Raw genomic sequence first — 57671 nt, forward strand, 5'->3', positions numbered from 1 at the left:
TAATCCATGCCATAAATGAGCCACATTCCACTGGCTCTGACTTGTCATTCTCCCGTCAGCGAAAATTCTTGATGCTGCCAGGCCGGGTACTCAACTAATAAATCTAACCTATCATTATTTTCAAATCTATTACTTATTAGATATCAATAGCTAATAGTGCGGTTTATGCCAAATAATCACCGAATACGGCGGCGTTTGTATCGGAAGAAGTTAAGTGATAATTTCATGACTGCCGAACCAAGACATCTAAAGAGAACCCCATGACACAGCTTCGTCCCCGCCCACTTCGCGGCCATTTACCACCACTAGGAAAGCTCTACGGCAGTTCGTTTTTAGGTGCCCCGCTGCTTTACTTCCCCGCTCAAACGCCGGCGGCAGATACCGGGCTGATTATCGCCGGTACCCACGGTGACGAAACGGCCGCGGTCATTACGCTATCCTGCGCGTTACGCAGCATTTCTACCGAACAACTGCGCCACCATGTGATTCTGGCGGTCAATCCAGACGGCTGTCAGCTCGGTTTACGCGCCAACGCCAACGGGGTCGATCTCAACCGGAATTTTCCAGCTAAAAACTGGCAATCCGGCGAGACGGTTTACCGCTGGAACAGTGCGGCCACCGAACGGGACGTTTTATTATCAACAGGAAGCGAGGCGGGTTCAGAATTGGAAACCAAAGCGCTATGTCAGATTATTGGAGAACTGGCTCCAGCGTGGGTCGTTTCCTTCCACGAGCCTTTGGCCTGCATTGAAGATCCTGATAGTTCACCGCTAGGTCATTGGTTGTCAGAACAATTTGATCTGCCACTCTTAACCAACGTGGGTTATGCCACGCCAGGGTCATTCGGCAGTTGGTGTGCAGATATTTCCCTGCCTTGTATCACCGCTGAGTTTCCCCCGATTTCAGCCGACGCCGCCAGCGAGAGCTATCTGGCAGCGATGATTGCCCTTCTCACCAGACCCTAGCCTTGGGATTAACTGGCCAACTGATTAATCGCGCCACAGGAGAAATTCAATCCTTCCGCGACGTCGCTGGCCAACCAGGTTGGGCCATCTAAATCGATAAACCGAGCTACGGGTGCCAAAGGTAACGCGGCGCGAATAGCCCGCGAGGTGCATAGCATACAGCCCAGCATCATTTCAAAACCCAGGGCTTTTGCCTGCTCGGCCAGCAGTAAAGCCTCGGTTAAACCACCGCTTTTATCCAGTTTGATATTGACCATTTCATAGCGTCCAACCAATCCCTGCAAATCTTCACGCGTATGACAACTTTCATCGGCGCAAATAGGCAGCGGATGAATAAAATGCTGCAAAGTCTCGTCTTTATCCGCAGGTAATGGCTGTTCCAGCATGGCAACACCGAGGTCTGCCAATAATTGACAACGCGCGGCCAAGCCTTCTGGTTGCCAGGATTCATTGGCATCAACAATTAATATAGCCTCCGGCACTGCGGCACGAATGGCCACTAACCGCTCCGCAATCAGATGATCGTCCAGTTTGATTTTTAACAGCTTTGCGCCCTGCTGTGACAGCAAACGCGCGTTGTAAGCCATGGACTCCGGCGTACCGATACTGACGGTTTGCGCCATTGAGATAGCATCGAGAGCCTGGGTATGACTCAATTGCCACAAGTTTTTTCGAGTCAGCCCGCATTCCAGTTGCCATAAAGCCGAATCAACGGCGTTACGCGCCGCACCCGCCGGCAATAATTGCTGTAACGCATCGCGGGAAATGCCGTATTCGATCGCATCGGCAACCAATGCCAACTGCGCCATCACGGAAGATTCACTTTCCCCATAACGTGGGTAGGGAGTACATTCACCTACGCCTCGAATGCCATTTTGCTCTATTTCGACCACCACAACCTTGGCTTCAGTACGGCTTCCACGCGAAATAACGAACGCGGTGTGTAACGGCCAGGATTCTGGGTAAAAACGCATCGTTCTCATAATGGCTCCCAAGCTATGTGATCGCTGAACCTAAGGAATAGCAGGCTAACTCATCAATATATACAATTGTTTAGAGAATTTCTTATATGCAATTGCCTATTGTTACCTTAAACTGAAATCCGTGTTACATATCTGTAAAGGAATCTTAAATGACACAGACCGTACATTTTCAAGGCAATCCTGTTGCCGTAGCGGGTAAACTTCCGCAAGCCGGCGAGAAAGCCAAAGACTTCACTTTGGTCGCTAAAGATCTTTCTGCCGTTTCTCTGAGAGATTTTGCCGGTAAACGCAAAGTTCTGAACATCTTCCCCAGCATTGATACCGGTGTTTGCGCCGCTTCCGTGCGTAAATTCAATCAGTTGGCTGGCGAGCTTGAGAATACCGTTGTTCTTTGTATCTCCGCTGACCTTCCATTTGCCCAATCACGCTTCTGCGGTGCTGAAGGCCTGAGTAACGTAGTGACTCTGTCCACCCTGCGTGGCGCTGAATTCAAACAAGCCTATGGCGTTGAAATTGCCGAAGGTCCATTAGCCGAACTGACCGCCCGTGCCGTTGTGGTGCTGGATGGCAATGACAACGTAATTTACAGCGAATTGGTGAATGAAATCACTAGTGAGCCTGATTACGATGCCGCATTAGCCGCGCTGAAATAATAGCTCAACGCAGATAGCAAAACGGCTGACATCGCGTCAGCCGTTTTTTTAACGATAAACGTTATTTAACGATAAATAGCAGCCATTGCTGAAATACCCTCTATTCTTGGTTCTTATTCTTGGCTCTCTTCGTTTTCATCCACGGCCGGGCGACGGCTGCCGCTCAATCCATATTCCCGCAGCTTATTGGCTATCGCCGTATGGGAAACGCCTAAGCGTTTCGCCAATTTACGCGTACTCGGATAATTACGATAAAGGCGGGTTAATACCGAACGTTCGAAACGCTTACTAATATCGTCCAGCGAACCGTCCAGCACCTCATCCCCCAACGACATCTCCACTTCAAATTCCGGCAGAATAATGTCCTGTGGGCGCAGTTCTACGCCATCTAGCTGAGTTAAAGCCCGATAAATGGCATTCTTAAGCTGACGAACGTTACCCGGCCAGCCGTAGCGCGTGAGGAATCCGTTAAGTTCCGGTGACAACTTCGGCCGTGGTACGCCTTGCTCATCAGAGAAACGGGCGACAAAGAGTTCCACCAGCGGCATAATATCCGTTGGGCGCTCGCGTAATGGAGGCAGTGTGATGGTCAGCACGTTTAGGCGATAATAGAGATCTTCGCGGAATTCACCGCGCTGAACCAATTCCACCAAATTCTTCTGCGTCGCGCAGATAACCCTAACATCCACGTGGACTTCATGCTCTTCTCCTACCCGACGGAAAGTGCCGTCGTTGAGGAAACGCAGCAGTTTGATCTGCATTCGCGGCGACATTTCACCGATTTCATCCAACAGAACCGAGCCACCGTTAGCCTGTTCAAAGAATCCTTTTTTACCTTCCACCGCATTGGGATAGGCGCCCGGCGCATAGCCAAATAGCTCGCTTTCTACCACGTCGTCAGGCATCGATGCACAATTCAGACCGAGGAAAGGTTTTTTGCCGCGAGGACTGCGCAAGTGGCAAGCTCTGGCCAGCAGATCTTTACCGGTACCGGTATCACCAATTAGCAACAGCGGCGCATCCAACATCGCCAATTTGCGCGCCTGGTCTAAAACCTGACGCATTTTGCTGCTCACGGCGACAATTTGTCTGAATTCGCTGTCATCGTTAACCGACAGGGTTTGCAATTGCTGCCCCATACGCGCGGTCGATTTCAGCATCACCACCGCACCTACCGTTTGGTTATGCTGATTTTCATCCACCAAATGAATAGGTGTCACTTCCATCAGGTAATCCTGACTGTGAATCAGTATTCGTTCGGTATGAGGCGTGGTTTCTTCCCGCTCAAACCAGTGGGAAAAATTAAATCCCCCCAGCAGCGTACCCATAGTCTTATGACGAATTTTCTCTTCGTTAAAAGAAAATAGCTCGCGAGCCGCCGGGTTAGCCAGTTCAACGTTGCCTTTAAGATCGATGGAAAAAACAGGCTCCGGCATGGATTCCAGCAAGGCGCGCAGCGCGCGGTGCTCACGCTCAGAAGGCATGAAAGGAACGGTGCGCACGTCGGTAACCCCGTCGATACGCCGAATTTCCGCCATCAGCGCCTGAAACACGGCAAAATCCAGTTTGGAGAAATTCAGATAAATACGGCCGATAGGATCAATTTCGATCCCCCGTAAATCAATGCTGCGTAAAACCAGGAGATCGAGTAACTCTCTGGTGAGACCTATCCGGTCTTCGCAAAACACTTCCAAGCGCATCAGTATTGACCTTATCTTTGCGGTACGGGATGACTAAGTTTGATAATACCCTGTCCCTTCGCCCTGATGAAGAGATCTGTCAGCAAAAGTTGACAGGAATCCTCTTTTTCGTTTCATTTGTCTTCATTTGGTCTTTTTTATAGCGATATGAAGGCATTATCCCCGTCGTTGTTGAAGAATCTCAGGGTGATATTATCTTCAAAATCAATTATGCAGATGAATATAATATATTCGTAGAAGCGGCCGTCCTGTCAAGCACAGGTGACACTTTGCAATCAATACGCCAACTGGCTATAGTAAAGGTAGCCAGTTGACCGAGGAGGTTGCATGAGAAGTTACCACCCAAGCCCGACCACTAGAGTCAGCGCGTTATGGCGTGAAATCGGGCTGCCCGCCAGCCGCGGCACCGCGTTGGTAGACAGTATTAAGCTCGGTTTTTCCGTCGACGTTATTGATACGATCCATCTGTGGGCAGCGATGCCAAAGGCCGAAATCTTGCGTGCCACCGGTATTCCCAGCCGCAGCCTGACACGCCGTCGCACTAATGATGGACGATTTACTCCAGAAGAAAGTGAACGTATTGCTCGTTTTGTCCGAGTTATGGACGCGGCGGTAGATTTGTTCGGCGGAGATCGCCCCAAGGCCACGGCATGGATGTCAACGCCTGTGAGAGGTTTGGGCAATCGCACTCCCGATTCCCTGCTGGAAACCGAAACCGGAGCGTTGGAAATATGTGACCTGATTGGTCGATTGGAACATGGCGTCTTTACGTAATGGAGCTACAGTTTTGATGCTATACCGGATTGTCCATAATCGTTTTGCCGCTACGGCCTGGTCGGGTTATGGAGCGGAAACCTACGGTGGTCGCTGGAATCATAAAGGCCACAGCGCGATTTATCTGGCCAGCAGTATTTCTCTAGCAATGTTGGAAACACTGGTTCATGTTGAAGATAGCGCCACTCTGAACGATTTTAATCTGTTTCAAATCGCGATTCCGGATAACGCTATTATGGCCTTGCAACAGGAAGATTGGCCTCGAGGATGGCGAGACGATCCGGCTCCGGTGGCGACGATGGATATCGGCACGGAATGGTTAAGCTCAGTTTCCTCCGTGGGATTACTGGTTCCATCTACGTTGGTGCCGCTGGAGAGAAATGTGCTGGTTAATCCCAAACATCGTGATTTCCCCCCTTGTCTCACCAGCGTCACCCCACTCGACTTCAGTTTCGACCCGCGCCTCAAATAGCCCGAAATAAATGGCCTTAGCGCTGTTTGTCTTTCTTAGGCAGCGTATTCTTCAGCTGCGTAATCAATTGACGACGGAAATCCCCCAGTTTTGGCTTATCATCATCCATCCAGGGCAGCGGGCGACATAACTCCATCGCTTTGATCCCCAAACGCGCGGTGAGTAAACCCGCACCGATTCCCTGCGCCGCCCGAGCGGATAAACGCGCGGCCAGATCCTGCGATAGCCAGTCCATACCGACTTCCCGCACTAATTCCGACGCACCGGCAAAGGCAATATTCAGTAAAACCAAACGGAACAGGCGTAAACGACTGAAATAGCCAAGTTCAATTCCATACAACGCGGCAATACGATTGATTAATCGAATGTTTCGCCAAGCGATAAAAGCCATATCCACCAGCGCCAGAGGGCTGACGGCGATCATCAGCGCCGATTCTGCCGCATAGCGGCTTATTTCAGATCGAGCCTGATTATCCAACGTCGGTTGTACTAATTTGGCATAGAGTTCAACCACTTCCCGATCGTTATGCGTTTCATGCAGCGAGGCTTGCCAGCGCTGTAACGCCGGATGTCCCTGATCCAAACCCGCCTGACGCGCCAGTTTCTCGCAGAATTGGCGCCCACGGCCCAAACCGTGGCTTACCAGTAACTCCCGCGCCACGTCACGTTCTTCCGCGCGCTGGCGCAGCCGATATAACCGCCGCCATTCGGTAACAACCGAACCAATCCCGGCAAAAACGATCAGTCCGCCGGCTACCGTGGTGCCCAAGGCTATCCAGTCCTGCTGCTGCCACGCCTGATTAACCCACTGCACCGCCTGCGCCACGACGCTCACGCCAAACAGCATCAGACCTGCCGTCACCATTTTTCGCCATAGACTGCGTTTTGGTTTAAGCGCCGCGCTTACCAGACCTTCCGCACGCCCTTCCGCTTCGTCCGCGTCCAGAACCGGATCAACCGGCAAAAAATTCTCGGCCGCGGAGCCACTAAAGGTCTGCCCCGTTTTTAACTTTGGCTCTTCGATCGGCTGCAATGGCTGTTGAAAATCTATCCGTGGTTTCAATGGTTCATTCATCGCAGTTTATCTCCCAATAAAAACTCCATCACCGCATCCAGTCGGATATGCGGCAATGGGCTATCCACGTGCACTTGTTGTGGACGGAACTGATCAAAATGGAAGCCCTGTTGCAGCCAAAATGCCGGGCCGGGCAAACGTGCCGGAACATCGCCAGGGAACACCGTCAGCGGCGCACCGTCTTCCAGACGATGACCTTTTAATGCCGGAATTCGCTGGCCATTATGATCGACCATACCGCTTTCCGTGGCCTGTACCGACGCCAGCCCGACACAATCCATGCTGATGCCTTCGAACGCCGCATTTTGCCAGGCCTCCTGCACTAATTGCTGGAGCAATGACACCAGATTGGCATGTTGGTCCGCAGTTACATGATCGGCTTTAGTGGCAGCGAACATCAGCTTATCAATACAGGGGGAGAATAAACGACGAAATAGCGTGCGTTTTCCATAATGAAAGCTTTGCATAAGCTGGGTTAATGCCAGACGCATGTCGTTAAAGGCTTGCGGCCCGCTGTTCAAGGGTTGCAGGCAATCCACCAGGACGATCTGTCGATCAAACCGAATAAAGTGTTCTTTATAAAAACCTTTTACGATTGATTGGCAGTAGTAATTAAACCGCGCGCGCAACATACCCAAATTGCTGTGTTTGTCTGCCTGAGCTAAACGAGACTCATCAATCGCGGTGATATCTGGCCAAGGGAAGAACTGCAATGCAGGCGCGCCGGCCATATCACCGGGGAGCACAAAGCGCCCCGGCTGAATAAAGTGCAGCCCTTCTTGCTTACAGCGAATCAGGTACTCGGTATAGGCCTGAGCAATCGCGGCAAGTAAATTTTCGTCCGCCGGAGCCAAAGGATCGCACTGTTTGCACAATTCCAACCACGGTTTAGCCCATTCGGCACGGTTACCCTGTAACAAACCGCCCATTTGCCGCGACCATTCGAGGTAATCCTGCTCCAACATGGGCAAATCCAGCAGCCATTCACCTGGGTAATCGACGATTTCCAGATACAAGGTCGATGTCTCTTTGAAATGACGTAAAACCGAGTCATTCGACCTAAATTTCAGAGCCAGACGAATTTCACTCACGCCGCGAGTCGGCGTCGGCCAGCTCGGGGGCGTACCGTACAATGAGGCCAGACCTTCGTCATATCTAAAACGCTGGATACCCAAATCCCGCTGAGGCACCCGCTTGACGCCGAGTAAGCGATCTTCGCGCACGGCAGAAAACAGCGGTAAACGCGCCCCGCTGTGTACATGTAATAATTGATTGACTAACGCGGTGATAAACGCAGTTTTACCGCTCCGACTCAGGCCGGTCACCGCCAGTCGCAAATGGCGGTCCATCCCGCGGTTAACTAAAGAGCTGATCTCATTTTGCAGTCGTTTCATGCTTTTCCTTTGCAAATCGGCCAAATACCGCACCTAAACCGCGTCTCAATAACGGTTCCAACAACACAGCCAGCGCCCAACGCAGCGGTTTACGGCTCACGCTGCGTAAAATCCAGGCCGTGGCACCGGCCGGGCCGTAGCTTAATGCTGCGGTAATAATCACTTTAACCAGCGTTTTCAATACTACACCTGACCGCTGAGTGGCGACGTTATTCTTCATCATTTATGCCCTCCGGCAGGTCATTTTTCGAATTTCAGCTCGGTAAAAGTCATAAATCAGCCCACTGGCCGCATGAATTACCGATTCATTGCGCTGCGGATTCGTTATAGCTGACGAAATCTGCTGCGAACACCAAAAGTTTCCGAAGTAACGTAACGCTCTACTTGCCGCAAACGTTGCTCTCCGCTGCTTAATTCGTAATCCAGTTTATCCAGCAGTTGGCGAGGAGTTTGATAGTCCTCATCCATAAGAGTGCTGGCCGGTACTGGGTCCAACATATAAGTCAGCACCAGGTAGGCTACGATGGTGAAAACAAACAGGCCGAAAAACATCGATAACACGGCAATAATACGTACCAGTTTGACCGGAATATCCAGATAATGCGCTAAACCGGCGCACACCCCTTTCACCATGCCTTCTTCCGGCACGCGGTACAGTTTTTTTCCACTAAACAAACCGGTCATTATGATTGCCTCCAGTTCGGATGTTCTGCATCCAGAATTTCTTCCAGCGCCTGAATACGTTCGCGCATACGGCGCGCATCATCAGCTAACTGCGCTAAACGCTGCATTTCCTGATGGCTAAGCTGGGTGCCGCTTTGTTGGCGATTGCTGTAATGTAGCCAGAGCCAGATCGGTGCGACAAACAGCACAAAAATGGTTAGCGGAATAGCTAAAAACAGAATACTCATTCTTTCCCCTTATTTATTCTTATCAACGGCAATGCAATCATCATAGCCGCAAGATTCGAGTAATAATATGGCCGCAACCTTTTGGGATAACGGCCCACTTTTATTACTCTTTATTATTCTGGAGCATTCATTTTTGCTTTTAACGCCGCTAACTGACTGCTGATTTCATCATCGGCTTTCAATTCTGCAAACTCTTGTTCCAGTGACTTCTTTTTACCGATGCTGACGCTTTCCGCTTCGGCTTCCATATGATCAATTCGGCGTTCGAATTGCTCAAAACGAGCCATTGCCTCATCCAGCTTACCGCTATCCAACTGGCGACGAACATCGCGAGAAGAAGAGGCAGCCTGATGACGTAAAGTCAGCGCTTGCTGTCTGGCGCGGGTTTCGGTCAGTTTGCTTTCCAGCTCGCCAATCTCATGTTTCATGCGATCCAGCGTTTCGTCTACGGTAGCCACTTCACGCTGTAGGGTTTCGATCAGGGAAGCCACTTTCTGTTTCTCAATCAAAGCGGCACGAGCCAAGTCTTCTTTATCTTTACGCAGCGCCAACTCGGCCTTTTCCTGCCATTCAACCAGCTGGCTTTCACCCAAATCAATCCGGCGCATTAGCTGTTTCTTTTCCGCCAACGCGCGAGCAGAGGTAGAGCGAATTTCTACCAGCGTATCTTCCATTTCCTGAATCATCAGGCGAACCAGTTTTTGCGGATCTTCGGCTTTATCTAGCAACGTGTTGATGTTGGCATTCACGATATCGGCAAAACGAGAAAAAATACCCATTGTTCACATCCTCTTTAATCATGTGGGCGACTCTATGCGCCGGTTGTTCAGTGAGCAAGTCTCACCGGTACAGATACAGCTCTGGCTATAGGATAATCAAAAGTCATGCCAACTTTAGAAAATCAAATATCATCATGAATTAAAAGGGAAAATAACTTTATTGCTAATTTCAGCATAAAAGGTAGAGTGATTACTTTAACCAACTATTAGCGAATCTCACTATGAGCGAACAACTTGAAAACCTGCTAGGTGAAGCAAATTCCTTTGTTGAGGTGCTTGAGCAAGTCTCGGGATTGGCCAAATTGAATAAACCCGTACTGGTGATTGGCGAACGCGGAACGGGTAAGGAATTGATTGCTCACCGTTTGCATTATCTGTCGAATCGTTGGCAGGGGCCGTTTATCTCGCTGAACTGTGCGGCGCTGAATGAAAATCTGCTGGATTCCGAGCTGTTTGGTCATGAAGCCGGTGCCTTTACCGGCGCGCAAAAGCGCCATTTAGGTCGATTTGAACGCGCCGATGGGGGAACGCTGTTTCTCGATGAACTCGCTACCGCCCCAATGCTGGTACAGGAAAAACTGCTGCGAGTCATTGAATATGGCCATTTGGAGAGAGTCGGCGGTAGCCAGCCGTTACAGGTTGACGTGCGTTTAGTTTGCGCCACCAATGATAATTTACCCGCTCTGGCCGCCGCAGGAAAGTTTCGGGCGGATTTACTGGATCGTCTGGCTTTCGACGTGGTGCAACTGCCGCCGCTACGCCAGAGACAGCAAGATATCATGCTGCTGGCGGAGCATTTCGCTATCCAAATGTGCCGCGAACTTGGGCTGCAATTATTCCCCGGTTTTACTCTACAGGCCAAAAGCCAGCTGCTGGGTTATCATTGGCCGGGAAACGTGCGAGAGCTGAAAAATGTGGTGGAGCGCTCGGTTTATCGCCACGGCGATAGCCCGGATCTGCTAGACACTATAATTATCAACCCGTTTGCTGCCCATCAGAATACCCAACCCCACCTTCCAACGGAAACGGCTTCCCTGCCCGCGCTCCCCGTTGACCTCAAAGCCTGGCTACAAAACGGCGAGAAACAGTTAATTATGCAAGCGCTGGAGCAGGCGCGTTTCAATCAGAGGAAGGCGGCGGATTTATTAGGGCTGACCTATCATCAGTTACGGGGAATGCTGAAAAAACACTCGATATTGCAAGCCGCCACAGATGAGAATAACGAAGAATCGGCGAATGACTAGCTAGCGACCATAATTTTTCGCTTATTTATTTTCGCTTATTTATATCAGGCAGAATGATATAAAACAGGGCTAATGACGTGGAAATCCGAGGCATAAAAGATGCGAATAAGCTGAAAAGTTAATCGCAAGTAAAAAAAAAAGCCAGCACCCGAGCTGGCTTAAAAAACACTGGAAGCAATGTGAGCAATGTCGTGCCTTTCTATCAGAAGCTCCCTACTGGCGGCCTCTTCCTGAAGTGCGAAACAATGATAATGGTTATCACTAGCACTTGTAAATACTTTTGTTGAGAATTTTTCTCATTTCCACAACGATATTGTGGCTCTTCAATTATCCTCTTCACGTTATGTTTTAACCTAATCCGATACCCCTATTCTCTGTCTGGAATCCTGTCTGCTTCAAGGTAACGGCCGAAATGGATTAACACTCAAATTTATCGATCGTTATTCTGCCTAAGCGTAGCCAGACACAGTAACGTGAATAGAATCTGCGCCCCAAGATTCGCCGTATTACTGGTAGGATCATACTGCGGCGCGACCTCAACGATATCTCCACCAACCATGTTGACGCCGGCCAACCCTCTTAACATGCCAAATAATTCTCGCGGCAGTAACCCATTGACCTCCGGCGTTCCGGTGCCCGGAGCAAAACTGGGATCGAGAGAATCAATATCTACGCTAATATAAACCGGCCCAGTCCCTACAACGGTTTTCACTTGCTCAACGATAGAGTGAACGCCACGCTCAAAAACGGCTTCCGCATGGATCACTGTCATGCCTGAATCGCGAGAGAACTCCCAAAAATACTCATCCGGGCCACGAATTCCAACTTGCACCGTGCGGCAAGGATCTATCACACCGTCTAATACCGCCTGACGAAACAGCGAACCGTGATGCTGATTGCCGTAAAAAAGACCGGCGGTATCACAATGAGCGTCAAAATGAATCACACCAACCGGCCGCTCTGCCCCCAAAGCCCGCAAAATTGGCAGCGTCATGGAATGATCGCCTCCCACTGACAGTGGCAAAATGCCTGACGCTTTCAGGCGAGATAGCGTATTTTGTATATCCAAATGGGCTTGCGTGAGGTCAAAACGGTTGCTAAACACCACGTCGCCCAGATCGGCGGCGCTAAGTAACCGAGCTGGCGCAAGATTCAGCACATGATCGTAAGGCCCGATACGTTCCGCAACGCGCAGCGCTTTAGGGCCAAAACGCGCACCAGCGCGATGCGTCACGCCGAGATCCATGGGAACGCCCAAAATTCCAACGTCGGTTCCCTGCCATTGATCCGGCGAACGGAACGGTAAATCGAGAAAAGTGGAAATATGGTCAAACGCCCATGTAGCCTGCGCCTTAGCATCAGGGAAGAAGGTTTCTGCCACCTGACGATAATTTTCATCATGAATGGTAAAAGCGTCTTTTCCCGCATACTTCGCCCGCAATTTATTGAGTGAGTTCATATTTAACCGGCCTCCTGTTTCACAGCGTCCGAGCAGGAATAAAACTCGAAGCGATTTGCGGATTCTGCCAGCACTGCCAGTAAATGCTGTACCTGATCGGGATTATTGGCCGCGGTGAGCTGCACGCGGAAACCGACTTCTTTTTTGGGTACCAGCGGATATAGCGCCAGCGTGACATAAACTCCGCGCTCAAACAGATAACTGCCTAACGCCATAATTTGCCGTGGATCTTTCAGCGGTATTTCCATGATAGGTAATTCAGAATTATTCAATGTAAAAATATCAAGATCGGCTAACCCTTTGAGCAATTGTCGACACATTTGATGCAGATCGCGACGTAATTCCTCTCCTTTTTGGGCGTTAACCGCTAAACCACTCAGTGTTGTGGCCAGCGAAGCTACCGGGGATGGCCCCGAATACAGATAAGGCGACGCGGCAACTTTAATCATTTCCTTCAATACCGTCGGCAGCGCCATAAAAGCCAACAATGATGAATAGGATTTGGATAAACCCGCCACCAGCAGAATATTGTCGTAGCTCAACCCACAGTGGCGAACGATACCGTTCCCTTTATACCCCCACGGCATTTCTCCATCGGGATTTTCACCTATCAAACCAAAACCGTGGGCGTCATCCACATAAAGGATGACGTTCCAGCGCCGGGCTATCTCGGCAAAACGCGCTAAATCCGGCAGATTGCCGGTCATGCTATTCACCCCGTCCATGCAAATTAAGCGCGGCGGCACGGGGCTACTAGCTAATAATCGTTCTAATTCATCGGCATCGTTATGTTTAAAGCGAATCAGCGTAGCACCTTGCCCCTGCGCCACTTTACAACCGTCGTAAATGGTTTTATGGGCCCGACTGTCCAGATAAATTGCGCCAGTACCGCTGAGGAAAGGAATCACTGAAAGATGGATATGAGTGATAGTCGGAAAGGCCAATATATCCGGCGCTTGGGTCAAGGCCGCTAACTCGCGCTCTATATCCCTATAAGGCGTGGGTGTACCAAGCATTCTCGACCAGCTCGGATGAGTACCCCATTGACGCACCAGAGGTAATATTGACGCCTGAACCTGCGGATTTAGATCCAAACCCAGATAGTTACAGGAGGCAAAATCAATCAGTTCACGTTCGCCAATCACTATCTTGCGTCCGTCAATACCCTCAATAACGGCATCAACCATAGGGTGAGCGGGAGGTGTAAGTGGAGAATGAGCGAAATGTGTGTCCAACCATTTCGCCATCCAGGATGGGACGGTTTGCTGATTCATCATTAATTCCTATAGTGATGCGTTCAGAATTATTCACCTTGATACGATGAGAGTGCCCACTAGTATTGTGATAACCAAAAACTATAGGAAAGGACGGTAAAAGCAGCAATTGCTCAATTATCGTGCAACGTAAAGCTAGAATGACACAATGAGTAATGGGGTTATAATTGCTGTTATTTCCCCCCAATCGGTATAAACACAAGAGCCGCGAACGATGGCACGATTTGCGATCGAGCTGTAGCCGCCTCTGGTCACTGCGGCCCCACGTCTAGAATGAATCACCATGCCATCCTGAATGTTAGAATGCGCACCGATCTGATCTGAGGTCACTGGCCGAAAGGATTTTTACGCCGCATGATTAATACCCTCGCTACTGATAACGGCGACGGCGTTGTGGGCATGCAGGCTTTCCTGATGCTCCACCCTAACTGAAAATGCCGAATAGCGGCATTGCTTACGCAGCATGGCGTACAAACGGCGCGCCGCGTCCTCGCAGAACATCAGATTTTGTCCATTAGCCAATGCAAACGCCTGCTCATCCTGACGTTTCACTAAAGTTTGTACCGGTGTTCCCAGCGTATTTTCAATTTGGTTAATTAATTCCAGTACCGGAAAATTCATCTCAGTGGATTTAAGTGACACCGTCACTCTTGCCCAGCTGCGTTGACTGTGCGGCGTTGCTGGCATTCCCTGCGTTCCAAGCCAATCCAGCACCTGTTGCTGGGTCAGATTTTCCTGCTGTTCAAAATCCAGTTGAAACTGCTGCTGAGCAGACTGAATACTCAACGCTACCGAGCTGGGACAAGTGGAAGAATAAGGTACGGACAGAGATAGCCGGAGCCGGAGCTGAAGCTGTTGTTCGAGCTGGGCGTCAATCGTCAGTGGGTAGGCCTTCCAGCCTCTTTGCGGGGATAACATCGCCGGTCGCGAGATAAAAATATCGCTGGCAATATGCAGGCTAGCGCTGGCGGCTAGATCGGGTTGAGAAGCTAAAAATGCGGCTAACGTGGTGTGAATGCGCTGGGGCGTTAATTCCCCTTGAGTCAATTCATCTAATGCCAAGTATATACGGGACATATGAATTCCCTTGCTCTGCCCTTTAGCTTTGACACCAATCCCGGCATTCACTTTTGCAGATAGCGGCCTGCCAACGATGTCTAACGGTAACGCAATGCCTTCCATGCCGACCCAATCCAGCTCCGTATTGCCAAAATCAATGTATGAAGATTGTACATCTGGTAACGCCGTTAGCGATTGATTCGCAGCTATTTTCATGTCGTCCTCTATGTGTGCTTTATTAATATCAAATAAAGGTAACATGCAATTGTTATAGTATAACATATCGAAGTTGCGTTTTTTTGCTCTCTTTCGGCGCTTTTGCGCATAATTACAGCAATATCCCTGAGATCAGTGAGTTGTTTTGCTCAATGGATTGGGGGGATAACCAGTTTACGGTACACTAAGTCTATTGCTTACTTACAGTTGAAGCGTTTTATGCGTGGTTTACTCATTTGGCTGCTGTCGCTTGGCTGTCTAGCGACACCAGCGCTGGCACAAACTCAGCCAGCCCCCCAAGCGATTCAACCGCCGCCGGATATCCGCCAGCGGGGTTTCGTCTATTGCGTCAGTGGCGTGTTGAATACTTTCAACCCACAGATGGCCAGCGGTGGCTTAACCATCGATACGTTAGCGGCACAGCTTTACGATCGCCTGCTAGACGTTGACCCTTATACCTATCGTTTGGTGCCGGAGCTTGCTGATAGCTGGCAAGTACTGGACAACGGTGCTACTTACCGTTTCCATTTGCGTAAAGATGTGCCTTTCCAAACCACCGAGTGGTTTAAGCCGACGCGCATGATGAACGCCGACGACGTTGTCTTTAGCTTCCAACGGGTATTTGACCAAAACCATCCGTACCACAACGTTAACGGCGGGGATTATCCCTACTTTGATAGCCTGCAATTTGCCGACGCAGTACAGAGCGTGAAAAAACTGGATGATTACACGGTAGAATTCCGCCTAAAAGCGCCAGATGCCTCTTTCCTGTGGCATTTAGCCACCCATTACGCGCCGGTGCTTTCCGCTGAATACGGCGATATGCTGGCTGCCAAAGGCAAAAAAGAGCAGATTGACCGCGAACCCTTAGGTACCGGACCATTTATGCTCAATGAGTATCGTTCTGGTCAATATATTCGGCTTTCTCGAAACAGTAATTATTGGAAGGGCTTGCCGCGTATGCCGCAGGTCATTATCGATCTGGGCGCTGGTGGCACCGGTCGCTTGTCTAAATTACTGACCGGCGAATGTGACGTACTGGCCTATCCGGCGGCCAGTCAGTTGTCCATTTTGCGAGATGACCCGCGTTTACGCCTGACACTGCGACCGGGCATGAATATCGCCTATTTGGCATTTAATACCCGTAAACCGCCGTTGAACGATGAACGCGTTCGTCAGGCCGTCGCTTTGTCGATTAATAATCAACGGCTGATGCAGTCGATTTATTACGGCACCGCAGAAACCGCCGCATCGATTCTGCCGCGCGCCTCCTGGGCTTACGATAACCACGCGCAGGTAACCGAATACAATCCCGGCAAAGCCAGAGAAATACTGAAAGAGTTGGGGATCAAACAGTTACAGCTGAATCTGTGGGTGCCAACTGCTTCGCAGTCTTATAATCCCAGCCCGTTAAAAACCGCCGAACTGATACAGGCGGATTTGGCGCAGGTTGGCATTACTGTGAATATCGTGCCGGTGGAGGGACGTTTTCAGGAAGCGCGGTTGATGGAAATGAACCATGACCTCACGCTCACCGGGTGGTCAACGGACAGTAATGATCCCGACAGTTTCTTCCGCCCGTTATTAAGCTGCGCTGCAATACGCTCGCAAACCAACTATGCTCACTGGTGTGACCCAGCTTTCGATGAATTACTGCAAAAAGCTCTGCGATCGCAGCAGATATCGGAACGCATTGACTATTACCAACAGGCGCAGCGCATTTTGGAGCAACAGTTGCCACTGCTGCCTCTGGCTTCCTCCTTGCGGCTACAGGCGTATCGTTACGACATCAAAGGTCTGGTGCTCAGTCCCTTTGGCAATGCGTCCTTTGCCGGGGTGTTCCGCGAAAGTGACGAGGGTAAAAAACCATGATTATCTTTACCTTACGTCGCCTGTTGTTATTAGTTATCACGCTAATCATGCTGTCGCTGGTGAGTTTTAGTCTGAGCTATTTTACGCCCCACGGCCCATTGAGCGGCGCTTCCCTGTTCGATGCCTACCGTTTTTATTTGCATAGCCTGATGCAATGGGATTTTGGCGTTTCCAGCATTAACGGCCAGCCGATTAGCGAACAGCTGCGGGAAGCTTTTCCCGCCACGATGGAACTCTGCGTATTAGCATTCAGCCTCGCGCTATTCATCGGTATTCCTTTGGGTATTATTGCCGGTGTAATGCGAGGAAAATGGCCGGATGTCGCTATCAGTTCTCTGGCACTGATCGGTTTTTCCATCCCCGTATTCTGGCTGGCGCTGCTGCTGATGCTTTTTTTCTCTCTGCATCTGGGCTGGCTGCCGGTCTCCGGGCGTTTCGATCTGTTATATCAGGTCAAACCCGTGACTGGGCTGGCACTGGTAGATGCCTGGCTATCCAATTCCCCTTATCGCAAGGAAATGATATATAGCGCCTTGCAGCATATGATCCTGCCGATAACCGCGCTGGCCGTGGCGCCAACCACGGAAGTCATTCGTTTGATGCGCATCAGTACCGATGATGTGATAGGGCAAAATTATATCAAAGCCGCTGCGACCCGCGGGCTGTCGCGGCTGACCATTATTCGTCGTCATGTGCTGCACAACGCCCTGCCGCCGATTATTCCCAAATTGGGCTTGCAGTTCTCCACCATGTTGACGCTGGCTATGATTACCGAAGTGGTATTCAGCTGGCCGGGGCTGGGACGCTGGTTGATTAACGCCATCCGTCAGCAAGATTATGCGGCGATTTCTGCTGGCGTAATGGTGGTGGGAACGTTGGTGATCGTGATTAACGTGTTGTCGGATATTTTGGGGGCGATGATGAGCCCGTTAAAGCATAAGGAATGGTATGCCCTTCGATAATGTCTACCGCGAAAAGAAAATGCCTAGCCCCCTGCTGTATACCTGGCGCATTTTCTACGCCGACACTTTGGCAATGACCGGATTTTATGGGGTTATTGCCCTGATTTTGCTGTGCCTGTTTGGCAATATGCTGGCACCCTATGCTTTGGATCAGCAATTTCTCGGCTATCAATTGCTACCGCCGTCCTGGTCTCGCTACGGGAATGTTTCCTTCTTCCTCGGCACCGACGATCTCGGCCGCGATATTCTTAGCCGTTTATTGACCGGCGCAGCCTCCACCTATGGTTCAGCGCTGCTAGTGACCGTTGCCGCCGCCCTGTGCGGCGTGGTGTTAGGCGTGCTGGCGGGCGTCACTCACGGTTTTCGCTCCGCGATTTTGAATCATATATTAGATACCCTGCTTTCTATTCCGTCTCTACTGCTGGCGATCATTGTGGTGGCCTTCGTTGGCCCAAGCCTGCAACACGCCATGTTTGCGGTCTGGTTAGCATTGCTGCCGAGAATGGTTAGAACGATTTACAGCGCAGTTCATGATGAGCTGGATAAAGAATACGTGGTTGCGGCGCGGCTGGACGGCGCTTCAACGCCTTATATTTTGCTGTATGCCATTTTCCCCAATATTGCCGCCGTGCTGGTGACCGAGTTTACCCGCGCCCTCTCGATGGCGATTCTGGATATTGCCGCTCTGGGCTTTTTGGATCTCGGCGCGCAGTTACCTTCGCCAGAATGGGGCGCCATGCTGGGGGATTCGCTGGATTTGGTCTACGTTGCACCTTGGACCGTGATGTTACCGGGCGCGGCGATTTTGGTGAGTGTGCTATTGGTTAACCTGTTAGGTGACGGTATGCGCCGGGCGATTATCGAGGGAGTGGAATAATGCCGTTACTGGATATCCGCAATCTCACTATTGAATTTATGACCGCCGAAGGGCCGGTAAAAGCCGTCGATCGCGTCAGCATGACCTTGACAGAAGGCGAAGTTCGCGGCTTAGTCGGCGAATCAGGATCGGGAAAAAGCTTGATTGCCAAAGCAATTTGCGGCGTGAGCAAAGATAATTGGCGAATCACCGCCGACCGCTTCCGCTTTGATGATATCGACTTGCTCCAGCTCAGCCCACACCAACGGCGTAAGGTGATCGGCCATAATATTTCGATGATTTTTCAAGAACCACAGTCCTGCCTGGATCCTTCGGAAAATATCGGTAAGCAGCTCATTCAGGCCATTCCGGGTTGGACCTATAAAGGCCGCTGGTGGCAACGATTTCATTGGCGTAAACGCCGGGCTATCGAGCTGTTACACCGCGTCGGAATTAAAGATCACAAAGACATTATGCGCAGTTATCCCTACGAATTAACCGAAGGGGAATGCCAAAAAGTGATGATTTCTATTGCGCTGGCCAATCAGCCACGGTTATTGATTGCCGATGAGCCGACCAACGCCATGGAACCCACTACGCAGGCGCAGATTTTCCGATTGCTGGCACGATTGAATCAGAATAACAACACGACCATTTTGCTGATCAGTCATGATTTACAAATGATGAGTAAATGGGCAAACCGGGTAAACGTACTTTACTGTGGGCAAACGGTGGAAAGTGCAGTCTGCGAAGAATTACTGGCCGCCCCGCACCATCCTTATACTCAGGCGCTGATCCGCGCCATGCCGGATTTTGGCCGCTCTTTGCCCCATAAAAGCCGTTTGAATACCTTGCCCGGCGCGATTCCCTCGCTGGAACATCTGCCTATCGGCTGCCGCTTGGGGCCGCGTTGCCCTTACGCGCAAAAAACCTGTATTGAAACCCCGCGTCTGCGGATGGCAAAAACTCACGCCTATGCCTGCCACTTCCCACTGAATCTGGAGGAACCGTGATGACCGAAACCTTGCTTGAAGTGCGCAATCTGAGCAAAACCTTCCGCTATCGCACCGGCCTGTTTCGTCGTCAACACGTTGAAGCGGTGAAATCCGTCAGTTTTACCCTGCGGGAAGGCCAGACGCTGGCGGTCATCGGTGAGAACGGCTCCGGTAAATCTACGCTGGCGAAAATGCTGTCCGGTATGATTGAACCAACCGAAGGCGAGCTGCTCATCGACGATCATCGATTAAGCTACGGTGATTACGCTTATCGTAGCCAACGAATTCGCATGATTTTTCAGGATCCCAGTACCTCGCTGAATCCCCGTCAGCGGATCGGCCAGTTGCTGGATGCACCGCTGAAACTGAATACCGATCTGGACGCCAACGCCCGTGAACAGCGTATTTATCAAACGTTGCGGCAGGTCGGTTTGTTGCCAGATCACGCTAACTATTACCCGCATATGTTGGCCTCCGGGCAGAAACAGCGTATCGCTCTGGCTCGTGCCCTGATTTTACAGCCGAAAGTGATAGTGGCGGACGAAGCCTTGGCGTCGCTGGATATGTCCATGCGCTCACAAATTATCAACCTGATGCTGGAATTGCAGGACAAACATGGCATAGCGTATATCTACGTGACGCAGCATTTGGGCATGATGAAGCACATCAGCGATCAGGTGATTGTGATGCATGAAGGCGAAATCGTTGAACGTGGCAGCACCGCCGAAGTGCTAGCCGCCCCGCTACACGATTTGACCAAGCGCCTGATTGCCAGCCACTTTGGCGAGGCGCTCACCGCCGATGCCTGGCGACGTGACGGCGGGCGCTTTTAGGCGTCCCCACTGCTCGGAGCAGTGGAAAAGCACCATATTCAGTCCGGGCGTGATAGAATCGCTCGGTTTATTAACGCAAAACGCGCTGGTTAAGTCGATGTTTCAACAAATTGTTTTAATATTCGTCACCACTCGCGTCAGCACGCAACAATGACCACAAGGATTACTGCTATGGGTTTTCTAACCGGCAAACGCATTCTGATTACTGGCGTCGCCAGCAAACTGTCTATTGCCTACGGTATTGCACAAGCAATGCACCGCGAAGGCGCTGAACTGGCTTTCACCTATCAGAACGAGAAACTTAAATCCCGCGTTGAAGGCTTTGCGGCAGAGCTGGGTTCTACCCTGATCCTGCCTTGTGATGTAGCTGAAGATGCCAGCATCGACGCCATGTTTGCTGAACTGGGAAAAGCCTGGCCTAAGTTTGATGGTTTCGTTCACTCTATCGGTTTTGCTCCGGCAGACCAGTTAGATGGCGACTATGTTAACGCCGTGACCCGTGAAGGTTTCGGTATTGCTCATGACATCAGCTCTTACAGCTTCGTGGCGATGGCCAAGGCTTGCCGTTCTATGCTGAACCCGAATTCCGCGCTGTTGACCCTGTCTTATCTGGGCGCTGAGCGTGCGATCCCTAACTACAACGTTATGGGTCTGGCGAAAGCCTCTCTGGAAGCGAACGTGCGCTACATGGCTAACGCTATGGGTCCTGAAGGCGTTCGCGTTAACGGTATCTCTGCTGGCCCAATCCGTACTCTGGCGGCATCTGGTATCAAAGATTTCCGTAAAATGCTGGCTCACTGCGAAGCCGTAACCCCCATCCGTCGCACCGTAACCACCGAAGACGTGGGTAACTCCGCCGCTTTCCTGTGTTCCGATCTGGCGGCTGGCGTTTCCGGTGAAATCCTGCACGTTGACGGCGGTTTCAGCATCGCTGCGATGAACGAACTGGAATTGAAATAACCCGCAGCGGATTTATTCGCTCAAGGTTATCCGAATCCGCTGCCTCATCGCAGCGGATTTTTTTTGGCTTCGATGAGTTCTTTGCTCAGATTAATTCCATCAATTAATCGTTTTTTGGCAAAGTTATGGCCATTTTTGTTATATCAATCCATATGTTATTACTTTTGGTTATGGAATATGGTTTAACATTATTTTATCTCACTAATCCGATCGGCAATGATATCCACTGCGTTTACCTCATCGAACCACAGGATATCTTACCGATGTCGATGCCAACTCCGGTCTTCTGCTATTTATCCGGCAACGGCTTAGCTGGCAACGTTCATTTGTTGTTCTTCTGTGTTTGCTCAATTGATTCGGCTACAGCCCCTGCTGTTGCTGCCGTTTTTATCAGTAAAACAAGGAGATCTTCATGGTGCAGTTTCGACGTCAGGATAATGCCCACTGGTATCACGAGACTCAACGTAGCGTAACAGACGACGCATTACGGGAGGGCGTTTGTACCAGCGGCCATTACGGACACGATGATTTCTCGGCCTTAAGCAATAGTGAGAATCTGGCTAATGCTTTTTCTGATAAAAGCCCTTTCTTATTGGGATTAGAAGCGCAGGTCAATCCGGACTTACAGGATTTGTTACAGCAGCGCGACGAAACGCTACGAGCCTCGCACCGCATGTATCAAACGCTGTTCCCACCCCAGGTTTCCCTCTCTACCGAGCTGACTCTGTCTCTCTACGATCGTTTAAGCAGCGCCTTAATCGTGGCTCAGGTCACCGGTGTTCAACGTTTGTGTAATCACTATGCCGAACGTCTGATGCCGTTATCCAGCGATGACGCATCGCGAGAAAGCAATATTCGCCTCACGCTACTCACCCAGTACGCCCGGCAGTTAGCCAGTCAGCCGACGCTGATAAACCGCCGCGCATTGCAGCAGCTCAGCGATTCTGGGCTAACATCACTGGATATTATTCTCTTCTCGCAAATTATTGGCTTCGTCGGCTATCAGGCGCGAGCCGTCGCGGCAGTTTCTGCGTTAGCGGGTTATCCCACGGTGCTGTTGCCCGGTTTTCCTCGAATGGAAGATGCGGAAAGCGCGAATTTTAGTGATGAAGTGACGGGCTGGCAGGCCTGGCTGCCGGATCTGTCTTTAGAAACGGAATCGCAGGAACAGGAACAAAACCTGACCTTAACCGATGTGTTAAACCAGCATCCTCATAGCCAGCAGGTTTACGCTGATATTCTTTTGCGCATACGGGTTCCCGACCATCACCCGCAGCCGGCGTTACTGGAATTGGCGGCTCTGGTCAGTGCGCGAATCAACGGCAGCGCCTGTTGCCTGGTTCACCATCGTCAGCGCTACTTGCAATTAAAACCAGACATTACTCTCATCAATAAATTACAGTCAGGCATTAGCCAGAATTTGAGCCAAAGTTCGACGGAATCAGTGGAAAGCTCGGTGATTCATCTAGCGGCGGAACTCACCCGCGCGCCGGAAAGGTTTGGTCCGCCGATACTGGCTCCGTTGCAAGAGCGCGGTTTTTCACCGCTGCAACTGATGGACACCTTATTCAGCGTAGCGCTAGCAGGCTGGACCAATCGATTAGTACAAACATTGGGGTCGCCTCGCGGCGCATTGCAGCAGGCCTGGACCGATTAAACCGGTGCCAACCACTCTCTGGCGGCGTCAAAGAAATGCTGAGCCAACGGCGTCACGCGCCCCGGCTCGGCAACCACCACGGCCGCACGGCGACTCATACTGACAATATTCACCGGCCGTCGCATCAGCGCCGGTGACATATCCTCCAACAAGCTTCCACGTGGAAACAATCCGCAGCCTAAACCGACGAAGATCCCCTGTAATAACTGAAATATTGAGGTAGTTTCCAAGCGCGCATGCAGAGAGAAACCCGCGTCGCGAAAGCTGTTATCCAGATAACGACGGAAATAACGCGTCGGCTCCGCTAGACACAGTGGTAATTCCGCGACCTGAGCCAGTGACAATGGAGTTTCATCCACCAAATCAGGGAAGTGCTGAGGGTGAAAAATCAAATCTACACCGCTGTCTTCCAAAGGCTGAGACTGAAAATGCAGCTCATTCAGCGTGGAAAGCTCGAAAAAACCTATTCCCACATCCACTGAGTGACCGGTTAACGCCTCCAATAGCTGATCGGCACTCAGTACCGAAACCCGATAATCCAACTGCGGATAGCGCTCGCTGACCCTTTTAAGCAAATCTGACAGGGAAATGCTGCACTGCGGCACCACGCCAATCCGCAGAGTCCCGTTCAAACCGTGTTTGAGAGACTCAACTTCCAGCTTCAACCCTTGATAAACCGAAACAATCTCCCGCGCCCAGGCCAGCACGCGTTCCCCTTCTGGAGTAAAACCTTCGAAATTATTGCCCCGATTGATCAGCGAAACACCCAGTTCTCGTTCCAGATTTTTCAGGCGCATCGACAAAGTCGGCTGACTGACAAAACTGGCCTCGGCTGCCCGCCCAAAATGACGAGCCTGTTCCAGATTGCACAAATAGATCAGTTGTTTGATATCCATTACTGCGCTCAATATCGCGTTATTTATTCCAGTATATCATTTTGCTCCCCTATCTCAGCGGCCTGAGGCGGTTTTGCAGCAAAGCCTGTCTGAACTGCGCTATCCGCGCTCAGCGACTCTTTCTACACTTGCTCAATCCAATCAAGCAGCTCTCACCCAACATTAAAAACCATTTGGCAGACAAATAAGACTTTCTGCAATTTTTAGCCGATTTGTGAAGTTCATGGCGATTAACCCGGTCAAAAAGATGGGTTTCAGGCTGAGAGTCAGGAACAGAGAGTTTGCAAGACAAAATTTTACTTAAATTTGATAACTGGATCACATTTCGTTATCAGGTTAACCGCATTCTGTTGCATAACAATTCACTCAATTTTGGATAATTATGGAAAATCCTGTATATGCACAACATTTAGCGGGTCATTTAACCATGTACAATGTGATGAGCTATTGATGAGCCAAATAGCAGAATATATCACTAAATAAAATCCGCTCAGCTTTTAATCAAAATAAAAAATCGGTAAACCGCGAAAACATAAACGTTAATACTGCATAACATTTGTAACATGGGTTTATTCCCCTGCCTCGCTTATATGTAACAGAGTATTACAAAGCGCTTGTCTCATTGACAAAGATAGTGAACATTAACCGCCGCCATTCATCTTATAACAACGCAAAAGGATGCCGTTCCGCGCATCACATTTGCAAATTCCTGTCATTTTATGGCCGGTAGTAAAAATTAGAGGTCCCTGTGACAACTGCAAACAACAACAGCAACGAACCTGAAAGCATCAGTATGAATGCTTTCAAACAGCCGAAAGCTTTTTACCTAATATTCTCCATCGAACTTTGGGAACGTTTCGGTTACTACGGCCTACAAGGGATCATGGCCGTCTATCTGGTGAAAATGCTCGGGATGAGCGAAGCCGATTCTATCACCCTGTTCTCATCATTCAGCGCACTGGTCTATGGCTTCGTCGCCATCGGCGGTTGGCTGGGTGATAAAGTGCTCGGCGCAAAACGCGTTATCGTGTTAGGCGCGCTGACGCTGGCCGTGGGTTACACCATGGTGGCCTATTCTGGACACGATATTACTTGGGTGTATATCGGCATGGCGACCATCGCCGTAGGTAATGGTTTGTTTAAAGCCAACCCGTCCTCCCTGCTTTCAACCTGCTATAACAAAGACGACCCGCGTTTGGACGGTGCATTCACCATGTACTATATGTCCGTCAACATCGGTTCGTTCTTCTCCATGTTGGCCACTCCGTGGTTAGCAGCAAAATACGGTTGGAGCGTGGCATTCTCTCTGAGCGTGGTCGGTATGTTGATCACCTTGGTGAACTTCTGGTTCTGCCGTAAGTGGGTGAAAAACCAAGGTTCTAAACCAGATTTCGCGCCACTGCATTTCAGAAAACTGCTTATGGTGCTGATTGGTGTGGTTGCGCTAGTGACGCTGTCTACCTGGTTGCTGCACAACCAAATCGTGGCTCGCTGGGCGCTGGCGCTGGTTTCCCTAGGTATCATTATTATCTTCGCCAAAGAAACCTTCTCTCTGCACGGTACTGCTCGTCGTAAGATGATCGTTGCTTTCCTGCTGATGCTGGAAGCCGTGGTGTTCTTCGTGCTGTACAGCCAGATGCCAACTTCCCTGAACTTCTTCGCGATTCATAACGTTGAGCATTCCATTTTTGGCCTGGCGTTTGAACCTGAACAGTATCAGGCTCTGAACCCGTTCTGGATTATGGTTGCCAGCCCGATTTTGGCGGCGATCTATAACAAAATGGGCGACAAGTTACCGATGCCGCACAAATTCGCCTTTGGTATGATGCTGTGCTCCGCAGCCTTCCTGGTTCTGCCTTGGGGCGCCAGTTTTGCCAACGAACACGGCATTGTGTCAGTTAACTGGTTGATTCTGAGCTACGCCCTGCAAAGTATCGGTGAGCTGATGATTTCAGGTCTGGGCCTGGCGATGGTTGCACAATTGGTTCCGCAACGTCTGATGGGCTTCATCATGGGTTCATGGTTCCTGACCACCGCCGCTGCCGCACTGATCGCCGGTAAAGTTGCCGCGCTGACAGCGGTGCCAAGCGATGTGCCTGATGCCCATGCTTCCCTGGCTATCTACAGCCATGTATTTATGCAAATCGGTATCGTCACCGCCATTATCGCTATTCTGATGATGCTGACCGCGCCAAAACTGTATCGCATGACATTAGATCTGCAAAAGAAAGATAAAGACGCGACTCCGGTCACTGCTGCATAAGCAACCCATTAGTTTCGTTAGTCAAAACGCCTCGTTATGAGGCGTTTTTTGTTTTGATGCAAACCCTGTGGATCACACATCAAAGTCGATACTCGCAAGGTGACAATCAGCTAACGGCGAACACTGCAGATACAGGATGGGCAGTACCGCTAGCATTTAATTTCGTATTAACTTCCGCGATTGTGCAACGTAATCCTCATATTCAACCCTACCGGCGAAATCTCTACGATAACAGGACGAAACGATCCAGCCGCCGACGTAATTGCGCGTTTTCTTTCTTGAGTTGCTCAACTTGCTTCAGTAGCGTCAAGGTCATCGCCACGCCGTGCCAATCCAGATCCAACTCATTTTGCAATCGACGGGCGCGCTGGAGATACATTAACGCTTCCGCGTCAAATACCCAGAGAGAATCACCGGGATCTAGCGGAACAATCACTCCCAGCTCAACCACTTCTACCAATTCGTCCTGCAAAATGCCCGTTGTCTGGCATAATTCAGTCAGCGTATAAGTAATCTGTACTTCGGCCATAATCTGTTACTCCCATCCAGTCCGAGGATTAAATGCAGCCTGTTCAGACAGTTGTTGCCACAGTGCCCGTGCCTTCTCGTCCGGTTTTGGCGGCATAACCACCTTGAGAACCGCATACAAATCGCCAGTGCCTTTTTTGCTCGCCAACCCCTTACCTTTCACTCGTAACCGCTGACCGCTCTGACTGCCGGAGGGAATAGTCAGATTGATTTTCCCTGTAAGAGTGGGAACTTCAACGCTGGCTCCCAGCGCCGCTTCCCAAGGTGCGAGCGGCAACACGATTTGTAAATTCTGCCCGTCAATATCAAACAATGGATGCGGAGCGATACGAATGACCAGATAGAGGTCACCATTGGCGCCGCCACCGAATCCCGGAACGCCTTGCCCTTTCAAACGAATACGCTCGCCATCCCCAACGCCGGCAGGAATTTTCACCTTCAGCGTTTTGGTTGAGTCGGTTCTGCCAAGGGCATCATAAGTTGGGATTTGAATTGCGCGCGTCTGCTCGGAAAGCGTTTCTTCCAAGAAGATTGGCAACTCCATCTCAATGTCCTGCCCGCGCATACTCTGAGAAGATTGATGGGAGGAATAATGAGCAGAGGCGCCGCGATTGCCGAAGAAAGAGTCGAAGAAGTCGGAAAAATCATGGGTATCACCGCCACCTGCACGACCCTGCCACTGTTGCCCGCCGCCATGATAACCTGCCTGCTGGCCAAAATGAGGATCGTTGCGATGTAACCTCAGTTCGTCATATTCAGCTCGCCGTTCAGCGTCTTTTAACACTTCGTAAGCCTCGGCGATTTCCTTAAACTGACTTTCCGCATCTGGCTCGGTGCTGACATCTGGGTGATATTTCCGCGCTAACCTGCGATAAGCCGTTTTGATCTCTTTCTGCGAGGCCGTTGGCTCAACGCCCATAATCACATAGTAATCTTTGAATTCCATACGGCAATATCCTTAAGTTTAATGTGCCATAGATATAAGATATCCCCATCTAACTTTTATAAAACAAATTTATGCATATTTCTATCCGTACTCCCACGCGCCAATCCACCTGTAAACTATAGCGCTGACCTGGGTTTACGGACTCCCCTCAAGACATTTGGCGGGAACAGCCCTTGTTCATCCGTATCAAGCGCTCAACAGATGCCTGTTAATGCATAAAAAGAACGTCACTGACATGGAAAACCACCGAGTAAGGTGACAATCTGCCAGGTCAATTGCCCTTTCAACCTTATGTTATTAAATGAATTACGTGGTAAAGTGAGCGCCAAAATAAGCGATGCAATCACAATTTAAGCAACGGATAAGTCATGAATTTAAGAAACCGGACATTTCTTTTTTGGGGAGTGATGGATCTCTACGCGGTGTTATATATCGGTTTACAGTATTTCCTACAGGAAAGAATTCCTTTGGTAGCTGAAGTGCAGTACCTGCTGGATACCGGTTTTGATAAGTATCCGCTGATTTACACAATGATTACCCTATCGATCATTTTTAAAATATCGCTGGTAATGACCACAGTTCTGTTTCTGACTCGCAGCCAATATGCCATTAAAGCGGCATTTATTCAGGAGCCTTTACGCCTACTGTTAGTTATTCCCTCTCTCTCGATGATTACGCCGGTTCTGAAAGAATTCAACATTAAAATTCTTACCGTGAGCCTAACGCTATTGCTGATATCTGAAGTATTCAAAATCGTTTCTTTATATAGAGTGCAAATAAAGACCGAGCCCAATAAAACCACTCCCTTCATCGTCTGATTCGGGGGAAAACAGCATTTTCGCGCTATTGGCAAAACGAGTCGCTCAGTGGGAGCCAGGCCAATGCCCTGTTATGCCGCAGTCTGAGTCATTTCACCACGAGTACCGCCGCCAGGTTATCTCGCTATTTCGCTAATCACTTAGAATCAACCCAACCCATTGATTACATGCCCGTTTGGCGGGCATGCGGATGACCGTAATTGACTGACTCATAGAAGATAGCTTTACTTACTCCGCCGACCATACCGCTAACTGGTAGCCATCCGGATCGAGAAATTGAAAGCGACGACCACCGGGGAAGGAAAATATCGGTTTAACCATCACGCCGCCAGCTTCAACGACTCGCCGTTCGGTTTCTTCCAGATTATCAGCATACAAAATGACCAACGGCCCACCGGCTGCTGTCACGACCCCATCTGTGGTGAAACCGCCAGTCAGGCGACCATCGGTGAATTCGCAATAGGTTGGGCCATAATCGGTAAAGCGCCAGCCAAACAGGTTACCGTAGAAATTTTTTGAGCGAGTGATATCTCCCACTATAAATTCAATATTATCAATTTGACCCTTCTTGCCTGATACAGCCATAACACCTCCGGAGAAAAATGCACACCGCGTATTTTGCAAATAGACGCCCGCTGAGCCAGCCTGTTTGGCTGGAAAACCATACCATTAATCCTATACGTGAAATCCGTAATATTCTCAGAACTGTCGCCCATATCGCTTATCGCCGCCAGAACCCAAAGCGTGATAAGGAATAAGTAAAATTCACCCTATCGCACCGAAGCAGAAATAATCCTGTATAAGAAATAAACTATACTGTGATCACGGCTGCAAAATATGTCGGTAGTTTCAGACATAACATAATTTTCAGCCTTGGCAGAAGAAGTATGGCATAGAGGTTAAATCAGCCCGTGAGAGAGAGTCGGTAACGGGCAAGGAGGTATCTCATGGTCAATCATGTTTGGGGACTTCTGGTGCATCCCAGTCAGGAAATGAAACAAATCAAAAGTGAATCGGAAAGTATTCCCCACTTTTATACTCACCACGTCCTGTTGATGGCTGCAATTCCCGTGATCTGCGCATTTATTGGCACCACCAGAGTGGGATGGAATTTTGGTGAGGGTCAGGTGATTAAAGTCTCCTCGCTTACCGCTTTCTACGCCGCCGTAATTTTCTATGTGATGATTCTTGCCGCCGTGGCTTTAATGGGGCGAGTGATTTACTGGATGGCACGCCGCTATGAAAGTCGCCCAAGCTGGCAAAGCTGCACCTTGTTCGCCGGTTATGCCGCCACACCGATGTTTCTGAGTGGGATTGTGGCGGTTTACCCTTTGCTCTGGCTGTGCTTGTTCGCCGGGATTGTCGGGCTGTGTTACGCCGGTTATTTGATGTACCTCGGCATTCCAACCTTCCTGAATATCGACCGTAGCGAAGGTTTTATCTTCTCCAGTTCAACGCTGGCCATCGGTGTGCTGGTTCTGGAGCTATTACTCGGTTTCACCGTTCTGTTATGGGGTTATGGCGTCAGGCTAATCTGAGCAATTCTTATACCAACACCCTGCACCGTAGATCTCCTACGGCGTAGGGTGTATCTCTATTTCATCTTCCATGTTACTGATAATAGAGAGATTAACCTTATGAATAGACAGCGAACATTCGTTATTGCACTTATTTCCCCCCTTCTCTGCAATTCCTTCCCTGCTATGAGCGCTATTCCTATACAGGATGGGATTACTGAGCAAACTCTGATTTTCGTTCGTCATGCAGAGAAACCTGAGGCAGGTTTTGGGCAGATAAATTGTCAGGGTTTAAATCGTTCCCTGGCATTACCTAAAGTGATAAAAAATAAGTATGGCAAACCTGACTTTATATTCGCCCCAGATCCAACGCGAAAAAAAGCGGATTTCGGCCACTTCTTTTATTATCTCCGCCCGTTGGCGACCATTGAACCGACGGCTATCTACTTCAATATGCCGATAAATATCCGTGTGGGTCAGTCAGAAAGTGGCTGGCTTATCAACCAATTAGAAAAACCAAAATATTCAAGCGCTAAAGTGCTTATTTCCTGGGCGCATCATGAAATCATGGCTATCACTAAGGCACTAATGACCGAATATAACGGCGAGCTTGGACAAATACCCGAATGGGAAAATACTGATTTTGACAGTATTTACGTTCTTAAAATCGTGCGAAGTGAGGGGGCAAACCAGATTAGTTTTACCCATGACCAACAGGGGCTGAATGGATTACCGCTTGACTGCCCTGAAATTTCCCTGCCGCGATCTAATTCATTACCGGGCCGAGTTCCCGACAATAGCTGATAATAATAACTCTTTTTTATCTCGATTTTTTAACACTGGATAGCAAATTCTCTGTTTTTGGGTCATTAACAGCCTTTGAATCATATTAATGTCGGTGAGATCGCAATCTCTTACATCACCCCGACAAATAAGGTTGTACACTAATTGGGAAAAATAAAAATAAGGCGACGAAAATGAAAAAGCTGACTGTAAAAGAAATGACCGCAAGCGAACAACGCGACGTGAAAACCCAACTTGATAGAGCCAGGATCAACATGGGACGCGCACTCACCAATTCAGAACAAAACAAAGTGAAAGACGAAGCCATCGAAAAAATCATGCAAGCCCGAGCACTGGTCGCCAAAGCCAACCGCCCTGAGAAAAAAACCAAAAAAACGGCACCGAGCACCACCACCTTTAGCTGGTCCTCTTCCATCAGCAGCCGTCCACCACGTTGAGTCTTTCCCCCGTCAGGTTTTTGCCTGACTGGGCACCCAATTTCTAGTAGCGGAGGTCATCCTCCGTCACTATCGGATTGTTATGATTCCTGCCGTTAAATATGTTAATTCAATAGCTGATTTTCCCTCACGACTGTCCTAGTATGGCTAATGCTGTATTCCGTTAGTCCGCCCCGTGCACTATTAAGGAGTTTGTTGATGAAACTGTTTTATAAACCTGGCGCTTGTTCCCTCTCACCACATATCGTCCTGCGTGAGACCGGGCTAGATTTCAGCGTTGAACGCGTTGATTTGGCAACCAAAAAAACTGAAAGCGGCAAAGACTTCTTAACCATCAACCCCAAAGGACAGGTTCCTGCACTGGTGTTGGATGATGGCAGCCTGTTAACCGAAGGCGTCGCCATTGTGCAGTATCTGGCCGATCAGGTGCCATCGCGCAATCTGATCGCCCCCGCAGGCACCCTTGCCCGCTATCATGCTATTGAATGGCTAAACTATATTGCCACCGAATTGCACAAAGGATTCAGCCCACTCTTCAACCCGAAAACGCCGGACGAGTACAAAACCATCGCCCGCGAGCGTTTAGACAAACAATTTGCTTATGTCGATAGCGTGCTGGCGAAGCATCATTTCCTGCTGGGTGATAAATTCAGCGTAGCGGATGCCTATCTGTTCACTATTCTGGGTTGGGCAAAAGCCATGCAGTTCGATCTGCCGCAGTATAAAAATCTGACGGCCTATATCGCCCGGATTGCGGCACGCCCAGCGGTAGACGGCGCTCTGGTTGCGGAAGGTCTGAAGTAAGAAACGTAAAGAAAGAATGATATCCCCCGGCAATGGCAGACTTGCGCTTTTGACCGGGGGAAAATGATTAGAGTTTTACTGCCGTAAACTGATGAACCGGATTGACGATAAGATCCTGTGCAGCCACGATTTGTAATTCATACTCGCCCATTTGCTGGGTAGTCAGCATCACTTCATAAACTGCGGCGGTGACGTGCTCCAGCGCTTTATCTAACGCTTCGCCTTTTAGCAAATTCACCAACAGTAGGCCGCTGGTTAAATCACCGACGCCCACCGGCTGACGGCTGCCGAAATCCACCAACGGACGGCTGATATGCCAGGCATCTTCCGCTGTTACCAGTAGCATTTCAAAGCTGTTCAGGTCATAACCCGCGCGGCTAAGATGCTTAACCAGCACCACTTTCGGCCCTTTAGCGCACAGGCCGCGAGCTACCGTCACGGCTTGCTCGACGTTTTCCACTCGCGTTCCGCTCAGCTCTTCTAACTCAAGCAAGTTCGGCGCGATAATATCGCTGGCCGGTAATGCCTGCTTACAGAAGAATTCCGCCACGCCCGGCGCGACGATGCAGCCTTTTTCCGGATGGCCCATGACCGGATCGCAGAAATACCACGCCTGCGGATTGGCTTCCTTCACGCGTTTCACCGCAGCCAAAATATGGCCGCCCTGCTCCGGCGAGCCAATATAGCCGCTCAGCACCGCATCACAGTCTTTCAAACGGTCAACATCGGCAATGCCCTGCACAATTTCAGTCAAATGGCTGGCTGGCATCACGCAGCCAGTCCAATGACCATACTGAGTGTGATTGGAGAATTGAACGGTGTTCAACGGCCAGACATTAACGCCCATGCGGCGCATAGGAAATTCCGCAGCGCTATTGCCTGCATGACCAAAAACAACGTGGGATTGAATGGAAAGTATATTTTTCATCGGTACGGCCTAAAGTTAGGGGCTGCTCGGCCCTTTCAGTAACACCATTATCACTGCGTGTTTGCCCGCAGTTAATCGTTGACCATAAAAAACAAGGGACACCAGGCCCCTTGTTTTCGCACCGATTTAGATCCAGCTCACCAGGCAGTAATGTTTTTTGCCCCGGCGCAGTAAGGTAAAGCGGCCAAACAGACGATCCGCATCGCTAAAGGTGTATTCCGGGTTCGCCTGTTTCTCGCCGTTAATGGTCACGGCATTGGAACCAATCAGGGTACGCGCCTGACCGCGGGACGGAGCCAATTCCGCATTCACCAGTGCCTGTTGCAGATCGGCATCGCGGGTTAACTCAATCGCCGGCATACCGTCTTGGGCCAGTTGGGCAAAGTCGGCTTCGGTCATGTCGTTCAGATTGCCGGAGAATAGGCTGGCCGTAATACGTTTTGCCGCCGCCAGACCTTCAGCACCGTGAACCATACCGGTCACTTCTTCAGCCAGCACGTACTGAGCGCGCGGCGCTTTGCCGCTGTTTTTATCTTCTTCTTCCAGCGCATTGATCTCTTCCAGACTCATAAAGGTGAAGAATTTCAGGAAGCGATACACATCCGCATCGGCGGTGTTAATCCAGAACTGGTAGAACTTGTACGGGCTGGTTTTTTTCGGGTCTAACCATACCGCGCCACCTTCGGTTTTACCGAATTTGGTGCCGTCAGCTTTGGTAATCAATGGCACAGTCAGGCCGTACACTTGCTGCTGATGCAGACGACGAGTTAAATCTATCCCGGAGGTAATATTGCCCCACTGATCGGAACCGCCGATTTGCAGAACCACATTATGCTCTTTATTCAGGCAGGCGAAATCATAGCCTTGCAACAGATTGTAAGAGAATTCAGTGAAGGAAATACCGCTATCATCGCGATTTAGACGTTGTTTTACCGCTTCTTTGTTAATCATTTGGTTAACAGAGAAGTGTTTACCGATATCACGCAGGAAAGTCAGCACATTCATGCCGCCGAACCAATCGTAATTGTTGGCGGTAATCGCGCTGTTCTCGCCGCAGTTGAAATCCAGGAACGGGGAAACCTGATGACGGATTTTCTCGACCCATTCATTAACGGTATCCGCGGTGTTCAGCTTACGTTCCGTGGCTTTGAAGCTAGGATCGCCGATCAAGCCGGTCGCCCCACCCACCAGCGCCACCGGGCGGTGACCCTGTAACTGAAAACGCTTCAGGCACAACAACGGAACCAAATGACCCAAATGCAAGCTGTCTGCGGTAGGATCGAAACCGCAATACAGTGAAATTGGCCCTTGCGCCAGTCTCTCTGCTAACGCGTCTTCATCCGTAACCTGGGCAACGAGGCCCCGCTCTTGCAATTGTTTAATCAGGTTGCTGCTAGTCATTAACGACTCCATTGTCTTATGCAATATATTTATCTGGTTAACGTTTAACGGGAACACTTGCCATCGGGAAATGTTGTCGTTTATCGGCGTAATGCCTGCGTGCCAGATGGCACCCCATCAGGATGCGTTCAAGGAAGGGTATAGAATAAAGCGCCCGCCCCGCGAGCGCTAGGTTTAACCTCAATATTTCATCGTTCTCAGGGGGCTAAACGGTCAATTTTCCACGTATCGGCGTCTCGTTGGTAGAGAAAACGGTCATGCAGGCGATGTTCGCCTCCCTGCCAGAACTCAACCGAGTCGAAACGAACGCGGAATCCGCCCCAGAAACTCGGCACCGGTACCTCTCCCTGCTGGAATTTTTGTTTCAACTCCAAAAATTTGCTTTCCAGCACGCCGCGCGCGGAAATCCGCGAGGATTGCTGAGAAACCCAGGCACCTATCTGGCTATCTTTAGGACGGCTGTTGAAATATTTAAGTACTTCGAAGGTCGACAAACGTTCGGCTTTGCCGAGGAAAATCACCTGGCGATCCAGCGTATGCCAAGGGAATAGCAGGCTTATATGGGGGTTTTCAGCCAATTGCTGAGCCTTTCGGCTGCCTAGGTTGGTGTAAAACACCATGCCTTCGTCATCGAAATGCTTTAGTAATACAATACGTTGAAAAGGTTGACCATTGGCATCAACGGTCGCCACGCACATCGCCGTCGGGTCTGCGAGACGCGCTTCACAGGCTTGTTTCAGCCAGCGCTCAAATAAATCCAGCGGGTTAGCAGTCAGGTCCTTGCGGCGCAGACCGCCACGGGTATATTCACGTCGTAGGTCTGCAACATCAAACTCATTATTTTCAGTCATATACACTCTGTAACGCGCTGAAACTCAGTGGATTATTATTGTGCCTCTGTGACGCCAAGATCTCAATCGCCCTGACGTCACTGCCTGTTTCTAGTAGTCAATCACTTCGAGGGCACGAGCACGCAATCATTCATCACGATTTTATCGCCCCGCTCGATAAAGGCGCTGTCACCTTTCGACCAGAACGTATAATAACCGTCACTGTATCGGGTGCCCGAAGCAGCAACTACCTGCGGCAGATTCAGTTGCTTGCCATCCATCACAAACCTAACTTTGTCCTGCTTATTATCCAGCGCTACCGTCAACTGGGTACCCCCGCATTGATAGTGCAAAGTTTCACTTTTCTGTGAAAACTGGCTACATCCAGCCAAAGTCAGTACGGCAATCGCCGTGAAAACGGATTTCATTGCCTTATCTCCTGTCATGAGCTTCTCCCGCAGCCTATCACCCGTAGGCTGGACTTACCGAATATATTGAATTGCAGAATAAATTGAATCACCTAATATCCTAAAAGCGTCGCCTTATCGCCCTGGCTGTATGACCGGGTAAATCGCGCCCAAAACGGTTTCACAGCTGGCTCCGGTAACCGACGGTAAATTGCCCGGCAGGCCTGAAAGCGTGCGAAATGCTAGCCAGGCAAAAGCCAGGGCTTCCATATCGTCGCCACTGACGCCAAAGCTGTCGGTGGTCGCGACTTCAGTGCCCGGCAACATCGTCGACATTCGCGCCATCAATAGTGGATTCCGCGCACCGCCGCCGCACACCAGCAAACGCTCGCAACCTCCCGCCAGTTGAACCTGTTCGGCAATGGTCACCGCCGTCAGCTCTGCCAGCGTCGCCTGCACGTCTTCAGGCGCTATTCGCGGCATAATCTTCAGCTGCTGTTCCAGCCAGGCGGCGTTGAAATACTCCCGCCCAGTGCTTTTCGGCGCAGGTTTGGCAAAGTAAGGATCGGACAACATTTGCTTCAATAGCGGCTGATTGACCTTACCGCTCAACGCCCATTCGGCATCGCGGTCGTAAGGCAACGAGCGATGACGCCAAATCCACGCGTCCATCAACATATTTCCGGGGCCGGTATCAAAACCTCTGACCGGAGAATCAGGGATCAGCATGGATAAATTAGCGATACCGCCAATATTCAGCACCATCCGCCGTTCGGCATTATGCGCCAGCAATGCGTGGTGGAAAGCTGGCACCAGTGGCGCCCCTTGGCCGCCATAGGCCATATCCCGTCGCCGAAAATCCCCGACGGTAGTAATCTGCGTTATCGCCGCAATGCGATTATTGTCCCCTAACTGCAGAGTAAAACCTGGCTCTCCCATCGGTTCATGCCAGACAGTTTGCCCGTGACAACCAATTGCGGTGATGTCCTGCGGCGACACGCCGGTTTTTTTCATCAGCGCCAGCACCGCTTCGGCAAACAGCGTGCCCAACTGCGCATCTAGCCTGCCCACCGCCGATAAGGTGGTTTCTTGCCCCTGACACATCGCCAGAATATCTTTTTTCAACTGAAGCGGTATCGGGTGGCTATAAGTGGCCTGCTGCGCCACCATTCGCTCATTGATCGCAGCCAGAACCACATCGATTCCATCCAGGCTGGTACCCGACATCACCCCAATAAAGCGGCCTGATTTCATAGCAATGACCTTATCTCCCGCTGCGGGAGTACAATGACAAAAAAAAAACAACAACCCCCAATGAGGTTACTAAACCAGAATAATAAAATTAACACCATGAAAAGATGTAGTTTTTAGAGTGTATCCCGCGCTGTCTTCCCCTATATAATGCAAGGCTGGTTTTGCCAGGCAGCTCACAGAAAATGGATGATTTTTTTCTTTTTCATTTCCTGCTTTTAGAAATTTAAACCACCGTTTAATATTGATTAAGGGAATACACGTTAGGCTAGCGATCAACTAACCGACAATGTGCTTCAATACAGTGTGGTGCGATAACTACAATGTGATGCAATAACTGTTGGGGTCAGCCATACTTTTATCTATACCCGAAATTAATTGGTTTCGCGTATAGGTAGACAGGACATAGTGAACCGAATATCGGTTATGCACTTTAAACTAGGAGTTTTTATGATTAAGCCTTTCCTCGTCATTGCTATCGCTGCGGTTACTCTGACCGGTTGTGCGAACAACAGCACGCTGTCTGGTGATGTATTCAGCGCGTCACAGGCCAAGCAAGTGCAAACCGTAACCTACGGTACATTGGTTTCTGTTCGCCCGGTAACCATTCAAGGCGGTGACGGCGACAACGTAATTGGCGCTATCGGTGGTGCTGTGCTGGGTGGTTTCCTGGGTAACACCGTTGGCGGTGGTACCGGTCGTAGTCTGGCAACCGCAGCGGGTGCCGTAGCCGGTGGCGTTGCTGGTCAGGGCGTACAGGGCGCGATGAACCGTACCGATGGCGTGCAACTGGAAGTACGTAAAGACGACGGCACCACTATTCTGGTGGTTCAGAAACAAGGCCCGACTCGCTTCAGCGTTGGCCAGCGTGTGATGCTGGCAAGCAGCGGCAGCACCGTGACCGTCAGCCCACGTTAAGTTTGGCGCGGACATAAAAAAACCGGGGATCACATTGATCCCCGGTTGTTTTCTTTTGCTGTGAATAGATTATTTGAACTTTATTATTTTTACTTACTGTGTAATTGATTAATATTTTGTTCAAGTTTCATTAGCACACCTGTTAACAAAATAACCTCCGCATCCGTGATATTCGACATGACTTCGCCTCGGGTTGTTTCAATGACGTGTTCGAGTTTTTTGATGGTCGAACACGACTCTTCCGTTAATTTAATCCGCTTAGCGCGGCGGTCGTTAGCACAAGTCTGCCGTGTGATTAATCCCTTATCCTCCAGTTGGTCCAAAGTCCGAACCAACGATGGCTGCTCGATACCAATCGCTTTTGCCAGTTGAATCTGCGATTGCTCCGGTGGTAAACGACTAATGTTATGGAGCGTAACCCAGTGTGTTTGGGTCAGTTCCAACGGTTTTAATCGATGATCGATTAAAGCGCGCCAAACGCGAACTAATCGTGCTAAATCAGATCCTAATGTCGATTCCAATTGCCCCTCCTTTTAATTAGCGTGCTAGCATAACTCCCAGAGTCCAGTCTATTTTGGGTAATTAACATTAAAAATACAAATGTATATATACCGCCGATGCAGTGTTAATAGCAATAAATACGAGAAATCCTTTAGAAAAGGTGAAGATTTCTTTAATTCTAACCCCAAAGGATTAACCCAATGCAAGTAACTCCTGTACCAATGGCATCACCCTTAACGGACTGGGTACTGGGTGCCTCGATCTATTTCCCGCCTCTCTTCAAGGCGGTTATGCTAGGTTTGATATTTTGGCTATTGATCCATCATTTACTACGGAATTGGATCTACTCTGGCGAGATCTGGCATCCAATGTTAATGGATTTGTCTATTTTTGTCATTGCCGTCAGCATTTCTTTGTGGATTTTAGTCAGTTGGTAAATTGAGATGAAATATCAATCGATAAAATATTTTTCCAGCGTGATCGTTTTTGCTATCGCTATGTTCGCCGGTGGGTGGATGTGGAATTATTATATGCAATCCCCTTGGACGCGAGACGGAAAAGTCCGCGCAGAATTAGTCAACATCACTCCAGAAGTGTCCGGCAGGCTTATTCAAATTGCGATACACGACAACCAATTAGTAAAATCCGGTAGTCTGTTATTCGAGCTAGACCCGATGCCGTTCCAACTGGCGTTGGATAACGCGCAGGCCGCATTGGATAAAGCGCAGTCCGATATGGATAAGGCCAATCATGAATTGGCTCGACGTCAAAATTTACCTAAAAACCTCATATCAGGCGAAGACCTGGATATTGCCAATTTAACCGCTCAAGCAATGAAAGCGGCATATCAGGGCGCGCTGGCTAATCTGGAACAGGCTAAATGGAACCTGAGTAAAACCCATATTCATGCACCGACTGAGGGATATATAACCAATTTACAAACGCGCATCGGAAATTATGCTACCGCGGGGACTCCATTAGTGGCTTTGGTTGATATTCATTCCTTTTACGTAATGGGTTATTTCGAAGAAACCAAATTACGACATATCAAAGAAGGCAACCGGGCAAATATTGTTTTATATAATGGAAATATACCCCTTCAGGGTGTAGTAGAAAGTATCGGGCGCGCCATTTACGATCAAAGTGTCGATACAAATAGCGACTTGCTCGTCGATGTTAAGCCGAATGTCCCCTGGGTTCGTCTGGCACAGCGCGTGCCGGTACGTATCAAACTGATCGATGTTCCGCCGGACGTAACCTTAGTGGCCGGCACCACCTGCACCATTTCTCTGGCTGACTGACAAAAATGCACTGGCTACCGCTGCAGTGGAAACGCACGCCCTGGGGGAAGGCCAGCGGGGCGCAGTGGCGCTATGCCTTGCGTAATTCGCTGGCGATGTGCTTGTCACTGTGGGTTGCTTTTACTCTCAATCTGGATGAGCCTTATTGGGCGATGACTTCCGCGGCGGTTGTGAGTTTCCCCACCGTCGGCGGTGTAATCAGCAAAAGTATTGGTCGGGTGATTGGTAGTCTGATGGGTGCCGCTGCCTCGGTTATTATTGCAGGTCACTGCCTGAATGATCCTTGGCTGTTTACCTTCGCTATTGCCGCCTGGATCGGCTGGTGTACTTTCGTATCCAACCATTATCAAAATAACGTTTCCTACGCCTTTGCTCTGGCCGGTTATACCGCAGCAATCATCGCTTTTTCAACGGTCAACACTACGGATACTCAACAAATTTTCGATATCGCTCAGGCGCGAGTCTGCGAAGTGATTACCGGTATTTTGTGCGGTGGCCTGATGATGATGCTGTTGCCCAGCACCTCAGACGGCGAAGCGCTGCTGACCTCGCTGCGGCGTATGCATTCCCGCCTGCTGGAACACGCCATGCTGCTGTGGCAGACCGAAGACGATCCGCAGATTCGTACCTCACACGAGGGCGTGATCGGGCAGATTCTGACGCTCAATCTGTTGCGCATTCAGGCTTTCTGGAGCCACTACCGCTTCCGGCGACAAAACAATACGCTCAATTTTATGCTGCATAATCAATTACGAACCACCAGCGTCATCGCCAGTCTGCGACGTATGTTGCTCAACTGGCCCAATCCGCCTGGCAATCTGAAAAAGGTTTTGCAAACGCTGATTACCGAGCTTCAGCAGCCAGATTGCGATAAATATCGAGCCGCCAAAATTTTGCAACAAATTATCCCGCGAGATAAAGATGATTACCGCCACCGCGCATTCTGGCTGCGTTTACGTCATTTCTGTTGGTTGTATCTGGAATCTGGCCATTGGTTACGCCAATTGGAACAACACAGTGAACGAACTACATTGCCCCTCCCCAAGGTTGCCACGCTGGCGCGCCACACCGATACCTACGAAGCGGCTTACAACGGGTTACGCACCTTTGTCTGTATCGTTATTGGCTGCGCATTCTGGATAAACACCCAATGGAGTGCAGGCAGTTCGGCGCTGGCTTTGGCCGCCGTCAGTTGCGTACTGTATTCCGCCAGCCCGTCCCCGACGGACAGCATCATAACGTTGCTGAAAGCCATCGTGTTGTTATCCATCGGCTGCTTTATTTTAAAATTCGGCGTCATGATTCGAATCGACGACTTTTGGTTGTTTGCTGCCGTACTCTTACCGATCCTGGTTACCATGCAGATGTTTAAGCAGCAAAATCCGCCCTACGCGGCGCTGTGGGGGCAGCTTATCGTTTTTATGGGTTCTTTCCTCAGTGTGACCAATCCGCCCAGCTACGACTATCAGGGCTTCCTTAATGACAACCTCGGCAAGTTGGTGGGCGTGATGCTGGCGGGCGTGGCTTTCCAGATTTTGCGCCCCAGTTCGGATAAACGAAAAGGCCAACGAATTATTCGCGCCCTGCGGCGAGACTTTATCGACCAGCTCAGCCCTTATCCGCAACAAAGTCAGCCACGATTTGAATCGCTGATTTATCATCGCATCAGCCAGTTAAATCTCAGTCAGGATCAGGAAGCGCGCATCTGGCTGTTACGATGGGGCATGGTCTATCTGAATTGCAGTCATGTGGTATGGCAGTTACGGGACTGGCAAACCACTGCGCCGCCGCTGTCTGCGGTGCGGGATTTGTGTATTCATTGTCTGAAAGGCAGCGTAACGGAAAAAGGCGTTGAGCCTGAAGCGTTAGCGGCAACGCTGCAAGAGCTACTGCGCATCAGCGAAACTCTGGCTCATCATCCGGACTCGTCGGGGCGAGAACTGGCGGGGCTGGTTTGGCGTCTGTACTGCTCGCTGACGCAACTGCAGCTCGCCCTCACCCCGCCGGCTATTTCTTCCCCTGCCTAAGGATTAGTCAGGGGAGATCAATCATCAAGGAACGTCATAACCCAAAGCGGCGCGGCGAATGCGGAACCACTGCTGACGGCTGAGCGTTAGGGATATCGATTTCCACGCGGCGGCAACGCGCTCAATCTTGCCTGAACCAATAATCGGCAGCGGCACAGAGGGCAAACGCATCACCCAGGCATAGACCACTTGCTCGATATTCTCCGCACCGATTTCTTCCGCCACGGCCTGTAATTCATCACGTAATGGCTGGAACTCCCCATCGTTAAACAAACGCCCACCGCCTAAACATGACCAAGCCATCGGTTTAATACGCAATTGCTGACACATATCCAGCGTGCCGTCCAGAATGGTAGGCTGATGCAACGGCGATATTTCCACCTGATTGGTCACTAGCGAGAAAGGCAGGCGAGATTGCAGCAGACTGAACTGAGCCGGTGTGAAGTTAGATACGCCAAAATGCTTCACTTTGCCGCTTTTGTGCAACTGAGTGAAAGCCTCGGCAACGTCGTCAGCCTCCATCAGTGGATCAGGGCGGTGAATCAACAGCAGATCCAAATAATCCGTGTGTAAATGAGTCAATGATTGCTCGGCGCTGCGGATAATATGATCGCCATCGGTATTGTAGTGACCCAAGGCGTGCTCTGGCTTAGCCGTCGTCGCGATGCCGCATTTGCTGACGATTTCCATCTTATCTCGTAGTGATGGTTGTAAACGCATCGCTTGTCCAAAAGCCTGCTCGCACTGGTAGCCACCGTAGATATCCGCGTGATCCACCGTGGTAATCCCCATATCCAGATGCTGCTGAATAAAACCCTGTAGCTGGGCGGGCGTCATGTTCCATTCGATCAAACGCCAGTAACCGCAAATCATGCGGGAAAATTCAGGGCCTTGCGGCGATAATTGGCTACGTGTATGCATTTTGACCACCTATATATGTTGAATGACCTTCAGCATACACAAGCGACAGAAAGGATCATCATCCTGACGCAAGGAAATGGCGGTTGATCGGTATCAAAAGATGAATTTAAAATAATGACGGTTGTTCCGGTAGCGGTTCTTCCGGTTTTTTGTTGGCACGTAGCTGACGCAACAAACGTTGACGACACAGGCGCAGAACGTCGTGTTTTTGCATGTCGGTCATTTGCATCCAGCCAAAGCGCTCTTCCCGGCTGCGGAAACAGCCACGGCAAAAACCACGGTCATCTGCTTGACAGATACCGCGACAAGGACTGGGAATATCAAAAAACTCAAGCTGCTGAGCCACACAACCTCCTCGGATTACCCTTTCATTGAAGACGGCTTAACGGCGGCTGGCAAGTACAGATTCGCGATGTCGCTGAAAATAATCCCGCAGATAACGTATCACCTGACGATTTTTTTCCGGCATCGCCCTTTCCAGCGTCAACGCATGTAACCGCAGCGGCGTTGATTGCCACTCCGGTAGCAGCGTGATTAATTCTCCGCGTTGCAGCTCATCACCAATTTCATACAAAGGCAGCACGGAAAGCCCCATCCCTTCGCGAGTAAAATCGCGGATAACCGGCATACTACCGCTAATAACCTGCCCGTGATTCAGACGCAAAACCATCGTTTCTCCCGATGTGTGATGCAAATCTAAATGAATAGCCGAGGGATTATTCACCGAGGACATCCAGCGGTGCGCCAGTAAGTCCTGCGGCGTTTCTGGCACACCGTGCTGACTGAGATAGCGCGGTGCAGCGCAAATCACCATCGGCCACTCCGCCAACGGATGGGCAATCATATTGGCGTCCGCCAGCTGTCGATTGACTCGCAGAGCGATATCAACCCGCTGTTCGATCAAATCCACCACTTCGTCATTGGCCAGAATCCGCAGGGTTAATTTGGGATGAGCGTTTAGCAAAGGGGACAACGCTTCCGCCAGCGGGCGACCACCGATACCTACGGTAGTGGCAATGCGAATTTCGCCCACCAGCGTATCTCGTAGCTCCGCCAACCGCTGCTCGGCCTCTTTCGCCTGCTGCAACATGGCTTCGCAGCCGGGATAAAAAACCTGCCCGGCTTCCGTTAACGTCAGCCTGCGGGTTGAGCGATGCAACAAGGGGACGCCGAGCGCTTTCTCTAAAGAGCGCATATGCTGACTAATAGCGGATGCGGTCATACCCAACCGTCGCCCCGCTGCGGTTAGCGAACCTTCGGCCACTACGGTGGCAAAAATCGCCATTCGGTTGAGTTTATCCATGATTATGAAGTTTTACTTAAAGAAGAAAGCACAAATATGGCACTTATCAGCCAGTTTGTTAAGTATTAGAGTTAGCCCCGTCAACCCAACTTGAGGAATTAAACGATGAAACTGGCAATTATTGGTGCAACTGGTTTTGTAGGCCGTAAAGTCATCGACGAAGCTCTGGCTCGCGGTCATCAGGTTACGGCGATTGCCCGTCAGCCTAAAGATTTACCTAAAACTGATAACCTGACCATCGCATTAGGTGACATTGCTGATACTGACTGGTTAGCCCAACAATTGAGCGGTCAGGATGCGGTTATCAGCGCTTATAACCCTGGTTGGACCGAAGAAAATCAGTTTGAAAAATTCACGGCGGGAAGCCAGAAAATTCTGGATGCGCAGCAAAAAGCCGGCGTGAAACGCCTGTTGGTGGTCGGCGGCGCGGGCAGTCTGGAAGTCGCCCCTGGCGTGGAGTTAGTCGATACGCCAGACTTCCCGGATGCCTACAAGCAAGGCGCCTTGGGCGCCCGTGCGTTACGTAACAAGTTACGCGCTGAAAACACGCTGGATTGGACCTACCTGTCACCGGCGGCCTTGCTGGAACCAGGAAAACGCACCGGCCAGTTCCGTTTGGGTACCACTTCGTTGCTGATGAACGGCACGGCGCCAGCCAGCATCTCCGTGGAAGATTTAGCGGTGGCTATTTTAGACGAAATCGAAAATCCGCAGTTTATTAAAGCGCAGTTTACCGCCGCATACTAAGGACGAACCCGTTCTGCATCAGCCTCGCGCATGGCAGTCAAACCTACCCTCATAGGTGTGCCGTGCGCGGGGCTTTTCTTCTTTCCGCTTGTGTCACGTCTTTCCGCTTTTGTCACGTTTTGTTTCCAAACGCTAAGGTTATCTTAAGTTTGCTACTGTATCGTGCCAATCATTAATGAATAATTGGTTCTGATTAGCAATGAATGGACGATTCAAGTTACAGTGTAACGCAATCACCTTTATCTTAAGCTGCGCGCTATTTTTCACGCTGTTTCTCAATGCTCTTTTTATACACAAAGCCTGGTCGCTGATCGCCTTCGGCAGCCTAGATAGTTATGTGTTCGCCGCCACGATTCCGCTGGTGATATTCTGCGCGTTGAATATTACTTTCAGCCTGCTGTGCGTGCCATATCTGCGGAAGCCAATCATTATCACACTGCTGCTGGGCAGCGCGGCTGCTAACTATTTTATGTTTAGCTATGGCGTGGTGATCGACGGCAATATGATGCAAAACGCCTTTGAAACCAATGCGCAAGAGGCAACCGCCCTGCTCACGCCACGCATGGGCTGGTGGTTGCTGGGGCTGGGCATATTGCCCGCCGTCGTCATTTGTTTCACCCGGATTGAGTCCACCAAGCCTTGGTGGTACATGCTGGGTCTGCGGGCGGCCAATATTCTGTTATCCATGATGATTATTCTGCTGATCGCCGCGTTATTCTATAAGGACTACGCTTCGCTGATTCGCAATAACAAAAGCATCGTTAAAATGCTCACGCCGTCCAACTACGTTAGCGGTGTGATTGAGTATGCCAAACACAAATATTTCACCAATAACCTGCCACTCATTCGTATCGGTGAAGACGCGCATAAAGGCCCGCAGATTTTGGCGCAACAGAAAAAAACGCTGATGATACTGGTGGTCGGCGAAACTGCGCGCGCAGAGAACTTCTCCCTCGGCGGTTACGAACGGGAAACCAATCCGCGTCTGAAGCAGGATCAGGTGATTTATTTTAAAAACACCGCGTCCTGCGGCACCGAAACCGCCGTGTCCGTCCCCTGCATGTTTTCTAATATGCCCCGTAAAGAATACGATGCGACCCTCGCCAGCCATCAGGAGGGTTTACTGGACATTGTGGCGCTCGCCGGGGTGAATGTGCTGTGGCGGGAAAACGACGGCGGCTGTAAAGGTGCCTGCGATCGCGTTCCTCATCAGGATGTGACGCAGTTAAATCTGACACAGTACTGCGAAGGTGATGTTTGTATGGATGACGCACTGCTGCATAATCTAGACAATTATATCAATGGGTTAAAAGGCGACAGTGTAATTGTTTTACATCAAATGGGGAGCCACGGCCCAGCCTATTATCGCCGTACCACGCCGGAATTTCGCAAATTCACGCCAACCTGCGATAGCAATCAGATTCAGGATTGCAGCCCGCAAGAGCTGGTAAATACCTATGATAATTCCTTGCTGTATACCGATGCGACGCTGGATAAAACCATCAAAATTTTGCAGCAACACAGTGATACATTTAATACGGCAATGGTTTATCTGTCCGATCACGGGGAATCTTTGGGTGAAAACGGCATGTATCTGCACGGAACGCCCTACCTGTTTGCCCCAAGCCAACAAACGCACGTGCCTATGTTGCTGTGGATGTCAGCGGATTATGAAAAGAATTTCGCCATCAATCGCAACTGTTTAAACCAAATGGCGCAGCAGGCTGAGGTTTCTCAGGATAATCTGTTCCATACCATTTTAGGGATGATGAATATTCAGACCAAAGAATATCAGCCTTCATTGGATATACTGCACTCTTGCCGCTCACCTGCCTGATGGAAAGAGATTAACGCTTAAAATGATGACCGCTGATGTTCGCCATCGGCGGTTTTATCTGAATAGCGGGACAAAGACCTTTTATCAAACCTATGAATGATAAGGTGATTATTTAAAATCACCTTATTTACAGCCTCGAAAAGCTCTCGGTGTATCTTTTTTTCTTGACCTAGACCAGTCGGTCTATTACGCTAATGGTCATGAACAAGATATTGCACTCTCAAACTGATACCCGCGAACATCTGTTAGCCACCGGCGAGCACCTGAGCTTACGTCTGGGCTTTAACGGGATGGGACTCAGCCTGCTGCTGACTACCGCTGGCGTACCAAAAGGTTCGTTCTATCATTACTTTAAGTCGAAAGAAGCTTTCGGCGAAGCCATGCTGCAACGCTATTTTGATCGCTACGATACTCAAATGCATAACCTGTTTTCCAATCCGCAAGGGGATCAGCGCCAGCACCTTCTGGGCTATTTTGCTCAGGGAATTGGCAATTTTTGCAACAGTGAGTGCCACAACGCCTGTCTGGCGGTCAAACTTTCTGCTGAAGTGAGCGATTTATCTGAGCCTATGCGCCACGCACTGGATACCGGCACCGCTCGGGTCATCCGTCGCTTACAGGACGCGATTGAAAAAGGCATTGAGGAGAAATCCCTGCGGGTGGTTTTATCCGCATCCGCCACGGCAGAAACGCTCTATGCCCTATGGCTCGGCGCCTCGCTGCGCGCCAAAGTGAAACGCTCCGTCGCCCCACTGACCTGTGCGTTAGAAAGTATCGAATTGCTATTACAACCGACAGCCTGATTTAACAGCCACTCATCTCGCCTGCGAGGTAAGTGTCTTACACAAACACTAGACGACTGGTCTATTATTACAGGAATTATCATGAAGACAGCAAAATTGTTCTCTCCGCTAAAAGTTGGCGCTGTGACGCTGCCAAATCGCGTGTTTATGGCACCGCTGACCCGTTTACGCAGCATGGAACCGGGTGATGTTCCTACGCCGTTAATGGCGGAATACTACGCTCAGCGTGCCAGCGCCGGCCTGATTATTACCGAAGCGACGCAGGTGTCTTTCCAGGCCAAAGGCTATGCGGGCGCACCGGGTCTGCATACTCAGGAACAAATGGAAGCGTGGAAAGAGATTACTCAGGCGGTGCATGATAAAAAGGGTCATATCGCGGTACAACTGTGGCACGTAGGCCGCATTTCACACAGTAGCCTGCAACCGAATCAACAGGCACCGGTCGCCCCTTCGGCTATCGCTGCGGATTCTCGTACCACGGTGCGGGATGAAAACGGTGCTTGGGTGCGCGTTCCTTGCTCAACCCCGCGCGCGCTAGCCTTAGAAGAAATTCCAGGTATTGTGGATGATTTCCGTAAAACCACCGCCAATGCTCGCGAAGCTGGCTTCGATTTCATCGAAATCCACGCTGCTCACGGTTATTTGCTGCATCAATTTATGTCTCCGGCGTCCAACCAACGTACCGATGCCTACGGCGGCAGCATTGAAAATCGCACTCGCCTAACACTGGAAGTGGTAGATGCAACCGCCGCTGAATGGGGCGCGGAGCATATTGGCATCCGCATTTCACCGCTCGGCCCATTCAATGGTCTGGATAACGGGGAAGATCAGGAAGAAGCCGCGCTGTATCTGATCGATGAACTGAACAAACGTAAAATTGCCTACCTGCACATTTCCGAACCTGACTGGGCGGGGGGTAAGCCTTATTCAGACGCCTTCCGCGACGCCGTGCGCGCTCGTTTCAACGGCGTTATTGTAGGCGCTGGCGCTTACAGCGCTGAAAAAGCTGAAGCGTTGATCGAAAAAGGCTTTATTGACGCCGTTGCCTTTGGCCGCAGTTATATTGCCAACCCGGATCTGGTACAACGTTTGCAGCAGCAAGCGCCCTTGAATACGCCGGACGGTGACACTTTCTATGGCGGCGGCGCTAAAGGTTACACCGATTATCCAACCCTATAATGCCGCGATTTAGCTAAACATCTTAATGCCGGTGAGCGTTTCTCTTACCGGCATTGCTGTATTTAACCGCCATTTGCGATTTCCTCTCGAGCAGCACACTCATCGATTTACGCCGCGAACGCTGCGCCCCAATGTTAGAGTGTAGAGAAATTTGCCAGCGCTGTGCGGTATTCGCCTGACTGGGCTTATCGGGGTATCTGTGGCGTTCAGGTGACGAGTATCGCGCAACAGCCCATGGAAGAAGCTCTGTCGCAACACATAGTATTGGTGTTTGGTTCAAAGAGTATTCAGAGTCGCGACGGAGGTATCCCCAGCCAGATTGCAGAGTGGATGAATCACCGTCGTAACAATTAAACGCCCTGCATGACGGTATGCCCATCCCTTTCCCGACCCGTGGAGTCAGCTGCTGGGAAAGTCATGGGCAAAGACGACGCTGACCGTCTGATGGGGCGCTTAGCGCCCTTTCTTCTTGCGACCGGGCTGGGCAAAACGCTTGCGGGAAGCGGTGTTATCCGCGGGTTTTTCGACGCTTTTCGGGCGGTTAACGCTCGGTTTTTTCGCGGCAGCAGGCTTGGCCTGCGCTTTTTTTTGCCGGTTTCTCGTCAGAGGAGGAATTTTCAATCAGCTTGAATAATTCAATCAACTCATCGTCGGTCAAATCTCGCCACTCGCCCTGCGGCAACCCTTTCAGATTGACGTTCATGATGCGAGTACGCTCAAGTTTGGTGACTTCATAGCCAAAATGCTTACACATACGGCGAATCTGGCGGTTAAGCCCCTGCACCAGCGTAATACGGAACACAAAAGGCGCTTCTTTTTTCACTTTGCACTTTTTGGTTACCGTTCCCAACATCGGCACGCCGGCAGCTAAACCAAGAATAAATTCGTCAGTCACCGGTTTGTTAACGGTCACTACGTATTCTTTTTCGTGATCGTTCCCCGCCCGCAGGATTTTATTGACCAAATCGCCGTGATTCGTCAGGAAAATCAACCCTTGGGAATCTTTATCCAGCCGACCGATAGGGAAAACGCGTTTGCTGTGATTCACAAAATCAACAATATTGTCGTGCTCGCCGTCTTCCGTAGTACAAATAATGCCAACCGGTTTGTTGAGTGCGATCAGTACCAAATCATCTTCATTACGCGGCTCAATCAGCTGACCGTTAACTTTCACCACATCCCCGACATAAACCTGATCGCCAACTGAGGCTCTCTTGCCGTTAATAAAAACATTTCCCTGTTCGACGTAACGATCGGCGTCGCGACGAGAACAGATGCCGCTCTCGCTAATGTATTTGTTAAGACGAATGGATGAGTTGGTCAGCATAGTTCTTCCGAAAAGGGCGGACTATACCTTATCCGCGCCGGGTTGCGAAGCCTGTAAAGCCCGATAATTTAAATGGTGCAGGCCCCGTCAAGTAGTGCGGTGCCATAAGAATTGTCGATAGTACATAACCAACGTCCGTCCGGTTCATGGCGAAAAACGTAAGTCGCTTATCGGGACGCTGTCACCGATCCTCCCTGTCCGTCAGGAAAATGCAACACCGTTTCGATCATCACCAATGCATCGCCCGATCCTGCAATAACCTGCATTTCGCCCTGCTCAACCACCAGCCGATCCTGAAAATAATCGGAAATAGCAATAAAAGCCCGACGAATATTGTCCGTTCCTCTGGCAATCATGCCGGGTTTCGCCACCAGCGCCGTATCTTCCGCATAGTGCTGCATCAGTGCGTCAAAATCTCGGTTAGAAATCGCCTTATCGCAGGTTTCGATGATTAAGCGTATGGGATGCGTGGTCACGGATTTCGTCCTTATAAAGATAAAGGCTGAGCATTCCCTTACCTTGGCACCCTTCCGGCATCATAGCTCCCTCAACTACCCGCCTGCAGGACAGCAACATCGCCTGAACGCAAAAATACTGATTACAGCGTAGGCAAAAGAAATATCGGCTGCCCCACCAGGGTAGTGAGCAGGAAGATATTGCTATATCATTGATGACTAAGTTTGATTCATGATCACTTATTATTAATTAATTGATAAAAGAGGTATTTCTATGCGCTTACTTCATACCATGATCCGCGTCGGTGATTTGCAACGTTCCATCGATTTCTACACCAAGGTATTAGGGATGCGCTTACTGCGTACCAGTGAAAATACTGAATATAAATACTCGTTGGCTTTCGTTGGCTACAGCGATGAAAGCCAAGGTTCAGTCATTGAACTGACCTATAACTGGGGCGTAGACAGCTACGAAATGGGCACCGCATTCGGTCATTTGGCGCTGGGCGTAGACGACGTAGCGGCCACCTGTGAGCAAATCCGTCAGGCCGGTGGCAAAGTTACCCGTGAAGCCGGCCCGGTAAAAGGCGGCAACACCGTTATAGCCTTCGTTGAAGATCCCGATGGCTATAAAATCGAGCTGATCGAAAATAAAAGCGCCGGTCAGGGTTTAGGCAATTAATCGAGCTGCCCCGTGCTAAAAGCGCCCGAAAGCAATTTCGGGCCGTTGACGTGCAATAGCCGCGAATAGGAAATAGAAGGTCACTGGCGTTAAATCTGATGAGAGTTCCCGCTCGCACGTTCATACTTGCAGCTAACGCCTTTACTTCCCTGATTTTAGAGCAGGTTTTGATCGCGATCCGGCTTCAACCTTGGCGTCTCCCCCTCTTCTGATGATTCCTCCTGCATCGCGCGGAAAAGTTTGACATAATGCGCGCAATATTCGAATGAAGATAAGAAACTAATGGCAGAAAAAAGTGATGTTAACGCCCTGAGTGGCCGTTTTCGTGGGTATTACCCGGTAGTAATCGACGTCGAAACCGCCGGATTTAATGCCAAAACCGACGCATTGTTAGAAATTGCTGCGGTAACCTTACAAATGGATCAGGACGGTTGGCTAAAGCGGGATGAAACTCTGCATTTCCACGTTGAACCTTTTGAAGGCGCTAATTTGCAGCCTGAAGCGCTGGCGTTTAACGGCATCGACCCAACCAATCCGCTGCGCGGCGCCGTGCGGGAATATGATGCATTACACGCCATTTTTAAAGCCGTGCGCAAAGGGCTGAAAGATCATGGCTGTAATCGCGCTATCATCGTGGCTCACAATGCCAATTTCGATCATAGCTTTGTGATGGAAGCCGCCGAGCGTGCCAAACTGAAACGCAACCCTTTCCACCCTTTTGCCACCTTTGATACCGCCGCCCTCAGCGGTTTAGTATTAGGGCAAACCGTGTTGGCTAAAGCCTGCCTGACTGCGGGAATTCCCTTTGATAGCTCACAGGCGCATTCCGCACTGTATGACACAGAACAAACCGCAGAACTCTTCTGCGAATTGGTTAACCGCTGGAAACGCTTAGGCGGCTGGCCGCTGGCTATCGCTGACGAATCTTGAGTACAACGGCTCCTTCCCCGAGACGAACGCCCGACTAACCGTCAACTGCCTCTTTAAACGAGGCAGTTTTGCGCGGATTGATTCAATATCAAACGCTCATCGCTTTAATCAATTCGAGCCAAATTCTCTTCGCTTTTTTGTTTGCTATGACTTGTCCAGATGACTCAATAGATTATCTCTATTACATTCAGTATCCATAAAAAATTTTAATTTTTTCTACTCACTTTATATCCGCTACTAGAAATATTTTATTTAATCTATTAAATATCGCTTTAAAATAAATAAAACTCACATATGGAATAACAAAAAAATATCAAATTAGAACTCATAAATTAGATCAAAAAATGATGGAAATAAGAAAAGAATTAAAAGTCACCACCACAACATCACAAACAAAGATCCCTCCTAGACAACAAAATAATAGCGTGATAATTTTGGCGGGATATTATTCATTAAGATAGCAGGATGTTATTCATATAAGTTAATACAATACATCACACAGATAGCATTCTTGATATCAACTAAAACAGCTCCAACGCCAATAAAGCGCAGTACAGTGAACTCAAGCCGGTTACAACTACAGCGCAGATGCACCACAACCTGTGGAACTCCGTAGTCTTACGGTCATAAACGTTTCTTCACGAGGAGGCATACGTAAGCAGGATATATGCTGGGAAATAGTGATAATTAATCAATGAATAAATCTGTGGAAATCATACTGGCAATACCAAAACAATAATCAATTGGCGCAGAGAATAGTAAAAACACGATTACCTCAGCGTGACTCAATATCTTGAAGAAACATTAACCAATAGAATTCACCTCTACCGGGTGATTTTTATTTCCCTGATACGACACAGTTAATCTATTTAATGGATCATTTAATTCTATGGATAAAAAACATATTAAAAATCAGATTTTCTCATGCAATGAGACAACGGCAATAATCCACTCCCCTTTAGCTAAAATATCGGCGTTTATTATTCTTACCTGCGGCGTTTCTGGCAGCACCTCCGTTCTGGCCGAATACGCGGAATTGGTTAGCGGTGATCAGGTTGTTAGAACAGGAGATGTTATTGATTCAGGCGATCGGCAAGCAGTGGAAAATGGCGGTAAAAGCCAAGACGCGACAATAAATCAACGGGGCGTACAAATTGTTCGCAAACACGGTACAACATATGGAACGACTATAAATAAGGATGGAGTCCAGAGCCTGTATGGCAATGGAATCGCCGACTTCACCACCATTAATCCCGGTGGAGAACAAGAGATTGGGTTCAGAGGTCTGGCTAAAAAAACCAAAATAAACGGCGGCACACAAACAATCCATGATGCGGGATTTTCCGCATATGCGGTGATCGAGCAAGATGGAACGCAGTCTATCCAAAATGAAGGGTTAGCCTACGGTACGACCATTGAAAGCGGAAATCAGCATGTGGCAAAAGGAGGTACAGCCGCTCACAGCACGGTAAAAGGCCGCGGCAGACTGAACGTAAGCGCCGGTGGCCGGCTTACGGGTAAAACACTCATCCTTGAACAGGGAACGTTAAACTTTACAGCCGAAAGCTCAGAGGATGTTTTACGCAATGACGGGCAACTGATATTTCAACGCGATGATTACACTCTGGATTTTGGCTTAGGCGGGAGCGGCTCCAGCGCTGTGGTACAAAATAGTCCCGGCAACACATTAACCCTGACCCAACCGAGCCACTACTTCTCGGAAACAATAATCAAGCAAGGTACCGTTAAAGCCGCAGAAAAACATGTACTCAGCCCAAACTCTCAGTTTGCAATCCATTCTAATGCGACTCTGGACTTAGGCGGTTTTGATCAAAAGCTTATCGCCCTAAATAATAACGGGACAGTCAATTTCGGCCATTCAGATAAAAGGGGGACGACATTAATCGTCACCGGTGACTACAGCAGTCACTTTGGTCTGTTGCACATGAACGCGACGTTGGCAGGCGACAGCTCCCTTGGCGATAAGCTTATTGTGGAAGGTAATACGTCAGGCCATACGTACGTACAGGTGAACAATCTGGGCGGCAGTGGCGCAAAAACGCTTAATGGCATTGAGTTAATTACTGTAGCGGGCATGTCTGACGGTGTATTTGTTAAAAACAGCCGTATTGTGGCAGGCAGTTATGAATATGACTTACACAGAGGTTCGGGGGATAACCAATCGAATTGGTATCTCAGTAGCAACATGACTGATGACCATACGATAGGAGTCGACGACGTCGAAGCTGAAGAAAGTAGCCTCGATACCCCGCTGGCCCCCATTCCCACACTCACCGATGACGATGAGCTAATCGATGACAATGAGCTAACGGACGAAGAGCCAGAAACAAGCAGCCCAGACACCCCGCACGTTGTCGATCCTGAAATAAGTGTCTCTGAAATAAATGATAATGATATTGACGCATTACCTATCACAGATCCGGAAATAAACAATCCCAATACCACTCCCGTGTCAGAGATACCCAGCATTCCCGCCGGGTCTGATGCAGATCCTGATGTGGATACGAATGTCATGACCTTACGCCCGGAAGCCGCAGCCTACGGCGCCAATCTGTCTGCAGCGAATAATCTGTTTATAACGAGTCTGAATGACCGTTTAGGCGAAACACACTACACAGACGTACATACGGGAGAACGGAGAGCCACCAGCATGTGGCTGCGTAATGAAGGCGGACACCAACGCACCCGCGAATCGCAGGGGCAACTGAGCAGCCTGACTAATCGCTATGTTGTGCAACTGGGAGGCGATATTGCCCAATGGAGTGATAATGCCTGGGGGCATTTCCGGTTGGGGATTATGGCTGGTTACGGCAACAGCAAAAGTAAAACCGAATCCCGAGTCTCCGGTTATAACGCTCGTTCCTCCATCGACGGCTATAGCACCGGTTTATACAGCACTTGGTATGCCAACAGCGAAGAAAAAAGCGGTTTGTATTTAGACAGTTGGGTCCAATATAGCTGGTTTAACAACAGTATTAGCGGGCAGGAACTGGCAACCGAAAGGTACAAATCCAAAGGTCTGACCGCATCAGTGGAAAGCGGTTATACCTTCAAGCTCGCGGGAAACATGGCCAGAAATGCCGCGTACTTTATTCAGCCCAAAGCACAAATGATCTGGATGGGCGTCAAAGCCGATGAACACAAAGAGGAAAACGGCAGCTATATATCCGGTGTCGGTCAGGGGAACATCCAAACCCGTCTGGGGGTGAAAGCCTTTATGAACGGCTACAGCGATTTGGATAAAGGTAACAATAGGATTTTCCAACCTTTTATCGAAGCCACCTGGCTCCACAATACCAAAAGCTTCGGTACGACCTTGGATAGCATGACGGTACAACAGAGTGGAACAGCCAATATTGGCGAGCTGAAATTGGGCGTTGAAGGTCACATCAGTGAAAAGCTTGGCCTGTGGGGGAATGTTGGCCAGCAGATAGGTGGACAGGGATATAGCGATACCGCCGTCATTTTAGGCGTCAAATATCAATTTTGATCCATGAGTCACTCATCAACATTCTGGTAATCAAACCAATATCGGTTGTTCAGTATAGAACTCTCTAATCAGCGGCAATAAAAATGGGTGGCCTTGGCCACCCATTTTTTACGTTCTAACTTATCAGATAATCGCGCGCTTATTCAGCCGCCTGATCTTCCTGTGAACGGTATTTGTCAGCGGTTTCTTTTAATAATTGCTGCAATTCGCCACGTTGATACATTTCGATCATAATGTCGCAGCCGCCGATTAACTCACCGTCGATCCACAGCTGTGGGAAAGTTGGCCAGTTAGCGTATTTTGGCATTTCAGCGCGAATATCCGGGTTTTGCAGGATATCCACATAGGCAAAACGTTCACCACAGGCAGACAGCGCCTGTACAGCCTGAGCGGAAAAACCGCAGCTAGGCAATTTAGGCGAGCCTTTCATGTACAGCAGGATTGGGTTCTCTGCTACCTGGCGCTGAATTTTTTCAATCGTTGTCATCTCTTGCTTCCTCAAGCCATATTATGGCTAACACTGACGTCATTGCGCTTAGCCGTAATAACAATCTATTTGTTGCGTTCAGGTTATTGTAACGACTGTGGCGCCCCGAATAAAACGCCATTTTTTGCAGGGTTTTATCACATCGCGCCTATCTGAATAGGCTCCGCTACATAAATACTCATTGAGAATAACATTTTTACTTCAGCAAATTCAGGAATATCTTTTATAGCCCCCGATTCCAGGATGAAAGCTAACACTATGACAAATGGTTATTTATGACGCATTAGCTGCATAAAAAGGCGGCAATTGACAAGCCATTAACGTTTTCTCACAAAATCTATTAGAATCATATAGCTCTCCGCTTTTTTATACGGCGAGTTTCAGCAATACTGTGAGTCTTCCATCATCCATTTCAGGGTCAAGGTTGGTAGCGTTATTATGCGTTTATTCTTCACGCTCTTTGTGCTGCTGTTTACCCAGCTATTTTTAAATCTGGCACATGCTTCGCCGCAGGCGCGCGTATCTGCCGACCAGAAAAAAAGCCATGTGAGTCAGGCTAGCCCTGACGATCGCAAAAAACGGAAAGTCGATAATAAAAGCAGCAGTAAGAAAGTTAAGCCAGTGACCCAAATTAAAAAGAAAGTTACGGCTAAAACCGCGGCTAAATCGACGACGGGTAAAGTAAGCAAAACCAAAACAACCGCCAACGCGAAAACCTTAACCCAAAAGAAAAGCGTTACGGCTAAAAAAAACGTTACCCGTAAAGAAACGAAAGTGGCTTATGGGCGACATCGAAATAGCACGAGCAAAAAAGCAGCGGCAGAATTACTCGCGAATAACAAACTAAAACTCAGTCCGGCACATAAAAAGCGCTATCAGCACGCCAAACAGACGGCGATGAGTAAGCTGATGAAACAAGTTGGGAAACCCTATCGCTGGGGGGGATCTTCGCCGAATACCGGGTTTGACTGTAGCGGACTCATTTATTATGCCTACAAAGATGTGGTCAGAATAAAAATGCCGCGCACCGCGAATGAAATGTACCACCTGCGCGATGCCGCGCCGGTTAAACGCGCAGAGCTGGAAAGTGGCGATCTGGTGTTCTTCAATATTGCTAATCGCGGCGTCGCCGATCACGTTGGAGTTTATTTAGGCAACGGGAAATTTATCCAGTCTCCGCGTACCGGCGAAGAAATTCGCATCAGTATGTTAGATAACGATTACTGGCAAGGCCATTACGTTGGGGCGCGCCGCGTCGTGACCCCTAAAACTATTCGCTAAAACTATTTGCTAAACGTACTCGTTAAAATCATGCTCTCAAACTTTCGCTCCGCCGGTTTATTGGCCGTCGGAGCGTTTCTACCCGGCTCTCAGCCCCTGTGTTCCACCAATCGAATAACCCATCGCCAATCACTTTAACTCTGTGTGGTTAAACCTGGTTTTCCAGTGGGAAATTGATAATATTGATACCCATAACAACTATATGACAATTATTTATCCGCTCGTCGCCACCGGGATCGCCCTGGCGCATCCGGTGATTTGATGGGCAAACACCCTGAGTCATCCCGAAAGGAGAAAGCAATGTCTTTTGAATTACCTGCACTGCCTTATGCAAAGAACGCCCTTGAGCCTCATATCTCGGCAGAAACGCTGGATTATCACTACGGCAAGCACCACAACACCTACGTGGTAAACCTGAATAATTTGATTAAAGATACCGAGTTTGCTGGTCAATCGCTGGAAGAGATCGTAAAAACCTCCACTGGCGGTATCTTCAATAACGCCGCTCAAGTATGGAATCACACCTTCTACTGGAACT

The 57671-nt window shown here is 49.7% G+C and carries 56 protein-coding genes and 3 pseudogenes (1 of these 59 only partly in view); 31 read left to right on the forward strand and 28 right to left on the reverse strand.

Annotated features, from left to right (window positions below; genetic code table 11):
• The first annotated feature begins 260 nt into the window (after positions 1 to 260).
• Entirely contained in the window at positions 261 to 965 is a 705-nt protein-coding gene (gene mpaA / locus PL78_RS05650) for a murein tripeptide amidase MpaA (protein ID WP_064513880.1), read from the forward strand.
• 8 nt (positions 966 to 973) lie between these two features.
• On the opposite strand, the gene ycjG is transcribed toward mpaA, so the two are convergent.
• Positions 974 to 1948, reverse strand: coding sequence for an L-Ala-D/L-Glu epimerase (gene ycjG, locus PL78_RS05655; protein WP_064513882.1), 975 nt, complete (start codon positions 1946 to 1948; stop codon positions 974 to 976).
• Positions 1949 to 2097: 149 nt separating this feature from the next.
• On the opposite strand from ycjG, the gene tpx reads away from it, so the two are divergent.
• Positions 2098 to 2601 carry a thiol peroxidase gene (gene tpx / locus PL78_RS05660; protein WP_064513885.1) on the forward strand — a complete coding sequence of 168 codons (504 nt, stop codon included), beginning with the start codon at positions 2098 to 2100 and terminating at the stop codon, positions 2599 to 2601.
• Positions 2602 to 2714: 113 nt separating this feature from the next.
• On the opposite strand, the gene tyrR is transcribed toward tpx, so the two are convergent.
• Positions 2715 to 4301: a transcriptional regulator TyrR gene (gene tyrR, locus PL78_RS05665; RefSeq protein WP_064513887.1), complete on the reverse strand. Its 1587-nt coding sequence runs from the start codon at positions 4299 to 4301 to the stop codon at positions 2715 to 2717.
• A gap of 327 nt (positions 4302 to 4628) precedes the next feature.
• Here tyrR and PL78_RS05670 point away from each other — a divergent pair, with 327 nt between their 5' ends.
• Positions 4629 to 5075 carry a DUF2384 domain-containing protein gene (locus tag PL78_RS05670; protein ID WP_064513889.1) on the forward strand — a complete coding sequence of 149 codons (447 nt, stop codon included), beginning with the start codon at positions 4629 to 4631 and terminating at the stop codon, positions 5073 to 5075.
• A gap of 13 nt (positions 5076 to 5088) precedes the next feature.
• Positions 5089 to 5547, forward strand: a complete 459-nt coding sequence (locus tag PL78_RS05675; protein WP_064518274.1) for an RES family NAD+ phosphorylase — start codon at positions 5089 to 5091, stop codon at positions 5545 to 5547.
• A 16-nt stretch (positions 5548 to 5563) separates the two neighbouring features.
• Here the strand turns inward: PL78_RS05675 and PL78_RS05680 are convergent, their stop codons facing one another.
• From PL78_RS05680 to pspA, 6 genes are all read right to left on the reverse strand, one after another.
• Complete coding sequence (locus tag PL78_RS05680) at positions 5564 to 6622, reverse strand: YcjF family protein (protein WP_064513891.1); 1059 nt, start codon at positions 6620 to 6622, stop codon at positions 5564 to 5566.
• Entirely contained in the window at positions 6619 to 8016 is a 1398-nt protein-coding gene (locus PL78_RS05685) for a YcjX family GTP-binding protein (protein WP_064513893.1), read from the reverse strand. The genes PL78_RS05680 and PL78_RS05685 overlap by 4 nt, the downstream gene beginning before the upstream one ends.
• Entirely contained in the window at positions 7997 to 8239 is a 243-nt protein-coding gene (gene pspD / locus PL78_RS05690) for a phage shock protein PspD (RefSeq protein WP_179207942.1), read from the reverse strand. Before pspD ends, PL78_RS05685 begins: the two co-directional genes overlap by 20 nt.
• Positions 8240 to 8340: 101 nt before the next feature.
• Positions 8341 to 8700, reverse strand: a complete 360-nt coding sequence (gene pspC, locus PL78_RS05695) for an envelope stress response membrane protein PspC (protein WP_064513895.1) — start codon at positions 8698 to 8700, stop codon at positions 8341 to 8343.
• On the reverse strand, positions 8700 to 8927 hold the full coding sequence (gene pspB, locus PL78_RS05700) for an envelope stress response membrane protein PspB (protein WP_049600249.1): 228 nt from the start codon (positions 8925 to 8927) through the stop codon (positions 8700 to 8702). The genes pspC and pspB overlap by 1 nt, the downstream gene beginning before the upstream one ends.
• Positions 8928 to 9040: 113 nt before the next feature.
• A complete protein-coding gene (gene pspA, locus PL78_RS05705; protein ID WP_064513897.1) occupies positions 9041 to 9706 on the reverse strand; it encodes a phage shock protein PspA in 666 nt (221 codons plus the stop codon).
• A gap of 221 nt (positions 9707 to 9927) precedes the next feature.
• Here pspA and pspF point away from each other — a divergent pair, with 221 nt between their 5' ends.
• A complete protein-coding gene (gene pspF, locus PL78_RS05710; RefSeq protein WP_064513899.1) occupies positions 9928 to 10950 on the forward strand; it encodes a phage shock protein operon transcriptional activator in 1023 nt (340 codons plus the stop codon).
• 430 nt (positions 10951 to 11380) lie between these two features.
• Here pspF and PL78_RS05715 read toward each other — a convergent pair whose 3' ends face one another.
• The 4 genes and pseudogenes from PL78_RS05715 to folE2 form a co-directional block, all read right to left on the reverse strand.
• The gene (locus tag PL78_RS05715; protein WP_064513900.1) at positions 11381 to 12409 is read right to left on the reverse strand and encodes an agmatinase; all 1029 of its coding nucleotides are present in this window, start codon (positions 12407 to 12409) and stop codon (positions 11381 to 11383) included.
• Between the two features lie 2 nt (positions 12410 to 12411).
• Positions 12412 to 13686 (reverse strand): aminotransferase class I/II-fold pyridoxal phosphate-dependent enzyme, encoded by a 1275-nt coding sequence (locus PL78_RS05720; RefSeq protein WP_084414294.1) that lies wholly within the window; start codon positions 13684 to 13686, stop codon positions 12412 to 12414.
• 183 nt (positions 13687 to 13869) lie between these two features.
• A pseudogene (locus PL78_RS20975) lies at positions 13870 to 13998 on the reverse strand (carbonate dehydratase); the annotation flags it as partial.
• Between the two features lie 30 nt (positions 13999 to 14028).
• The gene (gene folE2 / locus PL78_RS05725) at positions 14029 to 14958 is read right to left on the reverse strand and encodes a GTP cyclohydrolase FolE2 (RefSeq protein ID WP_064513903.1); all 930 of its coding nucleotides are present in this window, start codon (positions 14956 to 14958) and stop codon (positions 14029 to 14031) included.
• Positions 14959 to 15177: 219 nt separating this feature from the next.
• Here folE2 and sapA point away from each other — a divergent pair, with 219 nt between their 5' ends.
• The 7 genes from sapA to PL78_RS05760 all read left to right on the forward strand — a co-directional run bounded on the left by sapA (position 15178) and on the right by PL78_RS05760 (position 23093).
• Complete coding sequence (gene sapA, locus PL78_RS05730) at positions 15178 to 16830, forward strand: ABC transporter substrate-binding protein SapA (protein ID WP_064513906.1); 1653 nt, start codon at positions 15178 to 15180, stop codon at positions 16828 to 16830.
• Complete coding sequence (gene sapB, locus PL78_RS05735) at positions 16827 to 17792, forward strand: putrescine export ABC transporter permease SapB (RefSeq protein ID WP_064513907.1); 966 nt, start codon at positions 16827 to 16829, stop codon at positions 17790 to 17792. Before sapA ends, sapB begins: the two co-directional genes overlap by 4 nt.
• Complete coding sequence (sapC, locus tag PL78_RS05740; protein ID WP_064513909.1) at positions 17779 to 18669, forward strand: putrescine export ABC transporter permease SapC; 891 nt, start codon at positions 17779 to 17781, stop codon at positions 18667 to 18669. The genes sapB and sapC overlap by 14 nt, the downstream gene beginning before the upstream one ends.
• Positions 18669 to 19661, forward strand: a complete 993-nt coding sequence (gene sapD, locus PL78_RS05745; RefSeq protein WP_064513911.1) for a putrescine export ABC transporter ATP-binding protein SapD — start codon at positions 18669 to 18671, stop codon at positions 19659 to 19661. The genes sapC and sapD overlap by 1 nt, the downstream gene beginning before the upstream one ends.
• Positions 19661 to 20476: a putrescine export ABC transporter ATP-binding protein SapF gene (gene sapF, locus PL78_RS05750; RefSeq protein ID WP_049600232.1), complete on the forward strand. Its 816-nt coding sequence runs from the start codon at positions 19661 to 19663 to the stop codon at positions 20474 to 20476. The genes sapD and sapF overlap by 1 nt, the downstream gene beginning before the upstream one ends.
• A 171-nt stretch (positions 20477 to 20647) precedes the next feature.
• Positions 20648 to 21436 carry an enoyl-ACP reductase FabI gene (gene fabI / locus PL78_RS05755; protein ID WP_064513913.1) on the forward strand — a complete coding sequence of 263 codons (789 nt, stop codon included), beginning with the start codon at positions 20648 to 20650 and terminating at the stop codon, positions 21434 to 21436.
• A 412-nt stretch (positions 21437 to 21848) separates the two neighbouring features.
• Positions 21849 to 23093: a CMD domain-containing protein gene (locus tag PL78_RS05760; protein WP_064513915.1), complete on the forward strand. Its 1245-nt coding sequence runs from the start codon at positions 21849 to 21851 to the stop codon at positions 23091 to 23093.
• Here the strand turns inward: PL78_RS05760 and PL78_RS05765 are convergent.
• Positions 23090 to 23989, reverse strand: coding sequence for a LysR family transcriptional regulator (locus PL78_RS05765; protein ID WP_064513917.1), 900 nt, complete (start codon positions 23987 to 23989; stop codon positions 23090 to 23092). The genes PL78_RS05760 and PL78_RS05765 overlap by 4 nt on opposite strands.
• A gap of 748 nt (positions 23990 to 24737) precedes the next feature.
• Here PL78_RS05765 and dtpA point away from each other — a divergent pair.
• Positions 24738 to 26252: a dipeptide/tripeptide permease DtpA gene (gene dtpA, locus PL78_RS05770; RefSeq protein ID WP_064513919.1), complete on the forward strand. Its 1515-nt coding sequence runs from the start codon at positions 24738 to 24740 to the stop codon at positions 26250 to 26252.
• A gap of 223 nt (positions 26253 to 26475) precedes the next feature.
• Here the strand turns inward: dtpA and cbpM are convergent, their stop codons facing one another.
• Both cbpM and cbpA read right to left on the reverse strand, forming a co-directional pair.
• Complete coding sequence (gene cbpM / locus PL78_RS05775; protein WP_064513921.1) at positions 26476 to 26781, reverse strand: chaperone modulator CbpM; 306 nt, start codon at positions 26779 to 26781, stop codon at positions 26476 to 26478.
• Positions 26782 to 26787: 6 nt separating this feature from the next.
• Positions 26788 to 27726 carry a curved DNA-binding protein gene (cbpA, locus tag PL78_RS05780; protein ID WP_064513922.1) on the reverse strand — a complete coding sequence of 313 codons (939 nt, stop codon included), beginning with the start codon at positions 27724 to 27726 and terminating at the stop codon, positions 26788 to 26790.
• A 368-nt stretch (positions 27727 to 28094) separates the two neighbouring features.
• On the opposite strand from cbpA, the gene PL78_RS05785 reads away from it, so the two are divergent.
• Positions 28095 to 28544 (forward strand): hypothetical protein, encoded by a 450-nt coding sequence (locus PL78_RS05785; protein ID WP_128821841.1) that lies wholly within the window; start codon positions 28095 to 28097, stop codon positions 28542 to 28544.
• Between the two features lie 228 nt (positions 28545 to 28772).
• On the opposite strand, the gene PL78_RS05790 is transcribed toward PL78_RS05785, so the two are convergent.
• Positions 28773 to 29129: a VOC family protein gene (locus PL78_RS05790; RefSeq protein ID WP_064513926.1), complete on the reverse strand. Its 357-nt coding sequence runs from the start codon at positions 29127 to 29129 to the stop codon at positions 28773 to 28775.
• A gap of 362 nt (positions 29130 to 29491) precedes the next feature.
• Between PL78_RS05790 and PL78_RS05795 the strand changes: the two genes are divergently transcribed.
• The 4 genes from PL78_RS05795 (at position 29492) to gstA (ending at position 32106) form a co-directional block, all read left to right on the forward strand.
• Complete coding sequence (locus PL78_RS05795) at positions 29492 to 30082, forward strand: Yip1 family protein (RefSeq protein WP_064513928.1); 591 nt, start codon at positions 29492 to 29494, stop codon at positions 30080 to 30082.
• Between the two features lie 99 nt (positions 30083 to 30181).
• Complete coding sequence (locus PL78_RS05800; protein WP_064518276.1) at positions 30182 to 30865, forward strand: hypothetical protein; 684 nt, start codon at positions 30182 to 30184, stop codon at positions 30863 to 30865.
• A gap of 173 nt (positions 30866 to 31038) precedes the next feature.
• The gene (gene yjbD / locus PL78_RS05805; RefSeq protein WP_049600203.1) at positions 31039 to 31302 is read left to right on the forward strand and encodes a DUF3811 domain-containing protein; all 264 of its coding nucleotides are present in this window, start codon (positions 31039 to 31041) and stop codon (positions 31300 to 31302) included.
• Positions 31303 to 31500: 198 nt separating this feature from the next.
• Complete coding sequence (gene gstA / locus PL78_RS05810; RefSeq protein WP_064513930.1) at positions 31501 to 32106, forward strand: glutathione transferase GstA; 606 nt, start codon at positions 31501 to 31503, stop codon at positions 32104 to 32106.
• A gap of 67 nt (positions 32107 to 32173) precedes the next feature.
• On the opposite strand, the gene pdxY is transcribed toward gstA, so the two are convergent.
• The 5 genes from pdxY to anmK form a co-directional block, all read right to left on the reverse strand.
• On the reverse strand, positions 32174 to 33034 hold the full coding sequence (gene pdxY / locus PL78_RS05815) for a pyridoxal kinase PdxY (RefSeq protein ID WP_064513932.1): 861 nt from the start codon (positions 33032 to 33034) through the stop codon (positions 32174 to 32176).
• Between the two features lie 126 nt (positions 33035 to 33160).
• Positions 33161 to 34435, reverse strand: coding sequence for a tyrosine--tRNA ligase (gene tyrS / locus PL78_RS05820; protein WP_049600196.1), 1275 nt, complete (start codon positions 34433 to 34435; stop codon positions 33161 to 33163).
• A 197-nt stretch (positions 34436 to 34632) separates the two neighbouring features.
• The gene (gene pdxH, locus PL78_RS05825; RefSeq protein ID WP_049600193.1) at positions 34633 to 35286 is read right to left on the reverse strand and encodes a pyridoxamine 5'-phosphate oxidase; all 654 of its coding nucleotides are present in this window, start codon (positions 35284 to 35286) and stop codon (positions 34633 to 34635) included.
• A gap of 101 nt (positions 35287 to 35387) precedes the next feature.
• Positions 35388 to 35693 carry an MliC family protein gene (locus tag PL78_RS05830; protein WP_064513934.1) on the reverse strand — a complete coding sequence of 102 codons (306 nt, stop codon included), beginning with the start codon at positions 35691 to 35693 and terminating at the stop codon, positions 35388 to 35390.
• A gap of 114 nt (positions 35694 to 35807) precedes the next feature.
• Positions 35808 to 36926: an anhydro-N-acetylmuramic acid kinase gene (gene anmK, locus PL78_RS05835; protein WP_064513936.1), complete on the reverse strand. Its 1119-nt coding sequence runs from the start codon at positions 36924 to 36926 to the stop codon at positions 35808 to 35810.
• A gap of 447 nt (positions 36927 to 37373) precedes the next feature.
• Between anmK and PL78_RS05840 the strand changes: the two genes are divergently transcribed.
• A complete protein-coding gene (locus PL78_RS05840) occupies positions 37374 to 37841 on the forward strand; it encodes an outer membrane lipoprotein (protein ID WP_064513938.1) in 468 nt (155 codons plus the stop codon).
• A gap of 89 nt (positions 37842 to 37930) precedes the next feature.
• Here the strand turns inward: PL78_RS05840 and slyA are convergent, their stop codons facing one another.
• Positions 37931 to 38362 carry a transcriptional regulator SlyA gene (slyA, locus tag PL78_RS05845; RefSeq protein WP_064513940.1) on the reverse strand — a complete coding sequence of 144 codons (432 nt, stop codon included), beginning with the start codon at positions 38360 to 38362 and terminating at the stop codon, positions 37931 to 37933.
• A gap of 180 nt (positions 38363 to 38542) precedes the next feature.
• On the opposite strand from slyA, the gene PL78_RS05850 reads away from it, so the two are divergent.
• Genes PL78_RS05850 through PL78_RS05860 form a run of 3 tightly spaced genes read left to right on the forward strand, consistent with a single transcriptional unit; the run spans position 38543 to position 41670 of the window.
• On the forward strand, positions 38543 to 38779 hold the full coding sequence (locus PL78_RS05850) for a DUF1656 domain-containing protein (protein ID WP_064513942.1): 237 nt from the start codon (positions 38543 to 38545) through the stop codon (positions 38777 to 38779).
• A gap of 6 nt (positions 38780 to 38785) precedes the next feature.
• On the forward strand, positions 38786 to 39643 hold the full coding sequence (locus PL78_RS05855) for an efflux RND transporter periplasmic adaptor subunit (protein ID WP_064513944.1): 858 nt from the start codon (positions 38786 to 38788) through the stop codon (positions 39641 to 39643).
• 5 nt (positions 39644 to 39648) lie between these two features.
• Complete coding sequence (locus tag PL78_RS05860) at positions 39649 to 41670, forward strand: FUSC family protein (protein ID WP_064513946.1); 2022 nt, start codon at positions 39649 to 39651, stop codon at positions 41668 to 41670.
• 24 nt (positions 41671 to 41694) lie between these two features.
• On the opposite strand, the gene PL78_RS05865 is transcribed toward PL78_RS05860, so the two are convergent.
• The 3 genes from PL78_RS05865 to PL78_RS05875 form a co-directional block, all read right to left on the reverse strand.
• Positions 41695 to 42591: an aldo/keto reductase gene (locus tag PL78_RS05865; protein WP_064513948.1), complete on the reverse strand. Its 897-nt coding sequence runs from the start codon at positions 42589 to 42591 to the stop codon at positions 41695 to 41697.
• A 106-nt stretch (positions 42592 to 42697) separates the two neighbouring features.
• Positions 42698 to 42937, reverse strand: coding sequence for a DUF1289 domain-containing protein (locus tag PL78_RS05870; protein WP_049600166.1), 240 nt, complete (start codon positions 42935 to 42937; stop codon positions 42698 to 42700).
• Between the two features lie 36 nt (positions 42938 to 42973).
• Complete coding sequence (locus PL78_RS05875) at positions 42974 to 43894, reverse strand: LysR substrate-binding domain-containing protein (RefSeq protein WP_064513950.1); 921 nt, start codon at positions 43892 to 43894, stop codon at positions 42974 to 42976.
• Between the two features lie 105 nt (positions 43895 to 43999).
• Here PL78_RS05875 and PL78_RS05880 point away from each other — a divergent pair, with 105 nt between their 5' ends.
• The 4 genes from PL78_RS05880 (at position 44000) to nemA (ending at position 48460) form a co-directional block, all read left to right on the forward strand.
• Complete coding sequence (locus tag PL78_RS05880) at positions 44000 to 44641, forward strand: NAD(P)-dependent oxidoreductase (RefSeq protein WP_064513952.1); 642 nt, start codon at positions 44000 to 44002, stop codon at positions 44639 to 44641.
• Between the two features lie 199 nt (positions 44642 to 44840).
• The gene (gene eptA, locus PL78_RS05885) at positions 44841 to 46478 is read left to right on the forward strand and encodes a phosphoethanolamine transferase EptA (protein ID WP_064513953.1); all 1638 of its coding nucleotides are present in this window, start codon (positions 44841 to 44843) and stop codon (positions 46476 to 46478) included.
• A gap of 200 nt (positions 46479 to 46678) precedes the next feature.
• Entirely contained in the window at positions 46679 to 47281 is a 603-nt protein-coding gene (locus PL78_RS05890) for a TetR/AcrR family transcriptional regulator (protein WP_064518278.1), read from the forward strand.
• Between the two features lie 81 nt (positions 47282 to 47362).
• The gene (nemA, locus tag PL78_RS05895; RefSeq protein ID WP_064513955.1) at positions 47363 to 48460 is read left to right on the forward strand and encodes an alkene reductase; all 1098 of its coding nucleotides are present in this window, start codon (positions 47363 to 47365) and stop codon (positions 48458 to 48460) included.
• Between the two features lie 453 nt (positions 48461 to 48913).
• On the opposite strand, the pseudogene rluF reads toward nemA, so the two are convergent.
• A pseudogene (gene rluF / locus PL78_RS05900) lies at positions 48914 to 49787 on the reverse strand (23S rRNA pseudouridine(2604) synthase RluF).
• A gap of 68 nt (positions 49788 to 49855) precedes the next feature.
• Positions 49856 to 50263 (reverse strand): annotated as a pseudogene (locus tag PL78_RS05905) (YybH family protein).
• Positions 50264 to 50516: 253 nt separating this feature from the next.
• On the opposite strand from PL78_RS05905, the gene gloA reads away from it, so the two are divergent.
• The 3 genes from gloA (at position 50517) to PL78_RS05920 (ending at position 55365) form a co-directional block, all read left to right on the forward strand.
• Entirely contained in the window at positions 50517 to 50924 is a 408-nt protein-coding gene (gloA, locus tag PL78_RS05910) for a lactoylglutathione lyase (RefSeq protein WP_064513957.1), read from the forward strand.
• A gap of 282 nt (positions 50925 to 51206) precedes the next feature.
• Entirely contained in the window at positions 51207 to 51854 is a 648-nt protein-coding gene (gene rnt / locus PL78_RS05915; RefSeq protein WP_064513959.1) for a ribonuclease T, read from the forward strand.
• A gap of 889 nt (positions 51855 to 52743) precedes the next feature.
• On the forward strand, positions 52744 to 55365 hold the full coding sequence (locus PL78_RS05920) for an autotransporter outer membrane beta-barrel domain-containing protein (RefSeq protein ID WP_064513961.1): 2622 nt from the start codon (positions 52744 to 52746) through the stop codon (positions 55363 to 55365).
• A gap of 139 nt (positions 55366 to 55504) precedes the next feature.
• On the opposite strand, the gene PL78_RS05925 is transcribed toward PL78_RS05920, so the two are convergent.
• Positions 55505 to 55852 carry a Grx4 family monothiol glutaredoxin gene (locus PL78_RS05925; RefSeq protein WP_064513964.1) on the reverse strand — a complete coding sequence of 116 codons (348 nt, stop codon included), beginning with the start codon at positions 55850 to 55852 and terminating at the stop codon, positions 55505 to 55507.
• Positions 55853 to 56290: 438 nt separating this feature from the next.
• Here PL78_RS05925 and PL78_RS05930 point away from each other — a divergent pair, with 438 nt between their 5' ends.
• Positions 56291 to 57133 carry a C40 family peptidase gene (locus PL78_RS05930; protein WP_064513966.1) on the forward strand — a complete coding sequence of 281 codons (843 nt, stop codon included), beginning with the start codon at positions 56291 to 56293 and terminating at the stop codon, positions 57131 to 57133.
• Between the two features lie 300 nt (positions 57134 to 57433).
• On the forward strand, positions 57434 to 57671 hold the start of the coding sequence (sodB, locus tag PL78_RS05935) for a superoxide dismutase [Fe] (protein ID WP_064513968.1). 341 nt of this gene lie beyond the right edge of the window; the window shows 238 of its 579 coding nt (coding positions 1–238); the start codon lies at positions 57434 to 57436; its stop codon lies beyond the right edge, outside the window.

It is taken from the genome of Yersinia entomophaga (assembly GCF_001656035.1).
GTDB classification, from domain to species: Bacteria; Pseudomonadota; Gammaproteobacteria; order Enterobacterales; family Enterobacteriaceae; genus Yersinia; species Yersinia entomophaga.

Excerpts from the sequence above, each read along its gene's own strand:
- mpaA (WP_064513880.1), top strand. The coding sequence starts at position 261 with ATGACACAGCTTCGTCCCCGCCCACTTCGCGGCCATTTACCACCACTA.
- ycjG (WP_064513882.1), bottom strand. The coding sequence starts at position 1,948 with ATGAGAACGATGCGTTTTTACCCAGAATCCTGGCCGTTACACACCGCG.
- tpx (WP_064513885.1), top strand. The coding sequence starts at position 2,098 with ATGACACAGACCGTACATTTTCAAGGCAATCCTGTTGCCGTAGCGGGT.
- tyrR (WP_064513887.1), bottom strand. The coding sequence starts at position 4,301 with ATGCGCTTGGAAGTGTTTTGCGAAGACCGGATAGGTCTCACCAGAGAG.
- PL78_RS05670 (WP_064513889.1), top strand. The coding sequence starts at position 4,629 with ATGAGAAGTTACCACCCAAGCCCGACCACTAGAGTCAGCGCGTTATGG.
- PL78_RS05680 (WP_064513891.1), bottom strand. The coding sequence starts at position 6,622 with ATGAATGAACCATTGAAACCACGGATAGATTTTCAACAGCCATTGCAG.
- PL78_RS05685 (WP_064513893.1), bottom strand. The coding sequence starts at position 8,016 with ATGAAACGACTGCAAAATGAGATCAGCTCTTTAGTTAACCGCGGGATG.
- pspD (WP_179207942.1), bottom strand. The coding sequence starts at position 8,239 with ATGATGAAGAATAACGTCGCCACTCAGCGGTCAGGTGTAGTATTGAAA.
- pspC (WP_064513895.1), bottom strand. The coding sequence starts at position 8,700 with ATGACCGGTTTGTTTAGTGGAAAAAAACTGTACCGCGTGCCGGAAGAA.
- pspB (WP_049600249.1), bottom strand. The coding sequence starts at position 8,927 with ATGAGTATTCTGTTTTTAGCTATTCCGCTAACCATTTTTGTGCTGTTT.
- pspA (WP_064513897.1), bottom strand. The coding sequence starts at position 9,706 with ATGGGTATTTTTTCTCGTTTTGCCGATATCGTGAATGCCAACATCAAC.
- pspF (WP_064513899.1), top strand. The coding sequence starts at position 9,928 with ATGAGCGAACAACTTGAAAACCTGCTAGGTGAAGCAAATTCCTTTGTT.
- PL78_RS05715 (WP_064513900.1), bottom strand. The coding sequence starts at position 12,409 with ATGAACTCACTCAATAAATTGCGGGCGAAGTATGCGGGAAAAGACGCT.
- PL78_RS05720 (WP_084414294.1), bottom strand. The coding sequence starts at position 13,686 with ATGATGAATCAGCAAACCGTCCCATCCTGGATGGCGAAATGGTTGGAC.
- folE2 (WP_064513903.1), bottom strand. The coding sequence starts at position 14,958 with ATGAAAATAGCTGCGAATCAATCGCTAACGGCGTTACCAGATGTACAA.
- sapA (WP_064513906.1), top strand. The coding sequence starts at position 15,178 with ATGCGTGGTTTACTCATTTGGCTGCTGTCGCTTGGCTGTCTAGCGACA.
- sapB (WP_064513907.1), top strand. The coding sequence starts at position 16,827 with ATGATTATCTTTACCTTACGTCGCCTGTTGTTATTAGTTATCACGCTA.
- sapC (WP_064513909.1), top strand. The coding sequence starts at position 17,779 with ATGCCCTTCGATAATGTCTACCGCGAAAAGAAAATGCCTAGCCCCCTG.
- sapD (WP_064513911.1), top strand. The coding sequence starts at position 18,669 with ATGCCGTTACTGGATATCCGCAATCTCACTATTGAATTTATGACCGCC.
- sapF (WP_049600232.1), top strand. The coding sequence starts at position 19,661 with ATGACCGAAACCTTGCTTGAAGTGCGCAATCTGAGCAAAACCTTCCGC.
- fabI (WP_064513913.1), top strand. The coding sequence starts at position 20,648 with ATGGGTTTTCTAACCGGCAAACGCATTCTGATTACTGGCGTCGCCAGC.
- PL78_RS05760 (WP_064513915.1), top strand. The coding sequence starts at position 21,849 with ATGGTGCAGTTTCGACGTCAGGATAATGCCCACTGGTATCACGAGACT.
- PL78_RS05765 (WP_064513917.1), bottom strand. The coding sequence starts at position 23,989 with ATGGATATCAAACAACTGATCTATTTGTGCAATCTGGAACAGGCTCGT.
- cbpM (WP_064513921.1), bottom strand. The coding sequence starts at position 26,781 with ATGGCCGAAGTACAGATTACTTATACGCTGACTGAATTATGCCAGACA.
- cbpA (WP_064513922.1), bottom strand. The coding sequence starts at position 27,726 with ATGGAATTCAAAGATTACTATGTGATTATGGGCGTTGAGCCAACGGCC.
- PL78_RS05785 (WP_128821841.1), top strand. The coding sequence starts at position 28,095 with ATGAATTTAAGAAACCGGACATTTCTTTTTTGGGGAGTGATGGATCTC.
- PL78_RS05790 (WP_064513926.1), bottom strand. The coding sequence starts at position 29,129 with ATGGCTGTATCAGGCAAGAAGGGTCAAATTGATAATATTGAATTTATA.
- PL78_RS05795 (WP_064513928.1), top strand. The coding sequence starts at position 29,492 with ATGGTCAATCATGTTTGGGGACTTCTGGTGCATCCCAGTCAGGAAATG.
- PL78_RS05800 (WP_064518276.1), top strand. The coding sequence starts at position 30,182 with ATGAATAGACAGCGAACATTCGTTATTGCACTTATTTCCCCCCTTCTC.
- yjbD (WP_049600203.1), top strand. The coding sequence starts at position 31,039 with ATGAAAAAGCTGACTGTAAAAGAAATGACCGCAAGCGAACAACGCGAC.
- gstA (WP_064513930.1), top strand. The coding sequence starts at position 31,501 with ATGAAACTGTTTTATAAACCTGGCGCTTGTTCCCTCTCACCACATATC.
- pdxY (WP_064513932.1), bottom strand. The coding sequence starts at position 33,034 with ATGAAAAATATACTTTCCATTCAATCCCACGTTGTTTTTGGTCATGCA.
- tyrS (WP_049600196.1), bottom strand. The coding sequence starts at position 34,435 with ATGACTAGCAGCAACCTGATTAAACAATTGCAAGAGCGGGGCCTCGTT.
- pdxH (WP_049600193.1), bottom strand. The coding sequence starts at position 35,286 with ATGACTGAAAATAATGAGTTTGATGTTGCAGACCTACGACGTGAATAT.
- PL78_RS05830 (WP_064513934.1), bottom strand. The coding sequence starts at position 35,693 with ATGAAATCCGTTTTCACGGCGATTGCCGTACTGACTTTGGCTGGATGT.
- anmK (WP_064513936.1), bottom strand. The coding sequence starts at position 36,926 with ATGAAATCAGGCCGCTTTATTGGGGTGATGTCGGGTACCAGCCTGGAT.
- PL78_RS05840 (WP_064513938.1), top strand. The coding sequence starts at position 37,374 with ATGATTAAGCCTTTCCTCGTCATTGCTATCGCTGCGGTTACTCTGACC.
- PL78_RS05850 (WP_064513942.1), top strand. The coding sequence starts at position 38,543 with ATGCAAGTAACTCCTGTACCAATGGCATCACCCTTAACGGACTGGGTA.
- PL78_RS05855 (WP_064513944.1), top strand. The coding sequence starts at position 38,786 with ATGAAATATCAATCGATAAAATATTTTTCCAGCGTGATCGTTTTTGCT.
- PL78_RS05860 (WP_064513946.1), top strand. The coding sequence starts at position 39,649 with ATGCACTGGCTACCGCTGCAGTGGAAACGCACGCCCTGGGGGAAGGCC.
- PL78_RS05865 (WP_064513948.1), bottom strand. The coding sequence starts at position 42,591 with ATGCATACACGTAGCCAATTATCGCCGCAAGGCCCTGAATTTTCCCGC.
- PL78_RS05875 (WP_064513950.1), bottom strand. The coding sequence starts at position 43,894 with ATGGATAAACTCAACCGAATGGCGATTTTTGCCACCGTAGTGGCCGAA.
- PL78_RS05880 (WP_064513952.1), top strand. The coding sequence starts at position 44,000 with ATGAAACTGGCAATTATTGGTGCAACTGGTTTTGTAGGCCGTAAAGTC.
- eptA (WP_064513953.1), top strand. The coding sequence starts at position 44,841 with ATGAATGGACGATTCAAGTTACAGTGTAACGCAATCACCTTTATCTTA.
- PL78_RS05890 (WP_064518278.1), top strand. The coding sequence starts at position 46,679 with ATGAACAAGATATTGCACTCTCAAACTGATACCCGCGAACATCTGTTA.
- nemA (WP_064513955.1), top strand. The coding sequence starts at position 47,363 with ATGAAGACAGCAAAATTGTTCTCTCCGCTAAAAGTTGGCGCTGTGACG.
- gloA (WP_064513957.1), top strand. The coding sequence starts at position 50,517 with ATGCGCTTACTTCATACCATGATCCGCGTCGGTGATTTGCAACGTTCC.
- rnt (WP_064513959.1), top strand. The coding sequence starts at position 51,207 with ATGGCAGAAAAAAGTGATGTTAACGCCCTGAGTGGCCGTTTTCGTGGG.
- PL78_RS05920 (WP_064513961.1), top strand. The coding sequence starts at position 52,744 with ATGGATAAAAAACATATTAAAAATCAGATTTTCTCATGCAATGAGACA.
- PL78_RS05925 (WP_064513964.1), bottom strand. The coding sequence starts at position 55,852 with ATGACAACGATTGAAAAAATTCAGCGCCAGGTAGCAGAGAACCCAATC.
- PL78_RS05930 (WP_064513966.1), top strand. The coding sequence starts at position 56,291 with ATGCGTTTATTCTTCACGCTCTTTGTGCTGCTGTTTACCCAGCTATTT.